At 69.8% G+C, this 55,965-nt stretch carries 54 protein-coding genes and 2 pseudogenes (2 of these 56 running past the window's edge); 24 read left to right on the top strand and 32 right to left on the bottom strand.

The window, feature by feature from the left end:
* Window positions 1-502: the 3' portion of a cupin domain-containing protein gene (locus DNK56_RS04205; RefSeq protein WP_241989756.1), read on the top strand. 68 nt of this gene lie to the left of the window's left edge; the window shows 502 of its 570 coding nt (coding positions 69-570); its start codon lies beyond the left edge, outside the window; its stop codon occupies window positions 500-502.
* A 126-nt stretch (window positions 503-628) separates the two neighbouring features.
* Window positions 629-1,876 carry an ATP-grasp domain-containing protein gene (locus DNK56_RS04200; RefSeq protein ID WP_111330546.1) on the top strand — a complete coding sequence of 416 codons (1,248 nt, stop codon included), beginning with the start codon at window positions 629-631 and terminating at the stop codon, window positions 1,874-1,876.
* A 52-nt stretch (window positions 1,877-1,928) separates the two neighbouring features.
* On the opposite strand, the gene DNK56_RS04195 is transcribed toward DNK56_RS04200, so the two are convergent.
* Both DNK56_RS04195 and DNK56_RS04190 read right to left on the bottom strand, forming a co-directional pair.
* Window positions 1,929-3,281 (bottom strand): aldehyde dehydrogenase family protein, encoded by a 1,353-nt coding sequence (locus DNK56_RS04195; RefSeq protein WP_241989755.1) that lies wholly within the window; start codon window positions 3,279-3,281, stop codon window positions 1,929-1,931.
* A gap of 246 nt (window positions 3,282-3,527) precedes the next feature.
* Complete coding sequence (locus DNK56_RS04190; RefSeq protein WP_111330542.1) at window positions 3,528-4,394, bottom strand: TIGR03620 family F420-dependent LLM class oxidoreductase; 867 nt, start codon at window positions 4,392-4,394, stop codon at window positions 3,528-3,530.
* A gap of 293 nt (window positions 4,395-4,687) precedes the next feature.
* Between DNK56_RS04190 and DNK56_RS04185 the strand changes: the two genes are divergently transcribed.
* Window positions 4,688-4,993, top strand: coding sequence for a YfhL family 4Fe-4S dicluster ferredoxin (locus tag DNK56_RS04185; RefSeq protein WP_111330540.1), 306 nt, complete (start codon window positions 4,688-4,690; stop codon window positions 4,991-4,993).
* An 18-nt stretch (window positions 4,994-5,011) separates the two neighbouring features.
* Here DNK56_RS04185 and DNK56_RS04180 read toward each other — a convergent pair whose 3' ends face one another.
* Both DNK56_RS04180 and DNK56_RS04175 read right to left on the bottom strand, forming a co-directional pair.
* Window positions 5,012-5,335 (bottom strand): hypothetical protein, encoded by a 324-nt coding sequence (locus tag DNK56_RS04180; RefSeq protein WP_111415649.1) that lies wholly within the window; start codon window positions 5,333-5,335, stop codon window positions 5,012-5,014.
* A 195-nt stretch (window positions 5,336-5,530) separates the two neighbouring features.
* Complete coding sequence (locus DNK56_RS04175) at window positions 5,531-5,854, bottom strand: hypothetical protein (protein WP_199563885.1); 324 nt, start codon at window positions 5,852-5,854, stop codon at window positions 5,531-5,533.
* 25 nt (window positions 5,855-5,879) lie between these two features.
* On the opposite strand from DNK56_RS04175, the pseudogene DNK56_RS04170 reads away from it, so the two are divergent.
* Window positions 5,880-6,152 (top strand): annotated as a pseudogene (locus DNK56_RS04170) (transposase); the annotation flags it as partial.
* A 51-nt stretch (window positions 6,153-6,203) separates the two neighbouring features.
* On the opposite strand, the gene DNK56_RS04165 reads toward DNK56_RS04170, so the two are convergent.
* From DNK56_RS04165 to DNK56_RS04150, 4 genes are all read right to left on the bottom strand, one after another.
* A complete protein-coding gene (locus tag DNK56_RS04165; protein WP_111330536.1) occupies window positions 6,204-7,364 on the bottom strand; it encodes a serine hydrolase domain-containing protein in 1,161 nt (386 codons plus the stop codon).
* 67 nt (window positions 7,365-7,431) lie between these two features.
* Complete coding sequence (locus DNK56_RS04160) at window positions 7,432-8,205, bottom strand: energy-coupling factor ABC transporter ATP-binding protein (protein WP_111335452.1); 774 nt, start codon at window positions 8,203-8,205, stop codon at window positions 7,432-7,434.
* A gap of 14 nt (window positions 8,206-8,219) precedes the next feature.
* Complete coding sequence (gene cbiQ / locus DNK56_RS04155; RefSeq protein ID WP_111330534.1) at window positions 8,220-8,981, bottom strand: cobalt ECF transporter T component CbiQ; 762 nt, start codon at window positions 8,979-8,981, stop codon at window positions 8,220-8,222.
* Between the two features lies 1 nt (window position 8,982).
* Window positions 8,983-10,086, bottom strand: coding sequence for an energy-coupling factor ABC transporter permease (locus DNK56_RS04150; RefSeq protein WP_111330532.1), 1,104 nt, complete (start codon window positions 10,084-10,086; stop codon window positions 8,983-8,985).
* Between the two features lie 201 nt (window positions 10,087-10,287).
* On the opposite strand from DNK56_RS04150, the gene DNK56_RS04145 reads away from it, so the two are divergent.
* A complete protein-coding gene (locus tag DNK56_RS04145; protein WP_111330530.1) occupies window positions 10,288-10,635 on the top strand; it encodes an SsgA family sporulation/cell division regulator in 348 nt (115 codons plus the stop codon).
* Between the two features lie 145 nt (window positions 10,636-10,780).
* On the opposite strand, the gene DNK56_RS04140 is transcribed toward DNK56_RS04145, so the two are convergent.
* Both DNK56_RS04140 and DNK56_RS04135 read right to left on the bottom strand, forming a co-directional pair.
* Window positions 10,781-13,006, bottom strand: coding sequence for an MMPL family transporter (locus DNK56_RS04140; RefSeq protein ID WP_111330528.1), 2,226 nt, complete (start codon window positions 13,004-13,006; stop codon window positions 10,781-10,783).
* A gap of 293 nt (window positions 13,007-13,299) precedes the next feature.
* A complete protein-coding gene (locus DNK56_RS04135; RefSeq protein WP_111330526.1) occupies window positions 13,300-13,875 on the bottom strand; it encodes a TetR/AcrR family transcriptional regulator in 576 nt (191 codons plus the stop codon).
* Between the two features lie 162 nt (window positions 13,876-14,037).
* On the opposite strand from DNK56_RS04135, the gene DNK56_RS04130 reads away from it, so the two are divergent.
* A complete protein-coding gene (locus DNK56_RS04130; RefSeq protein WP_111330524.1) occupies window positions 14,038-17,382 on the top strand; it encodes a S41 family peptidase in 3,345 nt (1,114 codons plus the stop codon).
* Between the two features lie 100 nt (window positions 17,383-17,482).
* Here the strand turns inward: DNK56_RS04130 and DNK56_RS04125 are convergent, their stop codons facing one another.
* On the bottom strand, window positions 17,483-18,292 hold the full coding sequence (locus tag DNK56_RS04125) for a tetratricopeptide repeat protein (RefSeq protein WP_158558551.1): 810 nt from the start codon (window positions 18,290-18,292) through the stop codon (window positions 17,483-17,485).
* A 186-nt stretch (window positions 18,293-18,478) separates the two neighbouring features.
* Here DNK56_RS04125 and DNK56_RS04120 point away from each other — a divergent pair, with 186 nt between their 5' ends.
* From DNK56_RS04120 to DNK56_RS04105, 4 genes are all read left to right on the top strand, one after another.
* Window positions 18,479-18,955, top strand: a complete 477-nt coding sequence (locus DNK56_RS04120) for a carboxymuconolactone decarboxylase family protein (RefSeq protein ID WP_111330520.1) — start codon at window positions 18,479-18,481, stop codon at window positions 18,953-18,955.
* A 51-nt stretch (window positions 18,956-19,006) separates the two neighbouring features.
* Entirely contained in the window at window positions 19,007-19,930 is a 924-nt protein-coding gene (locus tag DNK56_RS04115; RefSeq protein WP_111330518.1) for an RNA polymerase sigma-70 factor, read from the top strand.
* Between the two features lie 106 nt (window positions 19,931-20,036).
* Window positions 20,037-20,630 (top strand): hypothetical protein, encoded by a 594-nt coding sequence (locus tag DNK56_RS04110; protein ID WP_199563886.1) that lies wholly within the window; start codon window positions 20,037-20,039, stop codon window positions 20,628-20,630.
* A gap of 88 nt (window positions 20,631-20,718) precedes the next feature.
* Window positions 20,719-21,291: a dihydrofolate reductase family protein gene (locus DNK56_RS04105; RefSeq protein WP_111330516.1), complete on the top strand. Its 573-nt coding sequence runs from the start codon at window positions 20,719-20,721 to the stop codon at window positions 21,289-21,291.
* Between the two features lie 12 nt (window positions 21,292-21,303).
* On the opposite strand, the gene DNK56_RS04100 is transcribed toward DNK56_RS04105, so the two are convergent.
* Window positions 21,304-21,672: a VOC family protein gene (locus DNK56_RS04100; protein WP_199563887.1), complete on the bottom strand. Its 369-nt coding sequence runs from the start codon at window positions 21,670-21,672 to the stop codon at window positions 21,304-21,306.
* 117 nt (window positions 21,673-21,789) lie between these two features.
* Here DNK56_RS04100 and DNK56_RS04095 point away from each other — a divergent pair, with 117 nt between their 5' ends.
* On the top strand, window positions 21,790-22,389 hold the full coding sequence (locus tag DNK56_RS04095) for an Lsr2 family DNA-binding protein (RefSeq protein ID WP_111330514.1): 600 nt from the start codon (window positions 21,790-21,792) through the stop codon (window positions 22,387-22,389).
* 24 nt (window positions 22,390-22,413) lie between these two features.
* Here DNK56_RS04095 and DNK56_RS04090 read toward each other — a convergent pair whose 3' ends face one another.
* From DNK56_RS04090 to DNK56_RS04075, 4 genes are read right to left on the bottom strand one after another with little or no spacing between them, the layout of a single operon-like run.
* Window positions 22,414-23,163, bottom strand: coding sequence for a hypothetical protein (locus DNK56_RS04090; protein ID WP_111330512.1), 750 nt, complete (start codon window positions 23,161-23,163; stop codon window positions 22,414-22,416).
* A 15-nt stretch (window positions 23,164-23,178) separates the two neighbouring features.
* Complete coding sequence (locus DNK56_RS04085; protein WP_111330510.1) at window positions 23,179-24,063, bottom strand: DNA-processing protein DprA; 885 nt, start codon at window positions 24,061-24,063, stop codon at window positions 23,179-23,181.
* 59 nt (window positions 24,064-24,122) lie between these two features.
* Window positions 24,123-24,560 carry an ATP-binding protein gene (locus DNK56_RS04080; protein WP_111330508.1) on the bottom strand — a complete coding sequence of 146 codons (438 nt, stop codon included), beginning with the start codon at window positions 24,558-24,560 and terminating at the stop codon, window positions 24,123-24,125.
* A complete protein-coding gene (locus DNK56_RS04075; RefSeq protein WP_111330506.1) occupies window positions 24,557-24,769 on the bottom strand; it encodes a hypothetical protein in 213 nt (70 codons plus the stop codon). Before DNK56_RS04075 ends, DNK56_RS04080 begins: the two co-directional genes overlap by 4 nt.
* A 111-nt stretch (window positions 24,770-24,880) precedes the next feature.
* On the opposite strand from DNK56_RS04075, the gene DNK56_RS04070 reads away from it, so the two are divergent.
* Together DNK56_RS04070 and DNK56_RS04065 are read left to right on the top strand one after the other, a co-directional pair.
* The gene (locus tag DNK56_RS04070; protein ID WP_111330504.1) at window positions 24,881-25,762 is read left to right on the top strand and encodes a helix-turn-helix domain-containing protein; all 882 of its coding nucleotides are present in this window, start codon (window positions 24,881-24,883) and stop codon (window positions 25,760-25,762) included.
* Window positions 25,713-25,916: a DUF397 domain-containing protein gene (locus DNK56_RS04065; protein WP_111330502.1), complete on the top strand. Its 204-nt coding sequence runs from the start codon at window positions 25,713-25,715 to the stop codon at window positions 25,914-25,916. Before DNK56_RS04070 ends, DNK56_RS04065 begins: the two co-directional genes overlap by 50 nt.
* Window positions 25,917-26,013: 97 nt before the next feature.
* Here DNK56_RS04065 and DNK56_RS35760 read toward each other — a convergent pair whose 3' ends face one another.
* Window positions 26,014-27,621: an eCIS core domain-containing protein gene (locus DNK56_RS35760; protein ID WP_446750445.1), complete on the bottom strand. Its 1,608-nt coding sequence runs from the start codon at window positions 27,619-27,621 to the stop codon at window positions 26,014-26,016.
* 370 nt (window positions 27,622-27,991) lie between these two features.
* On the opposite strand from DNK56_RS35760, the gene DNK56_RS04055 reads away from it, so the two are divergent.
* From DNK56_RS04055 to DNK56_RS04045, 3 genes are all read left to right on the top strand, one after another.
* On the top strand, window positions 27,992-28,390 hold the full coding sequence (locus DNK56_RS04055; RefSeq protein WP_241989754.1) for a hypothetical protein: 399 nt from the start codon (window positions 27,992-27,994) through the stop codon (window positions 28,388-28,390).
* A 108-nt stretch (window positions 28,391-28,498) separates the two neighbouring features.
* Window positions 28,499-29,662, top strand: coding sequence for an IS4 family transposase (locus tag DNK56_RS04050; protein WP_111329449.1), 1,164 nt, complete (start codon window positions 28,499-28,501; stop codon window positions 29,660-29,662).
* Between the two features lie 342 nt (window positions 29,663-30,004).
* Window positions 30,005-30,880 carry a hypothetical protein gene (locus tag DNK56_RS04045; RefSeq protein WP_146610530.1) on the top strand — a complete coding sequence of 292 codons (876 nt, stop codon included), beginning with the start codon at window positions 30,005-30,007 and terminating at the stop codon, window positions 30,878-30,880.
* Between the two features lie 102 nt (window positions 30,881-30,982).
* On the opposite strand, the gene DNK56_RS04040 is transcribed toward DNK56_RS04045, so the two are convergent.
* From DNK56_RS04040 to DNK56_RS04025, 4 genes are all read right to left on the bottom strand, one after another.
* A complete protein-coding gene (locus DNK56_RS04040; protein WP_111330498.1) occupies window positions 30,983-31,177 on the bottom strand; it encodes a hypothetical protein in 195 nt (64 codons plus the stop codon).
* 84 nt (window positions 31,178-31,261) lie between these two features.
* Window positions 31,262-32,155, bottom strand: coding sequence for an SDR family oxidoreductase (locus tag DNK56_RS04035; protein ID WP_111330496.1), 894 nt, complete (start codon window positions 32,153-32,155; stop codon window positions 31,262-31,264).
* Complete coding sequence (locus DNK56_RS04030; protein WP_111330494.1) at window positions 32,152-33,126, bottom strand: alpha/beta fold hydrolase; 975 nt, start codon at window positions 33,124-33,126, stop codon at window positions 32,152-32,154. Before DNK56_RS04030 ends, DNK56_RS04035 begins: the two co-directional genes overlap by 4 nt.
* On the bottom strand, window positions 33,123-34,649 hold the full coding sequence (locus DNK56_RS04025) for a flavin-containing monooxygenase (protein WP_111330492.1): 1,527 nt from the start codon (window positions 34,647-34,649) through the stop codon (window positions 33,123-33,125). The genes DNK56_RS04030 and DNK56_RS04025 overlap by 4 nt, the downstream gene beginning before the upstream one ends.
* Before the next feature lie 203 nt (window positions 34,650-34,852).
* Between DNK56_RS04025 and DNK56_RS04020 the strand changes: the two genes are divergently transcribed.
* Window positions 34,853-35,533 (top strand): MerR family transcriptional regulator, encoded by a 681-nt coding sequence (locus DNK56_RS04020; RefSeq protein WP_111335442.1) that lies wholly within the window; start codon window positions 34,853-34,855, stop codon window positions 35,531-35,533.
* Between the two features lie 71 nt (window positions 35,534-35,604).
* On the opposite strand, the gene DNK56_RS04015 is transcribed toward DNK56_RS04020, so the two are convergent.
* Window positions 35,605-36,420, bottom strand: a complete 816-nt coding sequence (locus tag DNK56_RS04015; protein ID WP_111330490.1) for an exodeoxyribonuclease III — start codon at window positions 36,418-36,420, stop codon at window positions 35,605-35,607.
* A 58-nt stretch (window positions 36,421-36,478) separates the two neighbouring features.
* Here DNK56_RS04015 and DNK56_RS04010 point away from each other — a divergent pair, with 58 nt between their 5' ends.
* Both DNK56_RS04010 and DNK56_RS04005 read left to right on the top strand, forming a co-directional pair.
* On the top strand, window positions 36,479-36,973 hold the full coding sequence (locus tag DNK56_RS04010; protein ID WP_111330488.1) for a GNAT family N-acetyltransferase: 495 nt from the start codon (window positions 36,479-36,481) through the stop codon (window positions 36,971-36,973).
* A 123-nt stretch (window positions 36,974-37,096) separates the two neighbouring features.
* Window positions 37,097-38,251: a PP2C family protein-serine/threonine phosphatase gene (locus DNK56_RS04005; RefSeq protein ID WP_111330486.1), complete on the top strand. Its 1,155-nt coding sequence runs from the start codon at window positions 37,097-37,099 to the stop codon at window positions 38,249-38,251.
* 25 nt (window positions 38,252-38,276) lie between these two features.
* Here DNK56_RS04005 and DNK56_RS04000 read toward each other — a convergent pair whose 3' ends face one another.
* The 7 genes from DNK56_RS04000 to DNK56_RS03965 all read right to left on the bottom strand — a co-directional run bounded on the left by DNK56_RS04000 (window position 38,277) and on the right by DNK56_RS03965 (window position 44,020).
* Window positions 38,277-38,966 (bottom strand): contact-dependent growth inhibition system immunity protein, encoded by a 690-nt coding sequence (locus DNK56_RS04000; RefSeq protein ID WP_111330484.1) that lies wholly within the window; start codon window positions 38,964-38,966, stop codon window positions 38,277-38,279.
* A gap of 11 nt (window positions 38,967-38,977) precedes the next feature.
* A complete protein-coding gene (locus DNK56_RS03995; RefSeq protein ID WP_111330482.1) occupies window positions 38,978-39,283 on the bottom strand; it encodes an RNase A-like domain-containing protein in 306 nt (101 codons plus the stop codon).
* 30 nt (window positions 39,284-39,313) lie between these two features.
* On the bottom strand, window positions 39,314-39,985 hold the full coding sequence (locus DNK56_RS03990; protein ID WP_111330480.1) for a hypothetical protein: 672 nt from the start codon (window positions 39,983-39,985) through the stop codon (window positions 39,314-39,316).
* Between the two features lie 333 nt (window positions 39,986-40,318).
* The gene (locus tag DNK56_RS03985) at window positions 40,319-41,482 is read right to left on the bottom strand and encodes an IS4 family transposase (protein ID WP_111329449.1); all 1,164 of its coding nucleotides are present in this window, start codon (window positions 41,480-41,482) and stop codon (window positions 40,319-40,321) included.
* Between the two features lie 22 nt (window positions 41,483-41,504).
* Window positions 41,505-43,298, bottom strand: coding sequence for an RNase A-like domain-containing protein (locus tag DNK56_RS35755; RefSeq protein ID WP_241989753.1), 1,794 nt, complete (start codon window positions 43,296-43,298; stop codon window positions 41,505-41,507).
* Window positions 43,298-43,600, bottom strand: coding sequence for a WXG100 family type VII secretion target (locus DNK56_RS03970; RefSeq protein ID WP_111330478.1), 303 nt, complete (start codon window positions 43,598-43,600; stop codon window positions 43,298-43,300). The genes DNK56_RS35755 and DNK56_RS03970 overlap by 1 nt, the downstream gene beginning before the upstream one ends.
* Before the next feature lie 3 nt (window positions 43,601-43,603).
* Window positions 43,604-44,020, bottom strand: a complete 417-nt coding sequence (locus DNK56_RS03965; RefSeq protein ID WP_111330476.1) for a WXG100 family type VII secretion target — start codon at window positions 44,018-44,020, stop codon at window positions 43,604-43,606.
* 367 nt (window positions 44,021-44,387) lie between these two features.
* Between DNK56_RS03965 and DNK56_RS36645 the strand changes: the two are divergent.
* The 5 genes and pseudogenes from DNK56_RS36645 to DNK56_RS03940 all read left to right on the top strand — a co-directional run.
* A pseudogene (locus tag DNK56_RS36645) lies at window positions 44,388-45,431 on the top strand (tyrosine-type recombinase/integrase); the annotation flags it as partial.
* 187 nt (window positions 45,432-45,618) lie between these two features.
* Window positions 45,619-46,185, top strand: a complete 567-nt coding sequence (locus DNK56_RS35745; RefSeq protein WP_111330474.1) for a hypothetical protein — start codon at window positions 45,619-45,621, stop codon at window positions 46,183-46,185.
* Entirely contained in the window at window positions 46,182-48,122 is a 1,941-nt protein-coding gene (locus DNK56_RS35740) for a tyrosine-type recombinase/integrase (RefSeq protein WP_111330472.1), read from the top strand. Before DNK56_RS35745 ends, DNK56_RS35740 begins: the two co-directional genes overlap by 4 nt.
* 751 nt (window positions 48,123-48,873) lie before the next feature.
* Entirely contained in the window at window positions 48,874-49,431 is a 558-nt protein-coding gene (locus tag DNK56_RS03945; protein ID WP_111415650.1) for a hypothetical protein, read from the top strand.
* A 106-nt stretch (window positions 49,432-49,537) separates the two neighbouring features.
* Window positions 49,538-50,305: a transposase gene (locus DNK56_RS03940; protein WP_111330468.1), complete on the top strand. Its 768-nt coding sequence runs from the start codon at window positions 49,538-49,540 to the stop codon at window positions 50,303-50,305.
* A gap of 163 nt (window positions 50,306-50,468) precedes the next feature.
* Here the strand turns inward: DNK56_RS03940 and DNK56_RS03935 are convergent, their stop codons facing one another.
* The 3 genes in view from DNK56_RS03935 to pglZ are tightly spaced (each overlapping or abutting the next) and all read right to left on the bottom strand, a layout consistent with a single transcriptional unit that may run on beyond the window.
* The gene (locus DNK56_RS03935) at window positions 50,469-52,616 is read right to left on the bottom strand and encodes a DEAD/DEAH box helicase (RefSeq protein ID WP_111330466.1); all 2,148 of its coding nucleotides are present in this window, start codon (window positions 52,614-52,616) and stop codon (window positions 50,469-50,471) included.
* The gene (brxD, locus tag DNK56_RS03930) at window positions 52,613-53,944 is read right to left on the bottom strand and encodes a BREX system ATP-binding protein BrxD (RefSeq protein WP_111330464.1); all 1,332 of its coding nucleotides are present in this window, start codon (window positions 53,942-53,944) and stop codon (window positions 52,613-52,615) included. Before brxD ends, DNK56_RS03935 begins: the two co-directional genes overlap by 4 nt.
* Window positions 53,941-55,965 carry the 3' portion of a BREX-2 system phosphatase PglZ gene (pglZ, locus tag DNK56_RS03925; RefSeq protein ID WP_111330462.1) on the bottom strand. It continues 717 nt past the right edge of the window, so 2,025 of the gene's 2,742 nt are visible here — the last part of the coding sequence; its start codon lies off the right edge, out of view; it ends in the stop codon at window positions 53,941-53,943. The genes brxD and pglZ overlap by 4 nt, the downstream gene beginning before the upstream one ends.

Genomic DNA, 55,965 nt, shown 5'->3' with positions numbered 1-55,965 from the left:
TGCGGACTCCACCCGTCTGCACATACCGCACGGTGAGCGGCCGGTATCCATGCACGGCGCCGATTCCACCGGACTCGGCCTGGTCAGCAACGGGACCGTCGGCGCGGATGTGATCCGGCTGCCCGCCGGCGCGAGCTTCCCGCCCCACACCCATCCCGGGCACCACCTGCTCGTCGTGCTCGGCGGGCAGGGCACCATCACGTACAACGGTCGTGTCTACCCCACCGGAGCCGGTGAGATCTACCTCGTCGAAGGCTCGGTCACCCATGCCGTCGGCGCGATCACCGACCACGTCATCCTGGCCATGGGCGCACCCCATATGCCGGTCGATTCGGACACACGCATGGCCGTCGTCGCCTACGAGGAAGTACTCAGCGAAGTGGGCAACCTTCACTGCCTGCTGTGCGACACCAAATCCCGTCTCCCCGAGTATCTGCACGACGTGGGATGCCCGCACTGTCCCTGTCACACGTGCGCCGTGAGTAAACCGCCGTCCGGCTGATTCCAGCGTGCCGCCGGTGCGGCCCGGCCCGTCCGGACCGCACCGGCCGGCCAGCCGGCGCTACCGTACGCACGGGGAACGCGCTGCGGCGCGTTCGAACCGTGACAGGGAGGGAAGGACAACGGCATGCCGCAAGCGCTGCTCGTTCTGGGCTGCACAGCGAACACCCCCTGGGGCCGGGACCAGATCCACCGGCTGACCGACCAGGCCCGGCAGCGCGGACTCCAGGTGTGGGGGGCCGACACCCAGGCCAACCTGACAGCCGGCGGGGACGACCAGCCCCGTATGGACCACACGGTTCCCCTCGACGTACACGACGTAGGCGCCTGCCGCGTCTGGGCGGCGAAGCACCGGGATCACATCGCCGCAGTGGCCACCATCAGGGAACTGTCCGTACTGCCTGCCGCGTGGACGGCCCACGACCTGGGCCTCGCGGGCAACGACCCCCAGGCGGTGCTCCGCATCCGCCGCAAGGACGTCTGCCGCGATCACCTGCGGCGGGCAGGCTTCCCGCAACCGCTGACGGCCGAGTGCCACAACCTGACCCAAGCCGAACGGTTCCTGCGCGAGACCGGCGACGGACCATGGGTCGTCAAGCCCCGCGACGGGCTGGCCGGCATCGGTGTGACCGTCGTCGACAAAGCCGCGGACCTCGCCGGCGCCGTGGCCAAGTTCGACCACCTGCCCGCCGCCATGGGCCCCCTGGGCAAGCCCCGTTCCTTCCTGGTGGAGACATACGTCGACGGCGACGAGTACTCCGCCGAGGGCGTGATGATCGGCGGCCGGCCACAAGTCCTCGCACTGACCCGAAAGGGCAAGGGCGACGGATTCGTGGAGACCAGCCACCGAATGCCATCAGGACTCGACAACGTCACCGACGCGGAAGCACGCGTCGCCGTCGCACAGGCCCTGACCACCGTCGGCATCACACACGGCATCTTCCACGTCGAGTTCTGGGTCACCGGTTTCGGCATCGTCCTCGGCGAACTGCACGACCGCGGCGGCGGCGACTACATCCACGCCCTCGTCGAACGCACCAGGCCCGGCTTCAGCCTCTACGGCACACTGCTGGACGACCTGCTCGGCCGCCCCGCACGGCCGTTGCCCCCATTCGCCGGAGCCGCCTGCGCTCGGTTCCTCCTCGCGGCCGCACCCGGACGGCTGCGCGCAGTACACGGCTGGGACGAAGCCACCACACATCCCTCCGTCATCGCCTCCCACCTCCAGTACGCCGTCGGCGACATCGTGCCGGAAGCCACGGACTCCTACACCCGTCCGGCGGTCCTCGTAGCCGGCACCGACAAGCCCGAAGACCTCGACGCCCTGATCGCATCGCTGTCCGCCCGCGTCACCTTCGACACAGCGGAGGACTGAAACCGCCGGGGCCTGAGCCGCTGTCCGGGGACGAACGGTTCCCGCTCACGACTCACGGCTCCACATTCACCGTGATGGACTTCGGCCTCTGGTACTCCGTCAGGGACAGAACGCTCATGTCCGTACCGTGGCCCGACTCCTTGCGCCCGCCGTGCGGCAGTTCGGCCGTCTGCTCCAGATGGCAGTTCACCCAGACCTCGCCCGCGTCCAGGGCACGAGCCAGCCGCAGTACCGACGAGGAAGCCTCGCCCCACACACTCGCGGCCAGGGCATGAGGAACGCCGTTGGCCACCCGGACCATTTCCTCCATGGAATCAACCGCCTGCACCGTGAGCACAGGCCCGAACACCTCCTCCGTCACCGCCGGATCGTCCTCCGGCACATCCGCCAGGACCATCCCCGACCGCCAGTAGCCGTTCCTCTCCCCGGAGGCGACAGCCATATCCCCGCCGATCCTCACACCGGCGGCGCTGGAACCGATAATCCCGTCGAAACGGGCCGCCTGGTCCGCGTTGTTCAACGGCCCGAAGTCCGCTCCGGCCCGCCTCGCACTCATCGCCTCGGCGAGACCTTCAACGGTCCGCGCGTAGGAGTCACGAAGAGTAATGACCCGTGCCGGAGAAGCACAGCTCTGCCCGGCGTTGTAGGTGGCCGCCGCGACAAGGCGCTCGTAGGTGTGACCAGGCGCGTCAGGAAGGACCAGTGCCGGACAGTTCCCGCCGAGCTCCAGACTGACCCGGCGCAGTCCCGCACGCCGCAGCACGTCAAGGCCACCGGCCCGGCTGCCCGTGAACGCGACACCGTCCACTCCAGGATGGGCGACCACCAGACGCCCTGTCACCCGATCACCCGGAAGAACCTGCACCACTCCGGCGCCGAGCGTCTCCTCGGCATGCCTCGCGAGCAGCCAAGCACTGTCCGGCGTAGTCTCCGCCGGTTTGAGAAGCACCGTGTTCCCGGCCGCGACAGCGGGCGCGAAACGCCACGTGGCCATCAGCAGCGGATAATTCCACGGAACGACGACAGCGACGACACCAAGCGGCTCCCAGCGCACCCAGCTCTCCCGCCCAGGCAGACGCGCACCACTACCAGGAGTGAGATCTGCTCGAACGGCCCCCGCGTAGAAGCGGATGAGGTCGACACACTGCTCCACCTCCCCCCGTGCCTCAACAGCCGGCTTCCCCGTGCCGGCCTGCTCGGCCCTCACATACTCCTCCGCCGCATCCTCCACAGCACCGGCGAGACGCAGGAGTCTGCGGGACCGTTCCCCTGTCGTCAGCGAGAACCAGCTTCCAGCGGCAGCCCGCGCGACAGCGACAGCGGCATCGGCCTGAGCCTCGTCCGCAGCCGCCGCGATCAGGCGCTCGCGCCCGCTCCTGGGATCCACCAAGCTGATGGACTTCACACGAAGGGATCCAAGCTCACTGCCGGCAGGACCCGAGGGCTGCGTTTGTGTCATGCCTCCGCGCTACCCAGCACACGAACACACACATTCACGTTCGTACCGGTTCTGTCCGAAACCTCTGTGCGAACCGGCCGGGATATGGTCGAAGGGGACGGCAGTGGCCCGTTCTTGAGCGGGTGCCCGTAGTTCTCGCCGATGGCCAGTGCCCACTGTGCCGACCGTCGTCATCCGCGCGCCGGACCCCGCCTACGTGGTGACCAGTTCCGGGGCGAGGTCCCGCCATGCCTGGCGGGTGAAGACATCCGGGGTGTCCGTGACCACCTGAACAGCGACATGGTCGGCACCGGCCTGGCGGTGCTCGGTGAGCCGGGCCACGATCCTGTCCGGAGTTCCCCAGGCGAACAGGGCATCGATCATCCGGTCGCTCCCGCCGAGGGACAGATCCTCGGCGGTGAATCCCCCGCGTAGCCATGCCGAGCGGTAGTTGCGCAGCTTGAGGTAGGGGGCGAGCATCGCCCTGGCCCTGGCGCGGGCCGTTTCGGCGCCGGCGTGCGGAATGACGGTCTGCTCCACTGCCAGCGTGGGGCCATCACCCAGTATCGACCTGGCCCACGCGGTGTGGGCCGGGTCGACGAGGTAGGGGTGCACACCCGTCGATCTGGTAGCGGCCAGCCTGGTCATCTGTGGGCCGTGCGCACCGATGATCCGTGCCGTCGACGGCAGAGGAGGAGCAGTCGTGTCCAATTCATCCAGGTAGGAACGCAGGGCGTGATAGGGATCGTGGTAGTGGCCGACGAAGTCGGCGTGGCTGACGCCGAGGCCGATCAGCAACCGGTTCCGCCGGTGCCTCGGGAGCGCGTGGTAGGTGGCGGCCAGCCTGTTCGGGGATCTCTCCCAGATGGATACACACGCCGTTGTGACAGCGATGCGGTTGGTCGCGGCCAGGACCCCGGCCGCAGTGGTCAGGTCCCCGCGGGGATTTCCTCCGGGACTGCCGCCGAGCCAGATGGCACCGTATCCGAGCTCCTCCAACTCGGCCGCGGCATCCCGCGCCTCGGCACGGTCCCCGTGGGTGAACGCCAGACTCCAGACACCTATCGTTCCGAGCTCCATGACGAAACCTTCCTGCTGGGTGCGGAATCTCCGTTGTAAGGGTGCGGGGCAGGATCTGTCCGTCCGAAGACGATGGCCTGTCCGGAAGCCGATGCCCGGCGTCCGGATCGCTCCGTGCCGTGGGGCCGGCACGTCCCGTTCCCATTCCGGCGCCGACGACTCGGTGGTCGGCAAAGGTGACGGTCCGCCGGTTCCACGGACCGGCGGACCACTGATTCACGCGCTGCCCGGCACTGCCCGGCCGGACGCTCGTTGATCATCGGACCGACACTCGGAGACGGGAGTGAGCCGCGATGGCCATCAAGATCACCGAAGACTGCATCAACTGTGGGGCCTGTGAACCCGAATGCCCGAACGAGGCAATCAGCGAGGGCGACGAGATCTACGTGATCGACCCCGCCGCCTGCTCGGAGTGTGTGGGCTTCTACGACCAACTCGCGTGCCAGGCCGTGTGCCCGGTGGAGAGCTGTCTGCCGGATCCGGACAGGGTGGAGACCGAGGATGTCCTGATCAAACGGTCCTTGAGCCTGCACCCCGATGACAACGAGCTGCGGCGCAAGGCGGATGCCAACGACTACCCCAGCCACTTCCGGAGGTGAGCACTCGGCGCTTGGCGGTCACGGGCCGAGCAGGACCCGGCGGGCATGGCACTGGCGTACGAGAGCGGTCTGCATTCGCGTCACGGCGTTGCGGTCGGGCACATGGTAGACGCGGGCGTCGCGGTCGTAGTCGTCGAGCAGCCGCTGTCCGACAATCACCTTCTTGTCCGGGTCCTTGCCGCAGGCCCTGAACAGTTCACGGTAGCGGGCCTGGTACTCCGTACGGCCCAGCTTGCGACCGGGCGCGGCGGTTGCGGATGGTCCGTGGCCCGCGAGGCAGGACAAGGCGAGGCCACCGAGTACGACCCGGAGCGCCTGACGGCGTGTCGATTCGAAAGTCATGCACGGAAAGTAGCAGACCGGGCACACATGGCTACCGAGTGAGTGATAGGCGTCCTCGCAGCCCGCCCGGGGCGGCTCAGCTTGTTCTTTGTCCACCGTCCACGTCATAGGGCGGGGATGGGCGGTCCCGGACGGCGTCTGAACGGCTGACAACCCTCCGCAGCTCACGGGCGCTTCGGGGCGATAGGGCCTGCATCACGGTGTCGAGGAGGTCTCGGGATTCGAGGGGTTGCCGCAGCGGCACCAGTGCACGTTGCCCCACTCGTAGTCGTGCCACAGATCCCGCTCGGGCTGGTGGACATAGTTCTTCCACAGGCCCACAGCTGTGCTGACATCGCCTGGCTGCAGATAGTTGCGGATGTGATCAAGGCGGCTGATCTCGGACAGCGCACGCGAAGACAGGCCGTCGATGACCGGCCTTGCACCCGTTGCCAGGTGGCTGCCTGATGCAATCCGAAGGAAGGCGTTCGCGGAAGCGTCACGCTTCCGGGGAGAGTGCCGACGGTGCGGTTGAGTCACCGGTGGACTTGACACTGTTGCCCGAGCATCGTCGTGGGCACGGCTCGGCCCGGCGGACGACGCGACCGCGGGCACCGCCGCCCAGCTGCGGGGCGTCGTCGAGCGGCTCATCGCCGCAGGCCAGTGGCAGGCCGGGAACCCGCACATCGTGATCGTCAGCGATACCGGCTACGACGTCACCCGCCTGGCCTGGGTCCCGCGCGACCTGCCTGTCGAGTTGGTTGGCCGGGCCCGCTCCGACCGTGTGATACGACTGCCGAGGTCGCACGGCGTCAACGGTCGGCCGCCGAAGCACGGGCCCGGCCCGCGCCGGTGATGAGGACGCCGTATCCGTCGAAGCGCGCAGGAGTCATAGCGCCGACCGTACCGCCCGGACGAGTGCCTGTGCCCGGGGATCGGCGGTGACGCCCTTCTGGAGGCCGTTGGTGACGTATCCGAAGGCGATCCCGGACTCCGGGTCGGCGAAGCCGAGGGAGCCGCCCCGGCCCGGATGCCCGAAGGAGCCGGGCGCGAGCAGCGGGCTCGCCGGGCCGTGGAGCATGTAGCCGAGCCCGAACCGGGTGGAGACGACGAGGACCCGGTCCGGCCCGGCCGACTCCTCGGTGCGGGCGAGCGTCAGGGTGGCCGGGGCGAACAGCCGGTGGCCGTCCACCGGGCCGATCATCGCGGCGTAGCAGCGGGCCAGGCCGCGCGCGGTGGCGGTGCCGTTGGACGCGGGGAGTTCGGCGGCCCGGTAGCCGGCGTCGTTCTCGTCGGGCAGCGGGTCGATCGCGCCGAACGCCCGCCGGGTCAGCGAGTCCGGGTCGCGGTACGCCTCGGCCACCGACCGTTTGGGGCGCAGCCGCAGCGCCCCGGTGTTCTCGGCGACGGGCGCCTCGACGGGGCCGATGCGGCCGATGCGGTGGGCCTCGTCGGCGGGGATGCCGAACCAGAAGTCGAGGCCGAGCGGGCGGGCGATCTCCTCGGCGACCCAGCGGCCGACGGTGCGCCCGGTGACGCGCCGTACGAGTTCGCCGATGAGCCAGCTGTAGGTCTGGGCGTGGTAGCCGTGCGCGGTGCCGGGTTCCCAGGCCGGGGACTGGGCGGCGACGGCGTGCGCCCCGCTCGTCCCGTCGGCGGCCTCCTCGGGGGTGAGCGGCCGGTCGAGGGCCGGGACGCCGGCCCGGTGGGTGAGGAGGTGGCGGACGAGGACGCGTTCCTTGCCGTTCGCCTTGAACTCGGGCCAGTACGTGGAGACCGGGGCGTGCAGGTCGATCTGGCCGCGCTGGTGCAGCAGCAGGGGGACGGCGGCGGCGATGCCCTTTCCGGCGGAGCGGACGATCTGGACGGTGTCCACGGCCCAGGGTTCGGTGCCGTCCACGTCTCTGGTGCCGGCCCACAGGTCGACGACCTTGCGCCCGTGCCGGTAGACGGTGACCGCCGCTCCCCGGTCCCCGCGCTGTTCGAAGTTGCGGACGAAGGCGTCCCGGACCGTTTCGAATCCGGGCGCCGCCGTGCCCCGTACGTCCACGCCTGTTGCTGCGCTCCCGCTCATCCCCCCATGGTGCACGGCGGTGCGGGTGGGGCGGGGCCCAGGGTCATCCCGAGTTGACCGTCACGGAGCGCGGGTCGAAGCCGAAGGGCAGTTCCAGGCGGTGGGCGCGCATCAGGGCCGCGTCGCACAGGAGGTCCTGGGTACGGTCGTCGGCGGCGATGACGCCGTCGCTGAGGATGACGGCGCGGCCGCACAGTTCGAGCGCGTACGGCAGGTCGTGCGTGACCATGAGGACGGTGACGTCCAGGGAGCGCAGGATGTCGGCGAGTTCGCGCCGGGACGCCGGGTCGAGGTTGGAGGACGGCTCGTCCAGGACGAGGATCTCGGGCCGCATGGCGAGGACGGTGGCGACGGCGACGCGGCGGCGCTGGCCGAAGGAGAGGTGGTGCGGCGGCCGGCCGGCGTACTCCTCCATGCCGACCTGGCGCAGCGCGGCCATGACCCGCTCCTCCAGTTCCTCGCCGCGCAGTCCCGCGGCGGCGGGCCCGAAGGCGACGTCCTCGCGGACGGTGGGCATGAAGAGCTGGTCGTCGGGGTCCTGGAAGACGATGCCGACGCGGCGGCGGATCTCCGCCATGTTCCGTTTGTCCACGGGCAGCCCGGCGACGCGCACGGAGCCGGCGCCCGCCTCCAGGATGCCGTTGAGGTGGAGGACCAGGGTCGTCTTGCCGGCGCCGTTCGGGCCGAGCAGCGCGACGCGCTCGCCGCGCGCCACGGTCAGGTCGACGCCGAAGAGGGCCTGGTGGCCGTCGGGGTACGCGTAGGCGAGGCCGCTGACCTCCAGGGAGGGCGGTACGGGGGCGGGGTCGGGGCTCATCCGGTCCTCGGGGCTCATACGGTCCATCCCACCAGACACACGGCGAGGGCGAGCACCGGGAGGGCGGCGGCGTACGCCCACTGGGTGCGGGACGCGGTCACCTCGTCGATGACGGGCATGGAGCCGGTGTAGCCCCGGCTGACCATGGCGAGGTGGACGCGTTCGCCGCGTTCGTAGGAGCGGATGAACAGGGCCCCGGCCGATTTGGCGAGGACGCCCCAGTGGCGTACGCCCCGGGCCTCGAAGCCGCGGGAGCGGCGGGCGATGGACATGCGGCGCATCTCGTCGGTGACGACGTCCCCGTAGCGGATCATGAAGGAGGCGATCTGGACGAGCAGCGGCGGGAGTCTGAGCCGCTGGAGGCCGAGCAGCAGTGCGCGCAGTTCGGTGGTGGAGGCCAGGAGCACGGAGGCGGCGACTCCGAGCGTGCCCTTGGCCAGGACGTTCCAGGCGCCCCAGAGGCCGGGGACGCTGACGGAGAGGCCGAGGACGTGCGTCTGCTCGCCGGGCACCACGAACGGCATGAGCACGGCGAACGCGACGAACGGCACCTCGATGAGCAGCCGCTTGAGCAGGAAGCCGGCCGGGATGCGGGCGAGCGCGGTGACGCCCGCGATGAGCAGGGCGTACAGCCCGAACGCCCACACGGCCTCGCGCGGGGTGGAGACGACGACCACGACGAAGCAGAAGACGGCGGCGAGCTTGCAGTGCGGTGGCAGCTCGTGAACGGGCGAGTGCCCGTGCCGGTAGAGCTTGTGCGCGTGGCCGGCGCCCATGTCAGACCTTCTCGTCGGTGCGGTCGCCGGCGGCGTCGTCCTTCGTACGTCGTCGGCGGGAGACCACGTAGAAGGCGCCGCTGCCCGCGACGAGGGTGGCGCCGACGCCGATGATCCCGGCGAGGCCGCCGGAGATCCGGGCGTTGGAGACGTCCTTGACGCCGTAGTCGGCGAGCGGGGAGTCCTTGGCCGCGTGGTCCTTGGCCTCCTTGTCGATGCCTTGGTCGGCGGCGACCTTCTCCAGGCCGTCCGGGTTGGCGGAGGCGTAGAAGGAGACGAAGCCGGCCAGCACGAGGGCGGTGACCAGGCCGGTGATCCACAGGCCGCGCGTCGGGCGGTGGGCGGCGGGGGCGGGCTCGGGGGCGGCGGCCGGGGCGGGGGCGTCGATCAGTTCGCCGTCCACGCGGAGCTTGAGCGGGGCGGCGAGGTTGCGCGCGCCGTGCACCAGGTCGGGGCGGACGGCGACGACGGCGCCGACGGTGAGCGCGGTGATCAGGGCCTCGCCGATGCCGATGAGGACGTGTACGCCGCCCATGGCCGTGAAGACCTTGCCGATGGGGATGTCCGTGGTGCCGCCGATCCAGTACAGCAGGGTGAACGCGCAGGCGGCGGCCGGTACGGAGACCAGCGCGGCGACGAAGGAGGCGGCGGTCACCGAGCGGCGGGTGCGCGGCAGCACGCCGAGCAGGCCGCGGAAGAGGGCGTACGCGACGACGACGGTGACGACGCCCATGTCGAGGATGTTGACGCCGAGCGCGGTGAGCCCGCCGTCCGCGAAGAGGATGCCCTGCATCAGCAGGACCACGGATATGCAGAGCACCCCGGTGTAGGGCCCGACGAGGATCGCGGCCAGCGCCCCGCCGAGCAGATGGCCGCTGGTGCCGGCCGCGACGGGGAAGTTCAGCATCTGCACGGCGAAGATGAACGCGGCGACGAGCCCGGCCAGCGGCGCGGTGCGCTCTCCCCCATTCTCGGCTCCGCTCGAACGGGAGGTGCCCCCCAGTTCCCGCCGGGCCCCCTTGAGACTGACGGCCACGGCACCGGCGGCGACGACGCCTGTGACGGCCGAGACAGGTGCGTTGATGAATCCGTCGGGTACATGCATGAAGAGGCTCCGCTTCCTGCGTTCTCGCGTCGCTGCGCCGGGTGCGCCGGATCGGTCATGAACCTCTCAATGATAGGGGCTTGTTGCGAACTACTCGCAAGAGCGTGTGTGGGCCATCTGCGAAAGAGCCCCACAATGCCCTTTACGTAAAATGTGGGACATTAGATAACAAAGTTTTATAAGTAGGAGGAGAGTCGGTCCATGTCCCCCGTGATCCATGACCATGCCCGAGCCCGGCTCGTCACCGACGCCCGCGACCTGCCCGTCATCCCCGTCGAGCTGCGGTTCGACAGCGCGGACGAACCGGCGACCGTGCGCCTCGCCTACCCCGGCGGCACCGAGTGGGCCGTCGACCGGGAACTCCTGGAACGAGGGCTGCGCTACCCCGTCGAGCAGGACGGCTGGCGGATATGGCCCTGCGGCCGGGTCCAGGTGGTCGTGGAGCGGCACGACACCGCCGGTGTCGACGTCGTCCAGTTCGACTGCGCCCCGCTGGTCCGCTTTCTGCGGCGTACGCACCGCGAGGTCGAGGCCCCGGCCCACGCCTGAGCCCGGACGCCGCCGCCGGAACGGACGCCGGACATACGGGAGCCCCCGCGCATCGCTGCACGGGGGCTCCGTCGTACGTACGGATCAGAAGCGGTTCGGACGCGGACCGACGCGGGGACGCAGGTCGGACCCGGACCGACGCGGATCAGACGCGGACCAGCTCGCGCTCGCCGCCCTCCGGGCCGCCCTCACCGCCGGCGGGCTCGCCCAGCTCCTTGCGCAGGCCCTCGCCCTCGACGTCCACGTTGGGCAGCGCGCGGTCCAGCCAGCGCGGCAGCCACCAGGCGCGACGGCCGAGCAGCGCCAGGACGGCGGGCACGATCGCCATGCGGACCACGAACGCGTCGAAGAAGACCGCGATCGCGAGCGAGAAGCCGATCATCTTGATCATCTGCTCGCTGGAGCCGATGAATCCGGCGAACACCGCGATCATGATCACGGCGGCGGCCGAGACGACCCGCGCCCCGTGCTTGAAGCCGGTGACGACGGCCTGGCCGGGCGTCTCGCCGTGGACGTACGCCTCCCGCATCCGGGTGACGAGGAAGACCTCGTAGTCCATCGCGAGGCCGAAGACCACGCCCACCATGAAGATCGGCATCATCGACATGATCGGGCCCGTCTGCTCCACCCCGAAGAGCGAGCCGAGCCAGCCCCACTGGAAGACCGCGACGACCGCGCCCAGGGCCGCGACGACCGAGAGCAGGAAGCCGAGCGCCGCCTTGAGGGGCACCAGCACCGAGCGGAAGACCACCATCAGCAGCAGGAAGGCGAGGCCGACCACGAGCGCCAGGTAGGGCAGCAGCGCGTCGTTCATCTTCTGCGAGAAGTCGATGTTCATCGCGGTGGCGCCGGTGACCAGCACCTCGGCGCCGGTGTCGGACTTGAAGCCGTCGCCCGCGTCGCGGATGGCGTGGACGACGTTCTCCGTCTCGACGGAGCTGGGGCGGTCCTTCGGGATGACGGTGATCATCGCCGCGTCGCCGGCCTTGTTGAACGTGGCCGGGGTGACGGCGGCGACGCCCTTGATGTCGGCGATCTCGTCGCCGACCTGCTTGGCCGCGGCCTTGCCGTCCGCACTGTCCTCGGTGTCCACGACGATCAGCAGCGGCCCGTTGAAGCCGGGGCCGAAGCCGTCGGAGAGCAGGTCGTAGGCGCGGCGCTGGGTGGTGCTGGTGGGCTGGGAGCCGTCGTCCGGCAGGCCCATCTCCAGCGAGGCGGCCGGTACGGCGATGGCGCCGAGGCCCAGCACACCGACGAGCAGCACCCAGACGGGCTTGCGCAGCACGAACCGGGCCCAGCGGGTGCCCATGTTCGCCTTCGCCTCGTGCGTGGTCCCCGCCTCGGCGGCCTCGCGCGCCTTGCGGCCCATCACCCGCTTGCCGGCGAAGCCCAGCATGGCCGGGACCATGGTGAGCGCGATGAGGACCGCGATGGCGACCGTGCCGGCCGCGGCGAAGCCCATCTTGGACAGCATCGGGATGTTGACGACGGCCAGGCCGACGAGGGCGATGACCACGGTGAGCCCGGCGAAGACGACCGCGGACCCGGCCGTGCCGACCGCCCGGCCCGCCGCCTCCTCGCGTTCCCGGCCCTCGGCCAGCTCGGCGCGGTAGCGGGAGACGATGAACAGCGCGTAGTCGATGCCGACCGCGAGGCCGATCATCATGGCGAGCGTGGACGTGGTGTTGCCCAGGTCCAGCACATTGGCCAGGGCGGTGATCGAGGAGACGCCGATGCCGACGCCGATCAGGGCGGTGAGCAGGGGCAGCCCGGCCGCGACGAGCGAGCCGAACGTGATGACGAGGACCACGGCCGCGATGGCGACGCCGATGATCTCGGTGGCACCGGTCTCCGGCATCACCTGGAGCGCGTCACCGCCGATCTCGACGGTCATCCCGCTCTTCTCGGCGTGGGTGCCGGCCTCCTCCAGCGACTCGCGGGTGGCGTCGGTCAGCTCCATCGAGTTGACCTTGTACGAGACCGAGATGTACGCGGTCGAGCCGTTCTGCGAGACCGCGTCGGCGGCGTACGGGTCGGCGACGGAGGCGATCTGGTCGGAGCCGTCCTTCAGCTCCCGGACGATCTTCTTGACCTCGGCCTTGTTGGCCGCGTCGGTCACCTTCTCGTGCTCGGGCGCCTTGAACACGACGCGCGCGGTGGCACCGTCGGCACTGGAGGACGGGAAGCGCTGTTCCAGCAGGTCGAAGGCCTTCTGGGCCTCCGTACCGGGAATGGAGAACGAGCTGGAGGTCGCCGTGGAGGCGGCGGACGCGCCGAACCCGGCGAGCGCCAGCAGCGCCACCCAGATCAGGGCGACGTAACGGCGGCGCCGGAAGGCGAGCCGTCCGAGTTTGTAGAGGAATGTGGCCACGAGGGCGTACTCCCGGTCAGGTCGTTGTGTGGAAATGGGCGTGTGGAACCAGCCCGACGACGAGAGCGGCGTGTCAGGTGGGACTTGGGGAGAGGGCCGTACGGGGTGGAGCGCGGGGACCTGGGGTGGGGGGGTCGGGCTCCGGAGCGGGCTGGGGATCCCGGCCGGATCAGGGAGCGGTGTCTGGTGCGTACAGCTGCAAGGCGCCGAAGCGTCCTTGTAGCGGAGCTACCAGGACGTTTCGGCAACGCCGCAGATGTGCGTGCCAGGCGCCGCGACCCCGGCCGTGATCCTCAGCCCGCTCCGAGAGCGGGGAGGATCACGGAGTCGACGTAGTCGAGAAGGAATGCCTGGTCGACGGGGCGGTCCTCGACCATCTGCCGGGTGGCGACGGCGCCCACCAGCATGTGCGGTACGTATCTGAGCGCCGGATTGTCCGCGCTCACCTCTCCCCGGTCCACGGCCCGGCGCAACAGGGTGTCGAGGCCGGTCATCTCCGGCTCGATCAGCAGTTCGCGCAGGGCCTGGAGGAGATCGGGATTGGTGTGAACGGCATGGCTCAGACCCCGCATCAGCGCGGCGTCCTTCTCCATCTGGCAGTCGTCACCGCGGCTGAGGACGGTGTGCAGGTCACCGCGGAGCGAGCCGGTGTCCACATCCCCGAGGGTGCCGGGTTTGTTGTGCCGCAGGGCCGTGACGACGAGCGCCGGCTTGTTCCCCCACTGGCGGTAGAGGGTGGCCTTGCTGGAATGCGCACGCGCGGCCACGGCGTCCATCGTGAGGGCGTCGTAGCCGACCTCGCGGAGCAGGTCGAGCACGACGGCGTACAGCTCGCTCTCACGCTCGGGCGTGAGCCGTGTGCGTGCCATGGTCGACCTCCTGTCCGATGCACAACCGAACGAAACCGTTTCGTACCGTAGAACGGTAACCCGGCCACCTAGCGAAACGGAACAGTTTCGCTTGTGGCCCGCACCACAAAAAGGGTGTCTCCCTGAGTTGCCGGGCCCTCCGGGCGCGGAAAGCATTGGGGGGTGAGTGACGACGTCTCGTATCTCCGCTTCCCGCACCTCCACGAGGACCTGCTCTGCTTCGCGGCGGAGGACGATCTCTGGGTCGCCCCGCTCGCCGCGGAGGGCGAGCGCCCCGGCCGGGCCTGGCGGGTGACCGTGGACCGCACCAGAGTCGGCCATCCGCGCTTCTCCCCCGACGGCACCCGGATCGCGTACACGTCCTGGCGCAGCCTCGACCCGGAGATCCACCTCGCCCCGGTCGACGGCGGCCCGTCCCGCCGGCTCACGTACTGGGGGTCCACCGACACCCGGGTCTGCGGCTGGACGCCCGACCCCGGCGACGCGGCACAGATCCTCGCCGTCTCCTCGCACAACCAGCCGTTCTCGTACTTCTCCTGGGCCTACAGCGTCCCCACGGACGGCGGTCCGGGCGGCAAGCTGCCCTGGGGCCCGGTCTCCGACATCGCGGTCGCCGACATCGACGGCGAGCGCCGCACCCTGCTGCTCACCGGCACCCCGCCGCACGAACCGGCCGCCTGGAAGCGCTACCGGGGCGGGGCCACGGGCCGGCTGTGGCTGCACGGCGAGCGGCTGCTCCCGGACATCGGCGGGCACCTCGACACCCCGATGTTCGTCGGCGGCCGGATCGCGTTCCTCTCCGACCACGAGGGCGTCGGCAACCTCTACTCCTGCCGCCCGGACGGCACCGACCTGCGCCGGCACACCGACCACGACGCGTTCTACGCCCGGCACGCCTCCAGCGACGGGCGCCGGATCGTCTACCAGTGCGCGGGCGAGCTGTGGCTGGTGGACGACCTGGAGACGCCGGACGCCGTCCCCCGCAGGCTGGCGGTCCGCCTCGGCGGCCCGCGCGCGGGACGGCGTACGTACCAGGTGCCGGCGTCGAGCAATGTGGACGCGCTGTCCGTGGACGAGACGGGGCGGGCGAGTGCCGTGTCGGTACGCGGCAGCCTGTACTGGCTCACGCACCGCGACGGGCCCGCCCGCACCATCGCCGACACACCGGGGGTACGGGTGCGGCTGCCGGAGATGCTGGGCAGCGGGAACCAGGTGGCGTACGTGACCGACGCGGAGGGCGAGGACGCGATCGAGATCGCCCCGCTGCCGCGCGCCAGCGGCGAACGCCCGACGCGGCGCCTCGCGTCGGGCCGGATCGGCCGGGTGCTGGAGCTGGTCGCGGACCCGGAGGGCGAACGGCTGGCCATCGCCTCGCACGACGGCCGGCTGCTGCTGCTGGAGACGGGCGAAGGGGCTGTAGCCGAGGGGGCCGCAGGCGAGGGGGCGGCCGGCGAAGGGGTCACCGGCGAGGAGCCGCCCCCCGGCGAGCCCGTCGAACTCATCCGGTCCGTCAACGGCCCCGTCCGCGACCTGGCGTTCTCCCCGGACGGCGACTGGCTGACCTGGTCGCATCCGGGGATCGGCCGCTCCCTGCGCAAGATCAAGCTGGCCCGGATCTCGGGGCCGGGCGAGCCGACCGTCGTGGACGTCACCAACGGCCGCTTCGAGGACGAGAACCCGGTCTTCACCGGCGACGGCCGCTATCTGGCGTTCCTGTCCTGGCGCGGCTTCGACCCGGTCTACGACGTGCACACGGGCGACCTGTCGTTCCCGCTCGGCTGCCGCCCCTACCTGGTGCCGCTGTCCTCGGCGACCCCGTCCCCGTTCGCCCTGCTGCCGGACGGGCGGCCCGCGGCGGGCGGCCTGGACCCGGTGGACACGGCGGAGGCGGGGATGACGGAGGGGTCCACGGTCACCGTCGAGTTCGAGGGGCTGCAGAGCCGGGTCACGCCGTTCCCCGTCTCGGCGTCCAAGTACTCCGCGCTGGCCCCGGTCAGCGGCGGCGGCCTGGTGTGGCTGCGCTGGCCGATCTCCGGGGCGCTCGGCGAGACCTTCGCCAACCCGGCGGACATGTCGGGCCGGCCGACCCTGGAGCACTTCAACATCGCCAAGGCGCGGAGAACCGAACTCGTCGGCCACCTCGACTGGTTCGCGGTCAGCGGCGACGCCTCGCGGCTGGTCGTGATGGACGACGGCGAGCTGCGCGCCGTCCCCGCGGCGGAGCCGGGCGACAACGACTCCACGGTCTACCTGGATCTGCGGCGCATCCTGCACGAGGTGGACCCGGCGGCGGAGTGGCGCGGGGCGTACGACGAGGCGGGCCGCATCATCCGCTCGTACTTCTGGGAGCCGGACATGTGCGGGATCGACTGGCCGGCGGTGCTCGACCAGTACCGCCCGCTGGTCGAACGCGTCGCCACACCCGACGAGTTCGCGGACCTGCTGCGCGAGGTGCTGGGCGAGCTGGGGACCTCGCACGCGTACGTGTCGCCCGCGCGCCGCAACGAGGGGCCGCCGCACTACCAGCGGGCGATCGGACTGCTCGGCGCCAACTTCGCGTGCCGGGACGGGGACTGGACCCTGCTGCGCATCCTGCCGGGCGACTCGTCGGACTCCAAGGCGCGTTCCCCGCTGGCCGGTACGGGCATCCGCGAGGGGGCGGTGCTGACGCATGTGGACGGCCGCCCGGTCGATCCGGTCGCCGGGCCGTACGCGCTGCTGGCGGCGGCGGGCGGTACGACGGTCGAGCTGACGTTCCGCCCGGCGGAGGGCGGCGGCCGGCCCCGGCGCATCGCGGTCGTGCCGCTCATCGACGAACGCCCCCTGCGCTATCAGGACTGGGTCGCCAAGCGGCGCGAGGTGGTCCGGGAGCTGAGCGGGGGGCGGTGCGGCTACCTCCACATCCCGGACATGGGCGGCTCCGGCTGGGCGCAGTTCAACCGCGACCTGCGCATGGAGGTCTCGCGCCCCGCGCTGATCGTGGACGTGCGCGGCAACGCCGGCGGCCACATCAGCGAGCTGGTCGTGGAGAAGCTCACCCGGACGATCCTGGGCTGGGACCTCACCCGCAACGCGCAGCCCGTCTCCTACGCCTCCAACGCCCCGAGGGGCCCGGTGGTCGCCCTGGCCGACGAGGCGACCTCCTCCGACGGCGACATGATCACCGCCGCGTTCCGCCTCCTGAAACTGGGCCCGGTCGTCGGCCAGCGCACCTGGGGCGGCGTCGTCGGCATGACCGGCCGCCACCGGCTGGGCGACGGCACGGTGATCACGGTGCCGATGAACGCGGCCTGGTTCGACACGTACGGCTGGTCCGTCGAGAACAACGGCGTCTCCCCCGACCTGGAAGCGCTGCGCACCCCGCTGGACTGGGCGGAGGGCCGCTACGCGGTCCTGGACGACGCGGTCCGCATCGCCCTCGACCTCCTGGCCGCCCACCCCCCGGCCACCCCACCCACCTACAACACGGCCCCCGACCGCCGAAGGCCACCCCTGCCACCGAGGTAGGCGAAGCGGACGAGCCCGGGCGTGCGGCTGGGACGACAAGGTGGAAGGTGTCGCGTCACGGTGTCCCCCTCCATCCGCACGGCGCACACCCATGGGCTGCTCAGGCATCGGGGCGACGAGCGTTTCGCCTTCGCCTTCCGGCGATCATCCCCTCGCCTTCCGCCACCCGTCCCGCCCGCAGCGCGGCTGCTCTGATCTGGCGGTCGGACATCAGCGCCACGACGTCATGGGACTCATGGATGCCGTCGCCGTTGTTCACGTCCAGTAGCTTCAGGAAGCAGGACAGCGCCCGCTCCCGGTCCGTTCCGCCCCCCAGCCCGTCGCGGCACATGATCCCCAGGTTCAGCAGCGCGTCGTAGGAACCCTGGGCGACGGCCCGGCCCAGAAGGCGCCGCGACGCGACGAAGTCGCCCTCGGAGAACATGGTCTCCCCGAGTCGCAGGGAGGCGACGCCCAGGCCGGCGGCGGAGGCTTCCTCCAGCAGGCGCACGGCCCTCGCCCTGGACTCCGGCGCACCCGCTTCCCGCAAAAGGAACCCGGCCAGGTTGAACTTGGCCGCGCGGTCCCCGCGTGCGGCCGCCGCCTCGAAGAGACGTATCGCCCGCGCCTCGTCCTTCGGCACCCCCAAGCCCTCGACGAGCATGTAGCCGAGCCCTCGCTGCGCACCGGGATGACCGGCCTCAGCCGCGCTGCTCAGGTAGTGGTACGCGGCCGGATAGTCCTTGATGTACTCCAGGGCGAGGCCGCCCAACAGCTCCTGGAACTCCACGTCTCCGGCGTCCGCCCGACGCTGCACATCGGGGACCAGCGCACGCATCCGGTCCGCCGCATCGGCGTCCCCTCGTCCCATGCCCGCCAGGTCCGACCGTGCGCGTTCGAGAAGCGACGCCGAATCGTCCCGCTTGTCCACCCGTACCCACCCCACACACTCGCGCCGCCCCCGGCTTCCTCGCGCGGAAGAGTGTACGGGCCCTTCTCCGGGACAGGTTCTGCCCCCGTGGGGGAGGCATCGAGCCGCCGTGGCGGCCATGTCACAGCTCCGGCCGCTGTCTCGTCTCGGGGGTGTACGAGTCCTACGCACCCCGAGGAGCACCCCGTGAACGCTCGGCTCGACTACTTCGCCAGTCCCGTCGCCGGCAAGGCGCTCAAGTACTTCATGGCGTTCGGGCGGGAGCTGAAGGCGTCGCCGCTCCCCGCCGCGACGCAGGAGCTCGTCGCCCTCCGCGTCAGCCAGATCAACGGCTGCGCCGCCTGCATCGACATGCACACCAAGGAGGCGGCCGCCGCCGGGGAGAGCGCGGTGCGGCTGAACCTCGTCACGGCGTGGCGGGAGGCGACCGTGTTCACCGAGGAGGAACGGGCCGCCCTCGCGCTCGCCGAGCAGGGGACGCGGACCGCCGACGCGGCGACCGGAGTGGACGACGAGGTGTGGGCGCGGGCCGCCGAGTTGTACGACGAGGAGCAGCTGACCGCGCTCGTCATGCTGGTCTCGTTCATGAACGCGGTGAACCGGCTGAACATCATCACGCGGCAGCCGGCGGGCGGCTATCAGCCCGGCAGCCACGCGCACTGAGCGGACGGACCGGAAGCGGCCGACGGCACCGAATCACGGGGAGGGACCGGCATGGGCAAGGCCGAGGAGTTCGAGGAGTTGCGGGGGCTGTTGTTCTCGATCGCCTACCGCATCCTGGGCAGCGTCACGGAGGCGGAGGACGCGGTGCAGGAGGCATGGCTGCGGTACGACGCCACGGCCACCCGGCCCGTGTCGGTCAAGTCGTTCCTGTCCGCGACGGTGACCCGGATCGCGATCGACGTGCTGCGCTCCGCGCGGATGCGGCGGGAGGAGTACGTGGGGCCGTGGCTGCCCGAACCTCTGCTGGACGACCCGTACGCGGACCCGGCGCGCGCCGCCGAGCTGGCCGACTCGGTGTCGATGGCCTCGCTGCTGCTCCTGGAACGGCTGAGCCCGCTGGAGCGTTCGGTGTTCGTGCTGCGGGAGGTCTTCGCGTTCGGCTTCGCCGAGATCGCGGCGGCGGTGGGCCGTTCGGAGGCGGCGTGCCGGCAGTTGCTCGTACGGGCCCGCCGCCACATGCACGAGGGGCGGCCCCGGTTCGAGGCGGACCGCGCCGAGCAGCGCGAGCTGGCGGACCGGTTCTTCGAGGCGTTGTCGCACGGGGACGTGGACGGGCTGCGCGAGCTGCTGTCGGCCGACGTCCAGCTCGTCGGGGACGGCGGCGGCCGGGCCCCGCAACTGGCGCGGGCCGTCGCGGGCGCGGACAACGTGGCCCGCCTGCTCGCCACGGTGTACCCGCTGATGGCCCGGGCGGGCATCACGTGCGAGCCGCGCGAGGTGAACGGCCTGCCGGGCGCGCTGTTCCGCGTACGGGACGGAGCCGTGCTCCACGTGCTGTCGCTGGACGCGCCGGACGGCCGTATCCAGACCATCCGTACGGTCATCAACCCCGACAAGCTCGGCCACCTGGGCCCGGTGGCGGACGCCTGGGCGATCAACGACGAGGTGAAGCGGCTCCGCGCCCGGAACCGCTGATGGTCCGGGGCCGCCCGGCGCGGGGAGGCGGCGCCGGCGTCGGCGGCCTCGGCTGCGGCGTCCTGATCGGGTGCCTGCCACGTCCGCCTCGTGGCAGGCTCGTCCCATGCGTATCTCCCGTATAGCCAGGCCCGGTTATGTCGCCGCCGGTCTCGTCCTGGGCGCCGCCCTGACCCTGACCGCCTGCGGTGAGCAGCGCGTCGGCGACACGGTGGCCGACTCCGGCCCGAGCGCCTCCGCCGCCGACTCCCCCTCCTCCGAGCCCGCGCCCTCGCCCAGCGGCGCACAGGGCGACGTGGCGCCCGTGGTGCCCGACGGCGCCCCGCACTACGGGGAGAACAACGCGTTCAAGTTCCCCAAGAAGATGGCCCCCGCCTCCGAGAAGGCCGCCCGCGCGGAGGCCGCCCGCATCGAACCGGTCCTCGAACGGCTCTGGAAGGCCAAGACCTGGGACGCCGAGCAGGTACGCGCAAAGCTCCTGGAACTGGGCTACCGCGACGAGCAGCCGGGCGACGGGCAGGGGCCGGGGATGCTCGTGGTACAGCCCCACGCCCCCGGCAGCAACCCCGGCGCAAGTGTCGCCCTCTACGTCGGCCGCGACGCCTGTGTGACCGCGTTCGTCCAGTCGACCAACTACGAGGTCAAGGTCAACGGCCGATTCATGGAGACCGGCTGCTTCGAACCGCGCGGCGGCCACTGAGCACCGGCGCGCCGGGCCGATGACTTTTCCCGCGTGCCGCAGTCTCTACACACGTAAAGCTCACCGCACACCCCGCGAGGACCTCATCATGCGCACCCTCATCACCACCGCGTTCGTCTCCCTCGACGGTGTCGTCGAGGCGCCCGGCGGCGAGCCCGGTTACCGGAACTCCGGCTGGACGTTCAAGGACATCGACTTCCTGCCGGAGGCGTACGAGATCAAGGGCCGGGAACAGGAGGAGGCCGGGGCGCTGATGATGGGGCGGGTCAGCTACGAGGCGTTCAGCCCCGTGTGGCCGGGGATGGCGGAGTTCGCCGGCTACAAGGCGATGCCCAAGTACGTCGTCTCCACCACGCTCTCCGAGGACGGCCTCGTGGACACGTGGGGCGAGACCCACATCCTGTGGTCCCTGGACGACGTCGCCGCGCTCAAGGAGACCGAGGGCGCCCCGATCATCGTCCACGGCAGCGCCACCCTCAACCGCGCCCTCTCCGACGCGGGCCTCATCGACCGCTACCACCTCCTGGTCTTCCCCCTCCTCCTCGGCGCGGGCAAGCGGCTGTTCAGCACGGCCGACAAGGACACCCGGCACCTGAAGCTCGTGGAGCACGAGGCGTTCCCCAACGGCATCCAGAAAAACATCTTCGACGTCGTCCGCTGACCCCCAAGGAAGTCAGAACCCGTCGATTCCGATCACATTGCCGAACGGGTCGATGAGTTGGGCGATCGTGCGGCCGGTGCCGTCCCCGATGTCCAGGGGGCCGCGGTGGTGAGTGCAACCGGCGTCGAGGAGACGCTGACGAACGGCGTCGACGTCATCGACCGCCCAGTACGGGACCGGGCTGCCGCCGCGCTTGTTGCGCTGCTCGTCCAGGGGGTGGAACCCGAACTCGACGCCGGCGACATCGAGCCAGGCGTACACGGCACCGCTCGTGTCGTCGACGTCGACGTGGGCGTCCGTGTCGAGGACCCCCGCCCACCAGCGGGCGGACTCCTCGGGGTCCTCGGCGAAGATCATGACGGCGCGGATGCCGTGGAACACGTGGCCCCCTGGGTTCACCGGTCGGTGGGGTCATTGGTGGGACAACGGTATGCCCGGCGGCCCCGGCCGTCTCTCCTTGCCGAGGGCCGGGTCGGCGGTGGCCGGTACCGTCGCGCCATGGACGACATACAGCAGGCATGGGCCCGGATCACCGCGCGGCTCGCCCCGCGCGCCCTCTCCGGTCCGGACGCCCCCGATCCCGACGCCGTGGCCGGCGCGGCCGCGCGCATGGGCGTCGAGCCGGCCGGGGACCTGCGCCGCTGGCTCCTCGCCGTCGATCTCGACGCCGGCCGGCGCCCCGCCGCACACGCGCCCCTGGTCGCCCTGGGCTGCCCCGGCGTCCTGCCCGGCGGCGCGCTGCTGCTCGGCCTGACCGACATCGAGCGCGTCCACGGGCAGCGGATGAACCTGGCGGCGGACGGGCTGTGGCGGCGGGAGTGGGTGCCGGTCGCGGCGGAGACGGACGGTTTCCACGGCGTCTTCGTGAACACCCTCACCGGCACGGTCGGCTCCTGGTCCGAGGGCGAAGACCCCAAGGAGGACACGCACCCCTCCCTCGCCACCTTCTTCCACGACATCGCGGACCAGCTGGACGGCACACCCCGCCCCGTGGCCGAGGACCCCGTACACACCTGGGCCCGCGCCCACGGCATCCGGATCAACGACCGGGGCCGCATCCCGGCCGACGTACGCAGGGCTTACGAGGACGGGAACTGAGCCGACCCGCAGGATGCCGGGCCTTCAGGAGTGAGCCCCGTTCCGCAGCGGACAGACGTCCCACGAGAAGCGGCGCAGCCGAGCCCGGTCGATGTGCTCCGTGGTGTCGCCGTACGCCGGGTTGAGGTGCCGGCCGAGCACGACGACCGCCACCCGGTGCGCGCCGGCGGCCCTCAGCGCGACGGCCGCGGACTGGGCGTGATTGCCCGTGGTCCAGGTGTCGTCGATGAGCAGCACGTTCTTGCCCCACACGGCGGTGGAGACGTAGCGGTCGGCCGATGCCGTCCGCCCGAGGGCCCCTGCGGCCGGGGTCGCGGACAGCAGTTCTCTGTAACGGTCGCGGGTGGTACCGACCACCGTGGCGGCCATCGTGCGCAATGGGTGCTCGGCACGGCCGCTGGTGCTGGGCACGGTGGTGACCGTGTCGAAACCCGGAACGTCGCAGTGCGCGGCGATACAGGGCTCATGGGCGGCGAGGAAGCGCCACATGACCGCCGCGAGCCCCATGCGGAAGTGGTCGCGCTGCGGCCCGTGGGTGTTCTTGTAGCGCCACAGTTCGTTGGCGTACTGCCCGCTCTTGAGCGCCAGGCTGATGGGGACCACGACATCGGCGACACCGACGCCGAGTACGTCACCGGCCTCGCGGCAGCGCCAGCATGTGGGGTATCCCGGCCTCGCCGGGCCGCGACAGATCTGGCAGACGCCGATGCCCGGCGCGAGCGGGTGGACGAGAAAGTTGGCGTAGCGGGCGGCCAACTCGACGACGGATGCCACCCGCGCCGCCCTGCTCTACGCCCAGGTCAGCTCGCCCCTGGCGGGGACGAGGGAGTCGAGTTCGGCGAAGACGTCGTCGGGGCCGTCGATGACGGTGGTGTTGGGGCGGGTGGCGTATTCGCGCGCCCACTCGTGGACCATCAGCGAGCGCATCAGAAAGACCCTGCGGCCGTGTTCGAGGGCGAGCCGTGCCTGCATGCGTGCGCCGCTGCGGTAGGCGGCCTCGACCACCACGGTGGCCAGGCTGTAGCCGCTCATCACGGCGTTACGCATGGGAAACGACGTCTTGGAGGGGGCCGCGTCGGGCCAGAACTGCGAGATCAGCAGACCGCGCTCGGCGATCTCCTCCTGCAGACGTGCGTTCTGCGCGGGGTAGACCCGGCGCAGGCCGGTGCCGACCACCGCGACCGTGCGACCGCCGACAGCGAGGGCCGTCCCGTGTGCGGCGGTGTCGATGCCGGCGGCGAGGCCGCTCACGACCGTGACGCCGCGCTCGGCGAGTCCGCCGGCGATGGCACGGGCGTGTGCGACTCCCTCGGGAGTCGGCTGGCGGGTGCCCACGACGGCGACCCGCAGATCTTCATCGGCGGCGGCTCCCCGCAGGAAGAGGAAGGGCGGTCGCTGGTGGACCAGCCGCAGGTACAGCGGGTAGTCGTCGTCGAGGACGGTGACCAGCCGCATCCCCTCACGCTCCCACGCGGAGAGCTCGGCGACGATCGCCTCCAGATCCACCGGCGGGGCCGTGTCGAAGAGGGCCCCCTGGCCGGATGCGTCCAGGGCGTCCTCCAGGACGGTACGGGCACTGCCCACCGCCTCGACCTGGTCGGTCAACTCGGACCAGGGGCGCTCGCCACGCCGCAGCAAGGCGACGAGGGCGGCTCGCTCCAGTTCCTGGTCCATGCCGCAAGTATAGGGAGCGAGCGCCTGCCGGACCCTGAGTCGTTCCGGCGTGAATCGGGTCACGCCCCCGCCTCAGCAGTTCCCCCTCCCACGCCCACCGGACGCGCCGCCCGTCGCGGGGTCGGTGGGCGCAGTTCGCACCACACCGTCTTGCGGCACGGGCTCTGCTCCACGCCCCACCTCAGTGCCACCGCGTCGATCAGCAGGAGCCCCCGACCCGACGTGCCCTCCGGGCCGGCCTCCCGGAGTATCGGCCACACCGCCGGGGCTGGGTCGCTCACGGCCACCCGTACGCGTCCCGAGTGCGTCGCCGTCACCCGTAACGCCACCGGCGTACGCTCCCCCACGTGGGTGATCACATTCGTCAGCAACTCGCTGACGCACAGCAGGAGATCACCCGCGTCCTCCCCCGCGAACCGGGCCCGCAGCATCCGCCGCAGGTCCGGTACCGCCTCCGGCACGGCCAGTAGTTCCAGCGTCAGGGGCAGCCCGTTCATCCCCCCGCCGCCGCCCTGTTCAGCGCCTCGGCCAGCCGCCGCGCCGTCTCCGCATTGCAGTTACCCAGCGCGATCAGCGGTACCCGCATCGTCCACCCCGCCAGCGTCAGCGGGTCAACCCCCAATGACGGCAGCGTGATGCCGTTGGCCTTGAGCGCCGCGCGCAACGCGTCGATCTCCGGGCCGATGTCGTACGGGGCGTCCTCCATGAGAGCCGTCCACCTTTCGGTTGCTTGCTGTGACGAACCCCTCACACGCTGCCCCACGACGCCCTACGGTGGAAGCCGATTCCGCTCCACGGAGCGAAGTGTGAAAGGCGGTTGGCGGTGGCCAAGGAGATCGACGCCTCGGCGGGCGTCCCCGAGTTCTACGGGAAAGAGCTGCGCTACAAGCGGGAGAAGGCGGGGCTCACGCTGGAGAATCTGGCCGTCAGCGGCTTCTGCAGCATCTCTCTGCTGAGCGAGATCGAGCACGGCAACCGCCGTATGCCGCCGGACCTCGCTGTACATATGGACCGCGTGCTGGACACGGACGGCTTTTTCGCCAGGCGCTGTGAAGACGTGAGCAAGGCCCGGCGCAGGGGCCATGCCGGGTACTTCGAGCGTGTGCTGGAGGCGGAGAAGCAGGCGCTGGTCATCGGGCAGTGGTCGCCCACCGTCATCCCCGGCCTGGTGCAAACGGAGCCGTACATCCGCGAGTTGTACCGCGCCGAACGTGTGGTGAAGCCTCCCGAGCAGATCGACATGATGGTCCATGCCAGGCTGAAACGGGCCCAGCTTCTTCTGGATCAGGGCAACCCGGAGTACTGGATCGTGCTGCCAGAGACTCTGCTCTGGCAGCCGGTCCTGCCGCCGCAGCAGATGGCTGAACAGCTGGAGCATGTGGCTGGGCTCGCCAGAGGCGGAAGGATCATTTTGCAGGTCGTTCCGTGGAACACGGGAGCGCATGCCCTCATGCACAACAACGCCATGCTGCTCGACTTCGCGGACGCGCCCCCTCTCTTCTACACCGAGGGGCAGTACCACGGGAACACGATCGACGATCCCGGGATCGTCAAGCAGTATCGGAGGTCCTACGATCTGCTCAGGGCCGCCGCCATGTCGCCGGACTCATCCCTGGCCACGGTCGAAGCAGCAATAGAGGACTACCGAAATGGCGTGCAGCACCATCAACTCGTTCGGCGCAGACTGGCGGAAGAGTAGTTACAGCAACGCTGACGGCGGCGACTGCCTCGAAGTGGCCGACGGTCACCCCGGCCTCGTCCCCGTCCGGGACTCCAAGCGGCCCGATGGGCCCGCTCTCGTCGTCAACGCCGCCGCGTGGACGCCGTTCATCGAGGCGGTCAAGACCGCCTGACGCGACAGCCACGCAGACAGAGCGCGCCCGGTCCGACCGGGCGCGCTCTTCCTGGTTCACCCAGCGTCGGCACGGCGCCTGTGCACTGCCGAGGCCGCTACCCGGTCATCTCGACGTCGGACTCTTCGGAGTCCGATCCGTACTGCTGGCTCCCGTCCTGGCCAGTACGGCGAACGGTCGCCGGCTTGTACTTCTGGATCAGCTCGTCGAGCTCCTTCTCGTCCTTGACCCCCGCCGCGTTGGCGATCTTCGTGAGTCCGGCGTTCGCGGTTGCCCAGTAGCCGCCGGGCTTCGTCTGGAAGGTCAACTGGGGAAGCTTCTTGTCCTTCGCGATCGACAAGGAGAGGAAGCACGAGGTGCACGGTCTCTTCTTGCCGACGATCGTCGCCGCGCCGGTCGAGCCGGACTGAAGCAGGGCCAGCACCAGCTTCTGCTCCGCGTGGAGTTCCTCGAAGCCGGAACGGATGAAGACGATCTTCCCATCCATGTGCCCGGCCCCGATGGTCGCCGCGGCCTCCGTCGCCGTCTGCGCCGCCAGTACGTCGTTCTGCACGGCCATGGCCGTGGCCATGAAGGCGTTGACCGTGCCGTCCCGGCCCTTCCCCTCACCGAGGTCGGTCATGTAGTCCGCCGACCTCCGGGCTCTCGCGTCGCCTCCCGCCCCGTGCGAGTCCCGCATGACATCGGCGAGAGTTCTCGTCTCAAGGGTGTTCAGGATCTTGGCAGCTGTGCTGTTGTCGTTGCAGGCGACAAGAATCCCGCCGCCGACCCACAGGACCTGGGTCTCCTGGTTCCCGTCGTCCTCGATGTAGGCCCTTCCGCTGTTGAAGAACTGCCGCGCGATGTGCCGCAGAGCCTGCTCATCGGTGTCCATACGGCGCTTGTCGCTGTTCTCGACGTTGCCGGGCCATTTCCCGCCGGCATAGGGCATCTGCGTCCAGTCCGACGTCATCTTGCCCATGGCCCGCTTTGTCGCCGCGGCCGGCACTTCCTTTGTCCCGGCTCGTTGCAGGTGGAGCCGGCCGTGAACCGGGGACGTGTCCTGCGCGGACGTCGACGGCATGCTTTCGGGGGCATGGACCGGAGGCATCCCGGCAAGGGCGCGCTTCGCGTTGGCTTCCGCCTCGCGCTCGAAGCGGTCCGCCGGGTCGGAGACCTTGAGCCCGAAGCCGTTGTCAGTGCCTGCGACGGGCCCCTGACGTTGCTGGATGACGTGGGTCAACTCGTGGGCGAGGGTGTGCCGGTCGGTACCGCCGGCGCCGATGACGACATGGTTGCCGGAGGTGTAGGCGCGGGCACCGACCTCGGCCGCCGAGGCCGCGGCCGCGGCACCGTCGTGGATGCGCACCTCCGAGAAGTCCGCGCCCAGCCGGGCCTCCATGTCGGTGCGGGTCGCGTCGTCCATCGCCCTGCCGGGGGCTCGAAGCACCTCGTGAACGGTTGACCGTTGCAAGGGTGCCGTATCCGTGGTGCCGGCCTGCCAAGCGGCCTGGTGGCCGCAGCCGGAACCGTGCTGGTGCCGCTCGGACGGCGGCTGGGCCCAAGGATGGCCGGCCTCTCGGAGCATCTGGACGACGGCGGCGTTCCCGTGCTTGGCCTGGAGAGCCCACAGCCCCTCATGCCGCGCCTGTGGCGCGCCCGTCTGCCGCGCGGCCGGTGCCCGGCGGGGGCCGGTGGATTCCTTCAGGTTCTCGTGATCGCTCAAGGCCCGCTCCACAGCAGCTGAGAATGTCGACTCTTCATGGATACACGCCCGGCGGAGCCGGATTCCAGGCCTGCGGGGGCAAAGCGAGGTGACCCGGGAACGGTTCACGGGGTAACGGCCGTCTCCGGCTGAGGCGAGGGCGGCGGTCGGGCCCGCCGGGCGGCCCCTCGAACAGCAGAAGGGGCGCGCCCGGACGAATCCGGGTGCGCCCCGGGTGCGCCCCCGTCCGTGACGTCGGGGCACCCCCACAGAGGATGTCAAGCCGGCTCCCCGTGAACCTGAATCGAAACTCTCGGCCACCAAACAGAACCAGCCAAATTACACACGTGGGCACCTTTTGCTTGACGGTGATCAATCATTGGGTAACTGTGTGACGGTCGCCCAAAATACCCGAGCATGCTGTGAAGAAATCCAGATGAAGAGATATAAGGCCGCGGCTGCCATCCTACTCGGATTGGCAATTGCCGTACCCACGGGTACCGCTACTGCCGCCGTCACGATACATGCTGCCGGCGCTACCGCGTGGTCACCCGCCCAAAATAATTCCGGTCGCGTAGCGGTCTTGGACGCCCAAAAGGATGGCGACCCGGTGAAGGTGCAATACTACCGGCGCGACAATCCGAATGATTACAAGACGCTATGGAATCACAGCGGTTACGGCAACACTGTCTATTCTGCGCCCGGTTCGACCATCTATCAGATCAGGGCCTGTGAGTCTCGCGACTGGGACCCGGATGTCTGCTCCGGATGGAATTTGACCGGCTACTGACCGACAGGTCGGCATGCAACGTCGCTCGCTTAGTTCATGATCGCGTAGAGTCTCGGTCTTGTGCCGAGAGATCACATAGTTGGTGAGACGTACCCGGAGCGGGTCCGGATGGGGGTGCTGTCGCGTACGTTCACGCCCGAGCTGGTCGACTTCGTGGTCGATGAGGCGGGGGCGCGCGAGGAGCGGACCCGGTCGTTGCCGGCCCGGCTGATGGTGTATTTCGTCCTGACGATGTGGCTGTTCAGCGGTGACGGATACGGCCTGGTGCTGCGGGAGTTGGTGGAGCACTGGCCGCGCCGGGCGCGGGAGGTGTGGCGTCCGGCGCGCACGGGGTCTCTGACAACGGCGCGGGCCCGGCTGGGTGCGGGGCCGCTGCGACTGCTCTTCGACCGGGTCGCCGGTTGCACCGGCACTGCGGCCACGCCGGGGGCTTTCTGGCGCGGGCTGCGGCTGACCTCCATGGACGGCACGCTGCTGGACGTTCCTGACAGCGAGGCGAACGCTGCCGCCTACACCCGTGCCTCCAACGGAAATCGGCCTGGACCGTACCCGCAGGTGAGGCTCCTCGCGCTGGTGGAGTGCGGCACGAAGGCGTTGATCGGTGCGGTCTTCGACTCCTTCGCCGTCGGCGAGCGCACCTTGGCCGCCCGCCTCCTGGTGCACCTGCGGGAAGGCATCCTGTTGATGGCCGACCGGGGCTTTCCAGCCTATGAGCTGTGGCGGGCAGCCGCGGTCACCGGGGCCGAACTCCTGTGGCGGGTCTCGGATTCCTTCACCCTGCGGCCGCATGAGGTTCTGGCCGACGGCACCTTCCTCACCCGCCTGAACGGGCCGCGCGGCGCCCGGATCACCGTGCGCGCCGTGGAGTACACCGTGGTCACCACCACGATCGGCGCGGACGGCGACAGTGAGGAGACCTCGGAGCTGTTCTGCCTGATCACCACGCTCCTGGACCCCGAGGCGGCACCCGCCGCAGAGCTGGCAGAGCTGTACACCGCCCGCTGGACCAGCGAGACGATCTTCAAGCACATCAAGATCGAACAGCGGGGAGGACGCACCGCGACCCTCCGGTCCAACAGTCCCGCCATGGTCGAGCAGGAACTGTGGGCCATGCTCTGCGTCTACCAGGCCGTACACGACCTGGCCGTGGACGCCGCCCACCACGCGAACCTCCCCGTCTCGCACATCAGCTTCAAGAACACCCTCGCCGCCGCCCGACGTTCCGTCGGCGCGGACTTTCCCCCCTCGGCAACTGGCCGCCAGGATCCGTGACATCCAGGCCGACCTGACCCGCGAGGCCGTCCGTCCCCGCCCCGGACGTGCCGCACCCCGCGCCACCAAACGCAGCACCACCGGATACCGCACCCTCAAACCGGACGAGCCCGCCACCACCAAGGTCACCCACACGATCAGCCTCTCGCTCTTCCCCGAAGAACGACGACCACGCAAGCCGCGGGCGAAGCCGAGACCCCTGCAACTCGCCCCGCAGGAAACGACGTCACCGACACTCAAAGACATGGCGACGGCCATCTAATAGAGCGACGTTGCGCTCATCCTGGCGTCATTGTCCGCTTGGCACTGGCTATGGTGATCGGGATTGGCATTCTCACTCAGATGCAGATCTGGACCAGTCGCCTCGGAGAACAGACGCAAGCCGTCCGCGTAACTCAGGAGCGCGTCAAGGACACGGTGGTCGAAATGGCTGTGCCGGCCATGAGCGCAGCGGAAATACAGCGCTTTCGCACCTCGCTTCCGCCAGGTTCAGCCCTTCTGACACATGGGCTCGATGACCCGGGCAATCAGAAAGCTCCGATTGTCGATATCGCAGGCACTTGCCTTGACCTACGAGCATTGGACATCGACTGCCGGGAGAAGAGCAAGCGCGGAAACATTCAAGCACAGGAAATGCGCAAATGGTTCGGCGCCAACCTCACCTTCACCCCCGTCCCTCAGGTCACGGTGAGAGGTGACGGCACGCAGACACTTGTCGTTGTCACGCCGAGAACAGGGCAACTCTCTGCGGTGAAGCAGGCCGCTTACACATTGCCTACCCCGGCAATTCAGGTAGACGTGCTCGGTGGGGTATGGGAGACATCCCAGCGTGCACGGTTGGTGAACTGGATCCGCCTCTTCGGGGGTACAGGGCTCCTCTTCGTCCTCATGGCGGGAGCGGTTAGCGCGGCAGCCGAGTTCGTCCGAGTCCGGCACGCCCTCGCGCCCTTGGCCGTTCTCACCGGCCGCCCGCAGATCTTCCGCTCCGTGGCCACCTGGCACCTGACGGCTCCCTTGCTGATCGCCACGGTCATCACTGTGGTCGTGTCCGCCTGGCACGCGATCTTCTTCATCGCACTGGTCGGGGAGGGCAGCGTTTCCTGGCCCCTTCTGGGTGCCGGAGCCGCAGCATGCACCGTGGTTTCACTCGCTGTCGGGCTCCTGGCCGCCCGCGCGGGCGCCGACGCTGCGGATCGATGGGTACCGACCGCGGATTGACCGGATCGCACCACCGCGCACGTGCACGGTAGCCATATACATCTGAGACCACACAAAGGGACGCCCCCGGAACGTGCCGGGGCGCCCCTTCGCGTATGGGCTTCAGCGCTCCGAGGAGCGCCCCCGCATGTCGTCCGCCGCGCCGCGCGCCTTGTCGCGGCCCTTGTCGGCCGCGTCCTTGGCGCGGTCGGCGGTGGACTCGCGGTCCTGGTTCCGGTCGCCCATGGCGTCCTTGGCGCCCTTCGCGCGGTCGGCGAGCTCGTTCGCCTTGTCCTTGAACTGGTCGGCGATGCCCATGCTGGTCACTCCTCGGGATGCGTGGGGGGCGGCCCGGTGGGGCCTCGACCAGGTTCACACGGGCCGCCACGCATCGCATGTCGATCAGTCACGCTGCGTACGGGCCGCGCGTTCGTCCTGGTCGGCGGCGCCGCCGGCGCCGACGAGGCCCTTGCTCACGCCCTCCAGGCGCGGCCCGAACCTGCGCATCTCGCGCTGGCCGACGACGCCGATGAGGGTCGGCAGGTAGCCGCGTACGGGCTGCATGCCGCGCAGCCACCACTGGGCGTAGACGTGGGCGGAGCGGCGCTCGATGCCGGCGACGATGCGGTCGACGGCGGGGCCGAGGGGGTAGGTGCGGTTGGTGGGCCAGGGCAGCCGCTTGCGGAGGTCGCGCATGACGTCGTCCTCGTCGGCGCCCCGGACCATGTCGGTGTCGGTCCAGGAGAGGTAGCCGACACCCACCTTGACGCCCCGGTAGCCGACTTCGGCGCGCAGGGAGTGGGCGAACGCCTCGACGCCGGACTTGGAGGCGCAGTAGGCGCTCATCATGGGGGCCGGGGTGATCGCCGCGAGGGAGGCGATCTGGAGGAAGTAGCCGCGGCTCTCCATGAGGACGGGGAGGAACGCGCGGGCGGTCACCGCGCCGCCGATGAGGTTGACCTCGATGACGCGGCGCCAGGCGACGGGGTCGGAGTCGATGAGGGGGCCGCCGGTGGCGACACCGGCGTTGGCGACGACGACGTCGACCTTGCCGAACCGATTCTTTACTTCCTGGGCGACGCGGGCCATCGCCTCGTGGTCGGTGACGTCGGCGTGCCAGTGGTCGCTCTCACCGTGCAGGCGTTCGGACACCTTCTTCAGCTCGTCGGGTTCGAGGCCGACGAGGGCGAGGATCGCGCCCCGGGCGGAGAGCTTGCGGGCGAGGAGTTCCCCGACGCCGCGGGCGGCTCCGGTGACGACGACGACCTGCCCTTCGAGACTTCCCCTGCCGCTCATGCGACCTCCTCCTTGCCCTCGGTCTTGCTCTCGGTGTCCGTGGTGTCGTTGCGGTGTTCCCGGTCCGGGCGGACCGTGAGGTGGGCGGTGACGAGTTCCCGTATCTTCGCCGTGACCACCTCCGGCGCCTCCACGGGCGTCATGTGTCCCATGCCCGTCAGCTCGGTGAGGCCCCGGCAGTCGGGCAGGGCCGCCGCTATGGCGCGGGCGTGGACGGGCGGGGTGAGCCGGTCCTGCGTACCCGCGATGACGGCGGTGGGCACCCGCAGCTCCCGTACGCCCTCGTCGAGGTCGAGTTCCGCGAGGACGTGGCCCCAGGCGACGCGGGGGACACGGGGGCAGGCGTGCACGATGCGGGCGCACGTGTCGACCCGATCGGGGGCCGAACCCGGACCCATTGTCCCGTACTTGAGGATGCGTCGGGACAGCGGGGTGACGGGCCCGAGGGGGGCGCGGGCGCCGAGTACGGCGCGGGTGACGCGAGTGCGTACGGCGCCGGGGCGCAGCGGTACGACGAGCGATTCGGCCAGGAGCCGGGAGCTGCCGGTGCTGCACAGCAGGACGGCGGCGGCGTGCTCGCGCAGTTCGGGGCGGCGGGAGGCGGACATGATGGTCATGCCGCCCATGGAGTGGCCGGCGAGGACGGCCTTCTCGCCGGGGGCGAGGGTCGCGCCGAGTACGGCGACGAGGTCGTCGGCGAGGGCGTCGGTGCTGTAGCCGCCGCGGCGGGCGGCGGGCGAGGTGCCGTGGCCGCGCTGGTCGTAGGCGATGACGCGGTGGTCGGCGGCCAGGTCCCGTATCTGGGCGTCCCAGAAGCTGGTGTTGCAGGTCCAGCCGTGGGCGAGGACTATCGCGGGCGCGTCCTCGGGGCCGTGTATCTCGACGTGTATGCGGGAGCCGTCGGCGGAGACGGCGAGGAGTTCGCGGGCCGGGACGGGCCGGCGGCCGGCGACGGGCAGGGAGCGGCTCATCGGACGGCCTCCTCGGCAGTGGCCCCGCTCGTACGGCGCTGGGCGGGGACGGACGGGCGGATCACCTGGTATTCGGAGACGTTCACGGTGCGGGTGGCGCGGCGGAACTCGGAGGTGGTGCCGGGCCAGACGGTGGTGTTGCGGCCGTTGGCGTCGAGGTACCAGCTGTTGCAGCCGCCGGTGTTCCAGACGGTGCGCTTCATGCGGTCCTGGACGCGGCGGTTCCAGCCGTTCACGGCGGAGGGGCGGGCGTCGAGGGCGACCTTGCCGCCGAGGACGTCCAGCTGGCGCATGAAATCGGCCATGTAGTTCAGCTGGGACTCGATCATGAGGATCATCGAGGAGTTCCCGAGGCCGGTGTTGGGGCCGATGATGGTCATCCAGTTGGGGAAGCCGGCCGCGCTGGCGCCGCGCAGGGCCTGCATGCCGCCCTTCCAGGACTCGGTGAGCGTGATGCCCTCGGCGCCGACGACGCGTTCGGCGATCGGCATGTCGGTGACGTGGAAGCCGGTGCCGAAGATGATGGCGTCCACCTCGGCCTCCGTACCGTCCGATGCGACGACGGTGGAGCCGCGGACCTCGGCGAGGCCGGAGGCGACGACGTCGACGTTGGGCTGGGCGAGGGCGGGGTAGTACGTGCTCGACAGCAGGATGCGCTTGCAGCCGATGCGGTACGAGGGGGTCAGCTTGGCGCGCAGTGCGGGGTCCTTGATGGCGCGGGCCATGTTGGACTTGGCTATCCGCTCGACGAGGCCGAGCTGGTCGGGGTGCTTGGTGAAGGCGCTGACCTGGAGTTCCCGGATGCCCCAGAGGAGGCCGCGGCGGGCGGTGCCGGTGAGGGGCAGGGCGCGGTGCAGCCGGCGTTCGAGGCCGCTGATCTCGCGGTCCATGCGGGGCATGACCCAGGGCGGGGTGCGCTGGAAGAGCGTCAGCTTGCCCACCCTCGGCTGGATGGACGGGACGATCTGGATGGCGGAGGCTCCGGTGCCGATCATCGCGACGCGCTTGCCGGTGAGGTCGGCGTCGTGGTCCCAGCGGGCGGAGTGGAAGACCTTGCCGGGGAAGTCGGCGAGACCGGGGATGTCCGGCATCTTCGGGTCGGAGAGCGGTCCGGTCGCGGAGACGACGACGTCGGCGACGACGGTGGTGCCGTTGGCGCTGTCGATGACCCAGTGCAGCTCGTCGTTGTCCCAGCGCATCTGCGTCACCTCATGGTTGAGACGCAGATGGGCGCGCAGCCCGAAGGTGTCGGCGACGTGCTCCAGATAGGCGCGGATGTGCTCCTGCCCGGAGAAGGTGCGCGGCCACTCGGGGTTGGGGGCGAACGAGAAGGAGTAGAGGTGGGACGGTACGTCGCAGGCGCAGCCGGGATAGCTGTTGTCGCGCCAGGTACCGCCGACGGAACCGGCCCGTTCCAGGATCACGAAGTCGGTGATGCCTTCGCGGCGCAGCCGGACCGCCGCTCCGAGGCCCCCGAATCCCGATCCGATCACCGCCACGCGTACATGCTCGTGCTGGGCCATGCTGCCGCCTCCCGCGGTACGTCACACGACTCTGCCAGCAATCACTGGCATTGTTGGGAGGGTAGAGCAGCGGAGTACCGATGGGTAGAGGGCCCGCAGAGGAAAGTTACCGGCGGTACAACCTGGGTTCGAGCCACCGGTGAGGCGGATAGGGTGCGGGGGTGGCAGAAGGACGCGAGCACCGCGAACACCGCGAGTACCGCATGGAGGAGCTGGCCGGGGAGGCCGGCATCCCCGTCCGGACCGTGCGCTTCTACCGAGAGCGTGGCCTGATCTCGCCGCCCCGCCGCGAGGGCCGCATCGCCTGGTACGACGACAGCCACCTGGCCCGCCTGCGTACGATCACCGGCCTCCTGGAACGCGGCCACACCCTGACCGGCATCGCCGACCTCGCCCGTACGTTCGAGAGCGGGCGCGATGTCGCGGAGGTCCTGGGCCTGGGCGAACCCTCCGAGGAGACCCCGGTCCGCCTCACTCCGGAGCAGCTGGCCGACTACTTCGAGGGCGAGTCCACCCCGGAGAACCTGGCCCTGGCGATGGAGCTCGGGTACCTCGGGACGGACGGCGAGGAGATCGTCCACATCAGCCGCCGCCTGCTGGAGGTTTCGGCGGAACTGGTACGGGAAGGCGTCCCGCTCGCCACGGTGCTCGCGACGGGCCGCCGGGTCCGCGAGCACGCGGAGGCGCTGGCGGACCTGTTCGTGGCGGTGCTCCAGGAGTACGGACCGGAGCCGGCCGACACGTCGGACGAGGTGGCCGAACCGCCCCAACTGCGGCCGCTGGCACGGGCGGTGATGGACGCGGAGCTGTCGATGGCGCTGGACAGGCGACTGCGACGGGAGAAGCCGGAAGCGGAGCCGAAGTCGGAGTCGGACGGGGCGTAGGGCGGCGAGGCACAGGAGGGCGGCCCCGGCGGAACGGGGCCGGGGCGCCGGGCCCGCGGCCCTACCCGCTCCTACTGCTCGTACACCACCGTCACCGGCGCATGGTCGCTCCACCGCTCGCCGTGCGTGGCGGCCCGTTCCACCCACGCCTTGACCGCGCGGGCGGCGAGGCCGGGCGTGGCCACCTGGTAGTCGATGCGCCAGCCCGTGTCGTTGTCGAAGGCGCGGCCCCGGTACGACCACCAGGAGTAGGGGCCCTCGACGCCGGGGTGCAGGGCGCGCACCACGTCCACGTACGCCGCCTCGTCGAAGACGCGCGTCAGCCAGGCGCGCTCCTCGGGCAGGAAGCCGCTGCTCTTGCGGTTGGCGCGCCAGTTCTTGAGGTCGGCCTCCTGGTGGGCGATGTTCCAGTCACCGCAGACGACGACTTCGCGACCCTCGGCGGCGGCGCGGGCCTTGAGGCCGACGAGGTAGGGCAGGAACGCGGCCATGAACCGCTCCTTCTCCTCCTGGCGCTCGGTGCCGACCTCGCCGGAGGGGAGGTAGAGGCTCGCGACCGTGACGCCCGGGAGGTCGATCTCGACGTACCGCCCGCTCGCGTCGAACTCCTCGCACCCGGCGTCGCCGTACCCGCCGAAGCCGATCTGTACACGCTCGGGGGCGCGCCGCGAGTAGAGGGAGACCCCGGCCCGCCCCTTGGCGGCGGCCGGCGCGTGGACGGTGTGCCACCCCTCGGGCTCACGGACCTCCGCGGGCAGCTGCTCGGGCTCGGCGCGCACCTCCTGGAGGCAGATCACATCGGCGTCGGTCTGCGCCAGCCACTCGACGAAGCCCTTCTTGGCCGCGGCGCGGAGACCGTTTACATTCACACTGGTCACGGTGAGCATTCCGGCACGATACCGGCCATTGGGAGCCACTCGAACGCATAGATGTACGATGCACTGCATGAACATCCAGGTCCGCGCCTACGATCACCCCGATGCCGTCAAACTCAACGACCGCGTACAGCTCGAATACGCCGAGTTGTACGGTGATGAGGGCGACGTCACACCGCTGGACGCCACGATGTTCAACCCGCCGCACGGCCTGTACCTGATCGCGTACGACGCACACGACCGGCCGGTGGCCACGGGCGGCTGGCGCTCCCAGGAACGCAACGCCGAGGGCTACTCGGACGGCGACGCCGAACTGAAGCGGATGTACGTCATACCCGAGGGCCGCGGCCAGGGCCTCGCCCGCCGCATCCTCGCCGCCCTGGAGGCCGACGCCCGCGCGGCCGGCCGCACCCGCATGGTCCTGGAGACCGGCGACCGCCAGCCGGAGGCCATCGCCCTGTACCTCTCCAGCGGCTACGCCCCGTGCGAGAAGTTCGGCCACTACCGCACGTACGACAGCAGCCGCTGCTACGCCAAGCCCCTCCGGGAGAACCCGCCGGCCTGACGACCGGCCCCGCACCGAGCGGTCCGCGCGCGAGATGGGCGGGCCTGGTCGACAATGGCGGAGGACGCGCCGCCTCCCGTGCGAAAGGCGGCCCGGTGCGGCCGGAAGGCGAGGGGAGCACGCATGGCGGCCGGTGACGGGCAGGACGGCACCCGGTCCGCGACCGGCAGGGCCTCCCGGCTGGCGGTGCTGGCCACCGCGTTCGTGCTCTGCCTCGTGGTGACCGTCCTCCAGGTGAGCACCCCGCCCTCCTCCCACATAGCCTCCGTCCTCGTCGGAGTCCCGGCCGTCGTCGCGTTCGCCTACGGCCCGCCCATGATCCTCGGCTCCGCGGTGGTGGCGGCCGGCGTCCGCTGGGCGCTGCTGCCGGCCGAACCGGAGCGCATCGGCTCCGCCGTCGGCACCACCGTGGTGATCTGCGTCATCGCGGTGCTCAGCTGCTTCGTGGTCCGGCGCCGGGAGCGGGAGTCCGTCCGGCTCCAGGAGGTCTCCTCCGTCGCCGAGGCGGCACAGCGGGCCGTGCTGCGGCCGCCTCCGGAGACCGTGGGCCGCTTCCGTACCGCCGCGAGCTACCGAGCGGCCGCCCAGTACGCCCGCATCGGCGGCGACCTCTACGCCGTCGCGGACACCGACTACGGCGTACGCGCGCTCATCGCCGACGTACGCGGCAAGGGGCTCGGGGCCGTCTCCACCGCCGCCACGGCCCTCGGCTCGTTCCACGAGGCGGCGTACCTGGAACCCTCGCTCGACCTCCTGGCCGGCCGGCTCGACACCGGCCTCAACCGCTTCCTGCCCGACGACGAGGCATTCGTCACCGCGCTGCTGATCCAGATCGCCCCGGACGGCCTCACCCACGCGTACTCCTGCGGCCACCCGCCCTCACTCGTGCTGCGCGACGGTACGGTCCAGGAGCTTCCGGCCACCCCCGGCCTCCCCCTCGGCCTGCGCGCCCTGCCCTCCACCTCCGCGACGGACGGCCCGGCCCCGCCCGCCACCCGGCTGCGCCCCGGCGACACCCTCCTGCTCTACACCGACGGAATCACCGAAACCCGCAACACCTCCGGCGCCTTCTACCCCCTCACCACCCGCCTGACGACCTACCAGCAAGCCCACCCCGCCCCGGTGGACCCCCACCACCTGCTCACCTGGCTCCTGAAGGACGCCCAGACCTACAGCGCCGACGACACGTACGACGACGCGGCCCTGCTGGCCCTGTCCTGGCTGCCGGAGGGGGACGAACCTGGAGAGCGCGGGGAGCCGATCACGGAGACTTCCTGATGAAGGCGGCGCAGCGGTCATGCGGTCAGCCTGCGGCCGGCCCGGGGCCGTAGTCCGCCTTGAATCCTCCCAGACCGTCTGCGAGACGGGCCAGCCAGCCGCTCGGGGAGTACGGCTCGGGCGGGTCCACCTCCATGCCCAGCTCAGCCATCGCGAGGGCGTACTCGGACTCTTCGAGGCCGAGGCCAAGCAGCTCGTGGACCTCGCCCGCGAGACGGGCAACCAGTTGCGGATCGGTGGTGGCGGTGTAGTCGCCTACGGCCGCTTCGTGATCCGGGAACTCGTCCGGCATGTCCTGCGAGAACCAGCCACCGAGGAACTGGCCGAGCTCGGGGAAGCGCGCGTGCCACTCCCAGTGGGTACGAGGGCCGGACGGGGGCGGGACCTCGCCCTCCTCGATCGACCGCTTCAGGTGATCCGCGATTGTGAACAGCCAGCTCCGGATTGCTGACCCGGGCAGCCCAACGTCAGGCATGAAGTAGAACTCTCCGAGGCTAAGGCGCAGGCGGCCCGGCGGGTTGCGGGCGTACTCGCGGATCTGCTGTTCGGCCGTGCCCAGGGCCCAGGGACGGGTGTGCCAGGTGTGGCGGAGATATGCCTGGAAGGCTTCGCTCGGCTTGCCCGGCTCATCGTCGGCCGACACTCCGGTGTACGCGCTGATCACCTGGTCCAACTCACCGTAGCGGCGATCGAACTCGAACGGCTTCATGGACAAGGAATGAGCCTCTACAGGTAGATCGGGACGGTGGTGAGCACAACGAAGCCGTGCGGGCTGCTCGGCTCACGCTTGAGAACGACACGCGCCGCGCGCACCTCGACGGGCTCGCGCCCGGCAAGCATCATCGCCTGCAGCAGTACGCGGCCGACGGGAGCCTCGCGAGAGGGCCAGGCGGCCTCGATGGCAAGGCGGCTGCGAGTTCCCTGGGCGAGCCAGCGGTGGATCTTCTGCTCGTTGTTGGTCACCACCTGCTGGGTGGCCCAGTGGGCCGTTTCCCGGTCGGGGTAGGTGGCCGAGCGGGTCCTTACGGTCATGCGCAGAACTTCCTGTCGGCGGTGTGTACGTCAGGGGCCGGAGTGCTCCGCCCGCATGTGGCCCTCAATGCTCCGGGTGATCTGGCGCAGTGCGTCGTGCGAGGCCCAGGGAATCCATCGCAGCACGTTGCTGGACAACGCTGAGGGCTCCGGGAAGAGCACGAGAACCGCCTGGGCATCAGCGGCCAGCCGGAAGAATGCCTCGCCGCAGAAGGGGTGCTCCGCTTCGATGAAGGCCGCAATCGAGTCAGTCGGCAAGGGGAATTCACCGCCATAGATCCAGTTGGCGCCGAACCCGAAGAGCTCCGGGAAACGGGCTGCCGCCTCCCATTGCGCCAGGGGCAGCTCGTCGAATTCCGCATCCGGCTCCTGGTCGGCCGTTCTGACCCGGCCGGCCAGCATGCGCAGGAAGTCCTCCCCCGGAACGCTGTCGCGCGCCTTGTCCAGCCGTTCGTTGAACTCGCGCGGAAAAAATGCCGCGCCTTCCGACCGAAGCAGGTCGGCCGTGTGATCGAGCAGGGCGGCAACGGCCACAACCGGAAGCAGCCAGCGCGAGACATCGGTGGCACCAGAGGTACGGACGAAACGCCTGATTTCGTCGTCCAGGTCGAGGGCGCCCTGCGACTCCCGGGCGCGCACAGCCGTCTCGAGCACGCGTCTGACCGGGCCGTCATTGAAGAGGGTGCCGGTATACGAGATCACGTTGAGATCACCTCCACGAGAAGCGTCCGAGGGATTTATGGAGACACAGGGTAAGACGCAACGTCACTCTATTAGATGGCCGTCGCCATGTCTTTGAGTGTCGGTGACGTCGTTTCCTGCGGGGCGAGTTGCAGGGGTCTCGGCTTCGCCCGCGGCTTGCGTGGTCGTCGTTCTTCGGGGAAGAGCGAGAGGCTGATCGTGTGGGTGACCTTGGTGGTGGCGGGCTCGTCCGGTTTGAGGGTGCGGTATCCGGTGGTGCTGCGTTTGGTGGCGCGGGGTGCGGCACGTCCGGGGCGGGGACGGACGGCCTCGCGGGTCAGGTCGGCCTGGATGTCACGGATCCTGGCGGCCAGTTGCCGAGGGGGGAAAGTCCGCGCCGACGGAACGTCGGGCGGCGGCGAGGGTGTTCTTGAAGCTGATGTGCGAGACGGGGAGGTTCGCGTGGTGGGCGGCGTCCACGGCCAGGTCGTGTACGGCCTGGTAGACGCAGAGCATGGCCCACAGTTCCTGCTCGACCATGGCGGGACTGTTGGACCGGAGGGTCGCGGTGCGTCCTCCCCGCTGTTCGATCTTGATGTGCTTGAAGATCGTCTCGCTGGTCCAGCGGGCGGTGTACAGCTCTGCCAGCTCTGCGGCGGGTGCCGCCTCGGGGTCCAGGAGCGTGGTGATCAGGCAGAACAGCTCCGAGGTCTCCTCACTGTCGCCGTCCGCGCCGATCGTGGTGGTGACCACGGTGTACTCCACGGCGCGCACGGTGATCCGGGCGCCGCGCGGCCCGTTCAGGCGGGTGAGGAAGGTGCCGTCGGCCAGAACCTCATGCGGCCGCAGGGTGAAGGAATCCGAGACCCGCCACAGGAGTTCGGCCCCGGTGACCGCGGCTGCCCGCCACAGCTCATAGGCTGGAAAGCCCCGGTCGGCCATCAACAGGATGCCTTCCCGCAGGTGCACCAGGAGGCGGGCGGCCAAGGTGCGCTCGCCGACGGCGAAGGAGTCGAAGACCGCACCGATCAACGCCTTCGTGCCGCACTCCACCAGCGCGAGGAGCCTCACCTGCGGGTACGGTCCAGGCCGATTTCCGTTGGAGGCACGGGTGTAGGCGGCAGCGTTCGCCTCGCTGTCAGGAACGTCCAGCAGTGTGCCGTCCATGGAGGTCAGCCGCAGCCCGCGCCAGAAAGCCCCCGGCGTGGCCGCAGTGCCGGTGCAACCGGCGACCCGGTCGAAGAGCAGTCGCAGCGGCCCCGCACCCAGCCGGGCCCGCGCCGTTGTCAGAGACCCCGTGCGCGCCGGACGCCACACCTCCCGCGCCCGGCGCGGCCAGTGCTCCACCAACTCCCGCAGCACCAGGCCGTATCCGTCACCGCTGAACAGCCACATCGTCAGGACGAAATACACCATCAGCCGGGCCGGCAACGACCGGGTCCGCTCCTCGCGCGCCCCCGCCTCATCGACCACGAAGTCGACCAGCTCGGGCGTGAACGTACGCGACAGCACCCCCATCCGGACCCGCTCCGGGTACGTCTCACCAACTATGTGATCTCTCGGCACAAGACCGAGACTCTACGCGATCATGAACTAAGCGAGCGACGTTGGGGTAAGACGTGATCACCACGAAGGGAGGGTCCATGCCCTTCCTGTACTTCAGGGCGACCTGCGCGGAGTGCACCTCAGTCGCGGTAGCCCCCATACCGTGCGCATCATAGTCGGCGCGCTCGACAGTGCGGCCGGTGACGTCCGGGAAGGTGAGGGTCAGCGGCGGCGAAATCTTGGAGTTGTTCGGATCCCAGCCAGGGTTGTTCTTCTCCTTCTGCTCCACTCGCTTGATCCACTCCTCGATCCTGGCCGCATTGTCGATGTCATCGAGCGCGGTCTGGGTGAACCGTTGGGCGGAACCGAGATCCTTGTATGCCGAAGCGGACGGCGCGTTGCCCTGGTCACGCAGTCGCTGGGTCAACTGGTCGTCGGTGAGCCCTATGTGCTTGTCCACACCGTGGCTGCCTCCGATACCTTCCTGACCTGCGAGGTCGAGCGGGTAGAAATGATCCTTCGGATCCTCACCCGGAACCGTGTATGTGTGCTCGGTCCTGAATTCGCTCAGTGCCCTTGCCCCGAACGCCTCGGCACGTGCCTCCTCCGCGTTGAACGTAGGCGCGCTCCGGTACGCCTCGTCCAGCGGCCCCAATAGTGCGTCCAATTGCGGCACCAGTGCGTGAACGCGGGAGTTGTACGTGCTGACGATCGCATTCAGTCGCGCGGTGTCGATGTTGAGGACAATGCCCGCACCGAGCTCGGCGGCACCCTTGGCAACCCCCTTGACCACGCCCTTGATGAGCCCCTTGACGTCGTCCATTCCGACGCCGTCCTTGAGGTCCACGTCAATCTTGGGCACGGCCTCCTCAACGGCTTCCCAGTACACGTCCCAGACCGCACCGTTGACGTACACCGCTGCCTCGGCGAACTGATAGAGCAGATCGCCGACCTTCTGGGCAGTATCGAACAGCACCGTCATCACCGGATGCGTGGCGGTAGCCGACGAGGCCGAGTCATGCTTCCACTCGTAGCCTGCGGTACTCGCTCCCCACGCCGTCGTTCCCCACAGCGAGCTGCAGAACTGACGCATGGCGTCGTACCACTCGCTGTTGCTCTGCTGCGTGATACTGCTGACGTTGCCTGTCAGGCCGCTCTCGGCCATGGAGAGGGTCATAGTCGTCGCCATCCATGCCTCGGACAGCGAGTTGAGGTAGTGCTGCTGCGGGTACGGGTAGACCTCTGCGACCTTGCCCATTCGGAAGGCGTGCTTCACGACCGGGCGCAGCACGTCGCGGATCGGACCCGGCACCCATTCGAGCAGGGAGCGGATCCACCCATCGCCGCCGTCGTCGTCACCCCACTTCAGATTCGGCACGGCCCCGTAGTCCGGCGCCCTCTCGATGACCGTCGGAAGTACCTGAGTGACCGCGGTCGTCTGGCCCGTGACGTCGTTGGCCGCCTCCGCCCGGGCGTAGTTGTTGGCCGTGGAGGTGAAGCCCACCGCGGCGCCGCCGATGCTGACGACACTTCTCGCCCATACTTCGAGGAAGCGGTTGCCGGCCTTTACGTAAGAGGCGGCGAAAGCCTCGGGAGCGGTGCCGTAGCCGCCGGCGTCCGGGTACCTCCTCAGCTCGTCCAGGAGTGCCTTGGCAGCTCTGTCCATCAGCGGCTGCTGCATCGCCACGCCGCCCGCGACTCGGAACAGGTCCGACGGCTTGACATCAATGGTGCCGTTCTGGGCTGGGCCCTGTGTGCCCTGCCCAGTTCCGGAGCCCGCACCCGTCATCAGCCGGCGCCCCAACCCCGCAGTACTGCACGGTGTGCCGCCGCGTAGTTGATGTGTCCCTTGGTGACGACCTCATGCAGCCACTTCTGCGACGCCCGCAGGTCTTGGGCCGAGTGGCCCCACTTGTCGAGCTCGTCGATGAAGACCTCGCGGGTCTCTCCTTCCCAGGTGAGAACTACCTTCTCTGCCCGGCTGTACAGCAAATCCAGCTGCTCGTTGAGCCTCTTGAGGATGTCCTCGAGCTCACCGGACAGCCTCTGCAACGTCGCGAAGCCAACCGTTATGTGCTCGTCGTCCGGCATCGATTACCCCCGTACTCCAAATGCGCTGATGATGCGACTCGGCGCGGCGTCGGCTACCGGATTCGGCGTCGAGAGCTCGGCCGCTTCGGCCTGTACATCGGTCTCTATCTGGATCTTCCGCAGCCGGTCCATGACATCGAGCTCCTGCTCTGAAAACCCGTCCCTGCTCAGTCGTACGGCCTGTTCAAGGCGCTGGATGACCATGCGGATACGTACGGCGTCCTCGGCGACACCCCGGTGCAAGGCCCGGTATGCCTCGGCCGCAGGCCCGCGCCAGGCCGCCTCGATCCCGTCAACGACAGCATCCATGCGCTTCACCTGAGCGTCCAGATGTGCCTGCATCGCTTCGAGGTCATCGGCGAGGGCAGTCAGCCTGTCGCTCTCGACCCGCAGTCCGGCCTGTCCGTTCTCACCGCTCACGACATCCCCCAGCTTATGGAGTCAACAGCCTTGGCTGAGACGCCACTTTCGCTCCATATCGCATCCTAGCGATACCGATCAAAGTGCCGCAGCATCGCTTCATCAGCGAACGCAGGCCCGTTTTAGCCCGAAACGGACCGGTCGATCGTCCGCCTGGTGAAGCGGGCTCGCCCGGATACTCATACCGCTGAAGCGACCCGCGTGGACGCCGCCTCTCTCGATCGCCGACGCGCGGCGCCGCGAGCGCTTCTGCTTCGGCGGCTGCAGTTACTGGCATGTTGACCGAACTAAATTCGGCAAAGATGCAGGTCACCGGCAGGAGTGAATCTGGCGAGGATGATGGTCAGCGGACTGCAAGTATCCCGGCATGCTTCTCGAACCGGGCCGCAATGTGGCCAACCTTGTCGTGCCTCCCGTCGGGCGGCTGGCGGAGGTCGACGACCCCGTACAGCCGTACCGGGTCACCGACCGCGACGACCACGAAGTGGAGGCAGTCTCGGACTTCCTCAAGGATCTCCGCGCCCGCGACCTGAGCATGGAGACGCTGAAGTCGTACGGGCGGGCTCTGCTGCGCTGGCAGCGCTTCCTCTGGGCGATCGAGCACCCGTGGGAACGAGCCGGCCGGACGGAGGTCCGGGACTTCGTCCTGTGGCTCCAGCAGGCCCGCAAGCCCGCGCGGCGACGGCGGCCGGACGCGCCAAGGCCCGGCTCGGTGAACATCATCACCGGCAAGCTCTACGCGGGCACCGGGTACGCGCCCAGGACCATCAACCACAACCTGACCGTGGTGAAGGAGTTCTACGACTTCCAGTCGGTCGCCGGTCGCGGGCCGATCGTCAACCCGGTGCCCCGGCCGAGGGAGGCCGACGCCGCCGGGCAGCTGCACGCCCACCACAACCCGATGGAGCTCTACCAGCGCCACCGCCGGGCGCCCTACCGACAGAAGGAGCCCAAGCGGATTCCCCGCGCGATCCCGGACCGGCTCTTCGACGAGCTGTTCGCGAGGATGCCCAGCGACCGGGACCGCGCGATCCTCGCCTTCTACGTCTCCACCGGCGCCCGCGCCTCCGAACTCCTCGGCGTCACTGGCCAGTTCGTCGACATCGGGCAGCAGCTGATCGGCGTTCACCGCAAGGGAAGCCGCGAACTCCAGTGGCTGCCGGCGTCGGCGGACGCGTTCGTCTGGCTGCGGCTCTACCAGCAGGCGGCCCGCAAGGACGGCGTCCGCTTCGGCCCCGGCAAGCCGTTGTGGGTGACGCTGCGGCGCCCGGTCCGGCCGCTGAACTACGCCGTCTTCCGCGCGGTCCTGGTGCGGGCGAACAAGGTCCTGGGCACCAACTGGACCCTCCACGACCTGCGGCACACCGCCGCCCACCCCATGATCGACGACCCCCAGCTGTCGCTCGCCGACGTCCAATGGGTCCTCGGGCACGCGCACATCACGTCCACGCAGATCTACCTCGAACCCCGCCAGGAGGACGTGGTGGCCAAGATGCTCGCCCATCACGCGGCGGCCCGCTCGCCCGAGCGCCCCGCCCCGCAGCCGGCCCGGGCTACCGCCCGGAGGTCTTCGAGGCCCTGTTCGGAGGGATGCCGGCATGAGCGAGACGGCAACGGAGTCGTTCGAGGAGGTCCTCGCCTCCGACGAGGTCGGCATTCCCGCAGGCAGTCGTACGCATTACCGCCACTCCGGATACCAGGCCCCGCGGCGGGACCTGACCGCCGCCGAGTTCGCCGAACTGCTGGCGGAAGCCTCCGAGGGCGACCGCGTCCCCACACCCAGGCCGACTCCGGACACCTGGGACCGCACAGAACTGGACGAAGAGGGGGTCATCGAGCTGATCGGACGGCTTCCGTTCCGGGGCAACGACGACCACCTCAGACGGCGCCGGCGCTCGGCCCGGACCCTGCTGAAGTGGCTGGCCCAGTCCGAGGGTGCGACCTGGCAGGAACGATGGACCAACGGCGGTCTGGAGGACGCCCAGCGCACGTGGGTCGACCAGGTCCAGGCCACCTATCCCAACCTGGAGACCCGGTCGCTCAAGTCGCTGAACTGCGAGATCCACACGGGCATGATGGGACTCTTGGTCGGCCAGATCATCCGGCCTACCGGTGGCTGCTGGCCCAGCACTTCAACTTCACCCTCATCCAGACCCGCCTCATGATCGACCCGGGCGGCTTCGCCCGGCTGGAAGCCCACTGCGAGAAGACCGACCGCACCGGACAGCACCGCGCCGGCGCCCTGAACTGCGTCGCGATGATCCTGTTGAACAAGGGCGGCCGGATCGCGGACATCACCGTCGACGACTGCGTGGAGTTCGCCGCCGCCATGCGGGTCAGCCACCGCGCCGCCCGTCACGTCACGCTCTTCTACACGCTGCTGTTCGAGATGGGCATCCTCGGCGACGACGCCCCGCCCACCCTCGCCGCCGCACGAGCCCCCGGCCAGCGGACCGTCCAGCAGATGGTGGACTCCTACAACATCGTCTCCCCGCGCGTCCGTGAACTGCTGATCGCCTACTTCACCATCCGCAAGCCCGAGCTGGACTACGCCTCACTGCGGGGACTGGCCACCGTGCTCTGCCTCAACTACTGGCGCGACCTGGAGAAACACCATCCGGGCATCGACAGCATCGACTTGGCCCCGGAGGTCGCCGCCGCCTGGAAGCACCGCCTCAAGACGATCAGGGAGAGCAAGCAGCGGCAAGGACAGAAGCGGGAGAAACCCGAGCGGATCTTGCTCGCGGTGAGGGCCTTCTACCTCGATCTGGCCCAGTGGGCGGTCACCGATCCGGCCCGCTGGGGCCCCTGGGGGGTCCCCTGCCCGATCCGCGCGAACGAGTGCGTGGGCACCAAGCGCGAACGCGCCTCGAAGGCCCGGATGCACCAGCGCACGCGACAGCGGGCACCCGTCCTTCCGACCCTCGTCGCGACGGCCGAGCGCCTGAGGAAGGAAGCCGTCGCCCGGCTCGAAGTGGCGCGGGCCGTCGCCCCGCGCGAACACTTCACCGTCGACGGCGAGACGTTCATCCGCAGCGGCGGGGACATCACCAAGACCACGTTCGTCTACGACGCCGAGACCGGCCGCCGCCGGAACTTCGGCCTGGAAGAGGACGAAGCCTTCTGGGGCTGGGCCATCATTGAAGTCCTGCGGCACACCGGCATCCGGGTCAAGGAACTGATGGAGCTGACGCGCCACAGCTTCGTCGCCGACACCCTGCCCAGCACCGGCGAAGTCGTCCCGATGCTCCAGATCGCCCCGTCCAAGACCGACCGCGAACGGCTGATCCTGGTCTCCCCGGAACTCGGCGACGTCCTGGCCACGATCATCCACCGGGTCCGCAACGGGAAGGCGGTCCTGCCGCTGGTCTCCCGCTACGACCACCACGAACACATCCACAGCCCGCTGCTGCCGTTCCTCTTCCAACGGCGGATCTACATGCAGAACTCCGCCACGAACCGCAACTTCGTCGCCCGGTGCATCGACAATGTTCTGCTGGCCTCCGGGCTGACGGACGCCAGCGGCGAGCCGCTGAGGTTCACCCCGCACGACTTCCGAAGGATCTTCGCGACCGACGCGATCCGAACCGGCCTGCCCCCGCACATCGCCGCCAAGATCCTCGGCCACACAGACGTGAACACGACCATGCGCTATGCCGCGATCTACTCCGACGACGTGATCGCCCACCACCGCGCGTTCATCGCCCGCCGGCGAGCCCAGCGGCCGGGCGCCGAATACCGCGACCTCACCCCGGAGGAGTGGCAGGAGTTCCTGGGACACTTCGAGCTGCGAAAGCTCGAACTCGGCATCTACACAAGGGACTTCGGGTCACCCTGCGTCCATGAACACGCTTGCATCCGGTGTCCCGCCCTGCGGCCGGACCCCGCGCAGGCGCCCCGCCTGCGCGAGATCATCGCCAACCTCCAGTCGCGCGTCGACGAGGCCAGGCAGCAGGGCCGGCTCGGCGAGATCGCGGGCCTGGAGGTCAGCCTCGCCGCGGCGAACGACAAGCTCACCGCCATGAACCGCCTCACCGAACGGCACGGCCTGGTCCACCTCGGCATGCCCGACTTCCGGTCGGCTGCCGGGCGCAGCTCCTGATACGAGACGTCCCCCTTGGGGGCCTGTCGGCGGTACTGATCGAGAGCCACGTGGCCTGGCCGGCGAACACAAAAAAGCGGCCCCCGCGAGGGGCCGCCGCGGTGTTCGGGCAGTCTCCAGACCCGCACCTTGGGTCTGCGAAACCTTACGGATAGCCCGGGGTGCCACCCCCTGGTAGTGGGTTCCGCCTCGGCTTCTACTCCTGCCCGCCGCTCATCTCCACGCATCTCCGTGAGTGCGGCAGACCTGGCCGCGCCGTTGTCGGGGATGCCCTTCGACTGATCTCAAAGTACACTAGAGCGAGGCTACAGCGCAAGCCTAGCGCTTTTACAGGGGCCCTGCACCGGTAGGAACCCCCCTCAATCTCGGTCTACAGCCACCTAGCTCCTACGCTTACAGCGGTGTATGCTAGTCGTCTACGCAGCCACTACTAAATTGGCATATTAGGTAGAGAGGTAGGGTCGTGTCTTCCGAATCTGAAGATTTCGAGGATCCGTTTGTTGTAATTGCGCACTCGCAGCGAATTGCTAATGCCCCTAGCGAACAATCTGCGGCGGCGATTGCTGCTCAGCGGGCCGCCGGCGGGGCGCGAAGTGCAGCCGTACGCTTCCGGTTCATCGCGCGGAAGAACCCCGCCGGGGTGTCCCCGCCGCTGGCGAGACTGCTGCGTGGTGGTGGAGGGCGGGGTGGCACCACCCGTCTCCGGCTCTACTTGTCCATGTTGTGGCTGGCCCGGAACGAGGATGCGCCGGTGTTCTCCTATCCCGCGCACCAGTGGGCCCGGCTGCTCGGCCTGGACGACCCCGACACCACGGGGGCCCGGCGCGTCCAGGAGTCACTGAGGTGGCTCAACAGCGAGAACTTCGTACGCCTGGAACGTCGGCGGGGAGCTCCGTCCAACATCCACCTTCTGGATGACGCTGGTTCCGGGAAGCCGTATAAGTCACCCGGGCTCATGGTCAAGGCGCTCGCCAAGCGACCCACGGAGCTTGAAGAGCACCTGTATGTGCAGCTCAGCGCAGCGTTCTGGACTCGTGGATGGGTGCGGGAACTCTCGGGGGCCGCAGTGGCCATGTATTTGGTTCTACTGCACGAGCAGCGGGGCGACCCGGACAAGTCGGTGTGGATCGCGCCGAGCGTCGGGCATGACGTCTACGACCTCAGCGACGAGACCCGCCGCAAGGGGCTGAACGAACTCGTCAAGCACGAGATGGCATCCGTGCGACGGCGGCCCGTGCGCCAAGGACTGTTCAACGATCAGTACCGAGGGCGGAACGTCTACGACCTCCACCCCGGGGCCATGGGCTGAGAACCAGCCGTTGGGCACAGCGTCGTCAACTTGTCGTGCCCAACTTCGACTCCGTGCGACTAAGGGTTGTCCCGTAACTGCTGGTCACGGGTGGGATGATCTTGGTGTGGCTGGTGTGATCACGGCGTCGGAGCCGTCCTGGATAGCCCCGTTCACCGGGCTGAGCCCGCGCGCCTTCGGGAAGCTGGTGACCGTGTTGCGGCGCGAGGGTGCGGACGCGGTCCGCAAGGGCCGGCCGTGGTCGCTGCCGCTGGAGGACCGGGCCCTGCTGGTCGCGGCGTACTGGCGCACGAACTTGACCATGCGCCAGCTCGCCCCGCTGTTCGGGGTGTCGAAGTCGGCGGCGGACCGGATCATCGACCATCTCGGGCCGATGCTCGCGCTCCAGCCCCGCAAGCGTTTCGCGAAGGACACCGTGCTCATCGTGGACGGCACCCTGGTTCCCACCCGCGACCACGCCATCGCCGAGCAGTCGAAGAACTACCGGTACTCCACCAACCACCAGGTCGTCATCGACGCTGACACGCGCCTGGTCGTCGTGGTCGGCCGGCCGCTCGCCGGGAACCGCAACGACTGCAAGGCGTGGGAGGAATCCGGGGCCAAAGCCGCTGTTGGTAACACGCTGACGATCGCCGACGGCGGCTACCCAGGCACCGGACTCGTCATGCCCCATCGTCGGCGGAAGGGCGAAGACCTGCCCGACTGGAAGCAGGCGCACAACAAGTCCCACAAGCAGGTCCGGGCCCGCGTCGAGCACGTCTTCGCCCGGATGAAGACCTGGAAGATCCTCCGCGACTGCCGCCTCAAAGGCGACGGCGTCCACCACGCCATGCTCGGCATCGCCCGGATGCACAACCTCGCCGTCGCCGGATAGGCCAGCAAGCCGTACGGCACCCCGCCATGCCCGGAACGACTCGAAGAGCATTTACGGGACAGCCCTTAGGTAACCCAAACGGGTGCTTCTGCCATCTCCTTAAGTCGTTCAAGTAAGGTGGCACAGACTGAACCGCCCCGTGTCAGGTGGAGAGCGCGGGTGACTAGTCGTCGGCGAGCATGACAAAGCGAATGGGCTCGGCAAGGACCCGGCCGGCGCCCTGCTCATCTGCTGTACGTGCGGCCAGGGTGGCTTCGGCCAGGCGGGGCGGAAGAGCTTCGCCGAACTTGAGGCCGCGAACCGCACTGCCGTCGACCTCGGGCAGACACAGCCTTGTACCCGCGTCGGTCAGGGCAGACCGCCAGCCCTCCCGACTGAGGTCGTCCCGGAGCCTGATCCACTGATCGTTGACCCGTCGCCGCGGAGCGACGACGGGGGCCATCGAGGCAGCCAGGGTGGCGTTGGCGCGGTGTCCGGCCCAGGTCCACCAGCGGACGTCGCCGTCAGTGTGCCGGGTGATGACCGTCCCTCCGGGGTGGACTCCGTGGAGATACGTATGCCTTGCCTCGCCGAGCTGGGTCTTCGCCCTCCTGGTCAGGCGCACGGGCGGCTCCCCGCCAAGGAGGATGTCACGAGCGGCGCGGGCGAGGGTGAACGAACGGACGCGCTCAGCGCCGAATCCACTCCACCTCGCTCGCCCGCCCTCGTCGGCCGGTTCCACGAAACAGCGCTTGCGGCTCCAGTCGATGTACGTCACCAGCCAGTTGCGGCCGGCCAGCAGCAGTTTGCGCGGGCCTTCGATCTCTTCGGTGAGCAGGTCGGGGTCGGTGCGGCCGATCTCTGTGCGGCCGTTGAGGACGGTGAACTCAGGCGGGGCGGTGAAGACCGCGGTCAAGTTCATGAAGTGGCGGTGCCCGTAGCGTCGTTCCGTCTCCGGGCCGACGAAGAGCAGCCCGCCGTCCTGGTCCAGATAGCCCTGCTCCACGAGGTGGCGCACGACGGGGGCGGCCCCCGGCCCGAACGGCCCGATGCCGCCCCACCACTCCTGCCACAGGTTCTCGCCCACCCGGTGCTCCTGGAGGCACAGGGCCAGGAGCTGCTGGGCGACCAGATGGCGCGGCTCGGGAGGAGCGACGACCGGTTCCACCCAGCCGCGGGACCACTGCAGAAGGAGCGCGGCTGCGGAGAGCAGCCCTTCCGCGTCGAGCGCGAGGAAGAGGCAGTTGCGTACGGTGCCCGGGCGGCGGCCGGTACGCCCGAGACGCTGGAGGAACGAGGCAACGGTCGCTGGGGCATCCAGCTGGATGACGCGGTCGAGGTCTCCGACGTCGATTCCCAGTTCCAGCGTGCTGGTGGAGACGATCACGCAGTCACGTGCTTCGGCGAACGCGGTTTCGGCCCGCCGCCGCTCGTCCACGGAGAGCGAGGCGTGGGACAGGAACGTCGTCACGCCCTTCAGCCGCAGCTTCTCGCCCAGCTCCTCCACCGTGCGGCGGCTCTCGCAGAAGACCAGCCGCTTCTCGCCCCGGTGCAGGGCCGCGATGACCGTGGCGGCGTTCGCCACGGACCCGACGTAGTCGAGTTCGATGTCGCCGGGAGGCGGCGCGGCGGTTGCCGAGCCGTCCAGCGGCTGCTTTCGAAGGTGGGGCGCGACGACACGGGCGGGACGGCGACCGTGTCCGGAGCCCTGGAGCCATGCCAGCAGTTCGTCGGGGTTCCCGATGGTCGCGGACAGGCCGATCCGCTGGAGGGGGTGGCCCACGACGCGGCTCAGGCGTTCCAGTACGGCCAGAAGGTGCCAGCCCCGGTCGTCCCCCGCGAAGGCGTGCACCTCGTCGACCACGACGGCGTTCAGCCCCGAGAAGAAGGACTGGTGGTCTACGTGCGCGCTGACCAGCATCGACTCCAATGACTCGGGAGTCGTGAGGAGGATGTCCGGACGCTGCGCGAGGATACGGCGCCGCTTGCCGGTGGTGATGTCGCCGTGCCAGAGCGATGCCGTGCGGCCCAGCCAGCCCGCGTACGTTTCCAGGCGGGGGTGGAGATTGTTGAGCAGGGCCTTGAGCGGGCACACGTAGAGCAGGCTGGTGCCCTTCCAGCCGCGCTGGTTCATACGGGTGAGCAGCGGGAACGCGGCGGCTTCGGTCTTTCCGCCCGCGGTGGGTGCCAGCAGTACCGCGTCCTCGCCGTTGAGGAGCGGCTCGACGGACTCCTCCTGCAGGGCACGCAGGGAGCGCCAGCCGAGGGAGTTGACGATGTGGTGTCCGAGAACGGGGTCGAGGTGGTCGAAGGGTTCGGCCGGTTCCGTCATGGCAGATCCAGTTCGATGTCTCCCGCGCCGGCGGCCGCACTGCGTTCCGTCTCGTTCAGCTCGGAGCCCTTCAGGGTGAGGGCGTAGTGGGTGCGTGGATCGAAGTCCTCGAACTCGTCCACCCTGTCCATGACATCGGCGACAAGTTTGCGCAGGTACAGGCGGGGGGCGATGCCGACCTTCCCGCCGAGCGACCCGGCGACCCCACGAGCCAGTTCCCCGAGGTAGGCGTCGTCGACGCACCCGGCCAGCCGTTCGGGGTGTCGAGCCGCTCCCGCGTAGACATCGCGCACTCTGGCGCCCAGTTCGACAAGCGAGTCCAGGTCGAAGCCCGCCAGGCGCAGTTGCACGGCGCGTGGGGAGTCGAAGCGGGGATCGGTGGTGAAGTCCGTGGCGAGGCGCTGGGCGAGGGGCGCGAGGCGTTGGACGCCTTGCCGGCCGTCGTAGAAGGCGGGGGTGCCGGTGATGACGAGGAACAGGCCGGGGAAGCGTCCGGCATCGATCTCGTCGAGGAGCTGACGGAGCGCGTTGAGGGACTTCTCCCGTACGTCGCCGCGCACTCGTTGCAGGGTCTCGACTTCGTCGAGTACGAGCAGGAGACCAGGGTGTCCGCAGTCCCGCAGGACGGTGAGAAGCCCCTGGAGGAACCCGAGGGCTCCGAAGTGGTCGAGGTCGCCCCGGATACCCGCGGCACGCTTCGCCGACGCCGCCACGGACTTCTGGCCGCCGAGCCAGGCGATGAGCGCCTCGGCCCGGGCGCCGTCACCTGCGGCGACGGCCTGACGGTAGCCGCGCAGCGCGGCGGAGAAAGCGGGGGTGGTGCGGGCGACATCGGCGAGACGGCGCTCCAGGAGTTCGTCGACGGCCGCGGCCAGCGCGTCCTCGTCGTCCTCGGAGATGTCCCCTGACGCCAGGACTTCCTCTTCGAGCGCGTAGAACCAGGAGTCGATCACCGACCGGAGAGCCGAGGGCTGGTGGGTGGTGGTGGTGAGGCGTTCGGTGAGCCTGCGGTAGACGGTCTCCAGCCGGTGCAGCGGGGTCTCGGTCTCGGAGATCTGCACCTCGCTGACGGCCAGGCCCTGCCGCTTGGCGCGTTCGGCGAGCCAGCGTGCGAAGAAGGTCTTGCCGGAGCCGTACTCGCCGCGCAGGGCGTGGAAGGCGGAACCGCCGCGGGCAACGGTGTCCAGGTCGTCGTCGAGAGCGGCTTCGAAGCGGTTCAGTCCTACGGCGAACAGTCCGAGCCCGGACTGCGGCACCGTTCCACGCCGCAGGGCGTCGATCACGTCGCGTCGGCGTGCCGTGCTGATGTCCGAGCCCCCGGCGGTCATGCGGCACCTCCGAGGAACTGCTGCTGGAGCAGGGACTTGTCGAGTTGGACGGTCCGTCCGGATTCGATGAGCTGAAGTACGGGGTATCCGTCGATGTTCAGCAGCCGCTCCAGAACGGTCGCGAAGCGCTCCGGGTTGCGCTGCGACTTGCCGGTGGCGGCCTGCGCGGCGGCGGCCACCGCGCCCGGGGAGAGCTTTCCGCCTGCGGCGAGCAGGGCGTCGAGGACCGCGGCGACGGCTTTCTCCGTCGGGGCGAGCCGGACGAACTCACGCTGGGCCTTGAAGAGGGGTGACTGCACGGCCTGTTCGCCGAGCGTGCCCCTTCCGGGCAGCATGAAGATGCCTTCGCCCTCCACGACCTGCGCGGACTTCGCCGCCTTCCTCCCGCGCGGCCGTTCATCGGTGGCCGCGGAGGCCGACTCGGGCGTCGTGTCGCCGCCGCCTCGCCACCAGTGCGGAGCGGTGCTTTCCGCGGGCAGCAGGGTCCAGCCGGCCGGGATCAGATCGGCGGACGGGACGACGGTGATCACGGGGACGGTGATCTCCGCAAGAGCGGCGCCGCCGTGGTATCCGGCCTGCCTGCCGGTGTAGCGCAGGTCGTCCCGCCAGGCGGCGATGATCTGCCCGCCGCCCGCGAGGACACGGGGGCCCGCCAGTGCGATCTCCCCCTGCCGCGGGGTGCCGGTGCGCCAGCGTGCGCCTCCCACCCCCGCCGCGTCGGTCTGCTGGTGGCCACGCGGGGTGCGGTCGAGAACATGGCCGTGGTCGGAGACGAGGACGACGGGGCGGCCGTAGTCGCGTGCCGCGTTGAGCAGGTCGGGGAGTTTGGCGATGTCGCCGATGTTCCACCGGCCGCGGGCACCTTCGCGGCCGTCCGCGAGCGCGTCGTCGATGGTGTTGACGACGACGGCGACGATGTCGTCGGACGCGAGGGTGGCGAGCAGTTCGGGGGCGAGGCGGTGTCCCGGCGGCCCTTCGTAACCACCCTTGTGGAAGAGGTGGGCGTCACGGTGGCGCTTGCGCCAGAACGTGGTGAACCCGGCGCGTTCCACGCTCTGCCCACCCTGTGTCGGTTCTCCGCTCAGGAGGGACGCCCTGCTGATCGTGGTGAGGGACGGCAGCATGGACACGGCCGCCTGGCGGGCCGCCTCCTTGCCCGGGCGCGGTTTGGGTACCACTTCGGTCCACACCCTGCGGTCCAGTTCGCCGGCGAGCTGGACGGCGACATCCGCACTCATGCCGTCGAGTACGAGGATGAGCGGACGGCCTCCGTCGCGGGCGAGCGGTGCCGCTGCCTCGGCGAGTACGTTCTCGATGAGCAGCGCGCCCCCGGTCGACTGCTGGGACGCGGTCTCCGTCCAGTCGGCGAGGGTGCGGGCGAATGCCTCGTCGAGCCGGGTGCGACGCTCGCGGATCGCTCCTATCAGCCGGTGGTAGGCCTCGCCCACAGCGGTGTCGAGCGAGGTGTCGCCCTCGGAGAGGATCCCGACGGCCAGATCGGCCCAGGCCGCTGACGCCATGTGCTCCCGCACGGCCTGGCCCGTGGACCCGGTCTTCGGCATCGGTGCGTCGAGCCAGCGCACCAGGCGTACGGCGGTGCGCGCCATCTCCGTGGACTCGGCGTTCAGCTCTGCGAGCTGGTGTTCGGCCAGGTCACGCAGCGCCTGCTCGGCGTGCGCGATGTCGCCGTCCAGGGTGGCGGCCAGGGTACGCAGCCGGGCGCGGTAGCCGGAGGGCAGCATGCGGTCGGTGCCGATGAGCGGGCTGAGCCGCGCGTCGGCGGCCAGCTGGTCGGCCCGGTCGAGCACGGCGAGTACCCGGCTGCGTGCCTCGGCTCCGTGGGTGCTGTTGCCTTCGGCCTGGGCGATCCAGCGGGTGACGACGCCGGTCGCGGCGTCGGCGAAGGGCCGCAGGGCGTCGAAGGAGGAGAGGGCGGAGCCGTAAAGGGTGCCCAGGGCGAATCCGGCGGCCTCCGCCGATGAGGCGGCCAACGCCGCCGAGGCGAGCGCCCCCAGCGGAAG

Origin of the sequence: Streptomyces sp. AC1-42W (assembly GCF_003248355.1) — a bacterium.
In the GTDB taxonomy this organism is placed as follows: Bacteria; Actinomycetota; Actinomycetes; order Streptomycetales; family Streptomycetaceae; genus Streptomyces.
Note: the sequence above shows the minus strand (reverse complement) of the source record. Positions and strands in the feature narration are given on the sequence as shown.

What these genes read in the sequence shown, in the direction of transcription:
- DNK56_RS04010 (WP_111330488.1), top strand. Translation starts at nt 36,479, where the DNA reads ATGAACATCCAGGTCCGCGCCTACGATCACCCCGATGCCGTCAAACTC.
- DNK56_RS04145 (WP_111330530.1), top strand. Translation starts at nt 10,288, where the DNA reads ATGTCCCCCGTGATCCATGACCATGCCCGAGCCCGGCTCGTCACCGAC.
- DNK56_RS04190 (WP_111330542.1), bottom strand. Translation starts at nt 4,394, where the DNA reads ATGGAGCTCGGAACGATAGGTGTCTGGAGTCTGGCGTTCACCCACGGG.
- DNK56_RS04180 (WP_111415649.1), bottom strand. Translation starts at nt 5,335, where the DNA reads ATGACTTTCGAATCGACACGCCGTCAGGCGCTCCGGGTCGTACTCGGT.
- DNK56_RS04035 (WP_111330496.1), bottom strand. Translation starts at nt 32,155, where the DNA reads ATGAGCGGCAGGGGAAGTCTCGAAGGGCAGGTCGTCGTCGTCACCGGA.
- DNK56_RS03935 (WP_111330466.1), bottom strand. Translation starts at nt 52,616, where the DNA reads ATGACGGAACCGGCCGAACCCTTCGACCACCTCGACCCCGTTCTCGGA.
- DNK56_RS04015 (WP_111330490.1), bottom strand. Translation starts at nt 36,420, where the DNA reads ATGCTCACCGTGACCAGTGTGAATGTAAACGGTCTCCGCGCCGCGGCC.
- DNK56_RS03970 (WP_111330478.1), bottom strand. Translation starts at nt 43,600, where the DNA reads ATGCCGGACGACGAGCACATAACGGTTGGCTTCGCGACGTTGCAGAGG.
- DNK56_RS04040 (WP_111330498.1), bottom strand. Translation starts at nt 31,177, where the DNA reads ATGGGCATCGCCGACCAGTTCAAGGACAAGGCGAACGAGCTCGCCGAC.
- DNK56_RS04105 (WP_111330516.1), top strand. Translation starts at nt 20,719, where the DNA reads ATGCGCACCCTCATCACCACCGCGTTCGTCTCCCTCGACGGTGTCGTC.
- DNK56_RS03995 (WP_111330482.1), bottom strand. Translation starts at nt 39,283, where the DNA reads ATGACCGTAAGGACCCGCTCGGCCACCTACCCCGACCGGGAAACGGCC.
- DNK56_RS04050 (WP_111329449.1), top strand. Translation starts at nt 28,499, where the DNA reads ATGGGGGTGCTGTCGCGTACGTTCACGCCCGAGCTGGTCGACTTCGTG.
- DNK56_RS04110 (WP_199563886.1), top strand. Translation starts at nt 20,037, where the DNA reads ATGCGTATCTCCCGTATAGCCAGGCCCGGTTATGTCGCCGCCGGTCTC.
- DNK56_RS04030 (WP_111330494.1), bottom strand. Translation starts at nt 33,126, where the DNA reads ATGAGCCGCTCCCTGCCCGTCGCCGGCCGCCGGCCCGTCCCGGCCCGC.
- DNK56_RS04115 (WP_111330518.1), top strand. Translation starts at nt 19,007, where the DNA reads ATGGGCAAGGCCGAGGAGTTCGAGGAGTTGCGGGGGCTGTTGTTCTCG.
- DNK56_RS04085 (WP_111330510.1), bottom strand. Translation starts at nt 24,063, where the DNA reads ATGGACCAGGAACTGGAGCGAGCCGCCCTCGTCGCCTTGCTGCGGCGT.
- DNK56_RS04005 (WP_111330486.1), top strand. Translation starts at nt 37,097, where the DNA reads ATGGCGGCCGGTGACGGGCAGGACGGCACCCGGTCCGCGACCGGCAGG.
- DNK56_RS04075 (WP_111330506.1), bottom strand. Translation starts at nt 24,769, where the DNA reads ATGGAGGACGCCCCGTACGACATCGGCCCGGAGATCGACGCGTTGCGC.
- DNK56_RS35755 (WP_241989753.1), bottom strand. Translation starts at nt 43,298, where the DNA reads ATGACGGGTGCGGGCTCCGGAACTGGGCAGGGCACACAGGGCCCAGCC.
- DNK56_RS04160 (WP_111335452.1), bottom strand. Translation starts at nt 8,205, where the DNA reads ATGAGCCCCGACCCCGCCCCCGTACCGCCCTCCCTGGAGGTCAGCGGC.
- DNK56_RS04185 (WP_111330540.1), top strand. Translation starts at nt 4,688, where the DNA reads ATGGCCATCAAGATCACCGAAGACTGCATCAACTGTGGGGCCTGTGAA.
- DNK56_RS35745 (WP_111330474.1), top strand. Translation starts at nt 45,619, where the DNA reads ATGAGCGAGACGGCAACGGAGTCGTTCGAGGAGGTCCTCGCCTCCGAC.
- DNK56_RS04135 (WP_111330526.1), bottom strand. Translation starts at nt 13,875, where the DNA reads ATGGCACGCACACGGCTCACGCCCGAGCGTGAGAGCGAGCTGTACGCC.
- DNK56_RS04045 (WP_146610530.1), top strand. Translation starts at nt 30,005, where the DNA reads ATGCAGATCTGGACCAGTCGCCTCGGAGAACAGACGCAAGCCGTCCGC.
- DNK56_RS35740 (WP_111330472.1), top strand. Translation starts at nt 46,182, where the DNA reads ATGATCGACCCGGGCGGCTTCGCCCGGCTGGAAGCCCACTGCGAGAAG.
- DNK56_RS04020 (WP_111335442.1), top strand. Translation starts at nt 34,853, where the DNA reads ATGGAGGAGCTGGCCGGGGAGGCCGGCATCCCCGTCCGGACCGTGCGC.
- DNK56_RS03985 (WP_111329449.1), bottom strand. Translation starts at nt 41,482, where the DNA reads ATGGGGGTGCTGTCGCGTACGTTCACGCCCGAGCTGGTCGACTTCGTG.
- DNK56_RS04150 (WP_111330532.1), bottom strand. Translation starts at nt 10,086, where the DNA reads ATGCATGTACCCGACGGATTCATCAACGCACCTGTCTCGGCCGTCACA.
- cbiQ (WP_111330534.1), bottom strand. Translation starts at nt 8,981, where the DNA reads ATGGGCGCCGGCCACGCGCACAAGCTCTACCGGCACGGGCACTCGCCC.
- DNK56_RS04200 (WP_111330546.1), top strand. Translation starts at nt 629, where the DNA reads ATGCCGCAAGCGCTGCTCGTTCTGGGCTGCACAGCGAACACCCCCTGG.
- DNK56_RS04065 (WP_111330502.1), top strand. Translation starts at nt 25,713, where the DNA reads ATGGCGTGCAGCACCATCAACTCGTTCGGCGCAGACTGGCGGAAGAGT.
- DNK56_RS04080 (WP_111330508.1), bottom strand. Translation starts at nt 24,560, where the DNA reads ATGAACGGGCTGCCCCTGACGCTGGAACTACTGGCCGTGCCGGAGGCG.
- DNK56_RS04095 (WP_111330514.1), top strand. Translation starts at nt 21,790, where the DNA reads ATGGACGACATACAGCAGGCATGGGCCCGGATCACCGCGCGGCTCGCC.
- brxD (WP_111330464.1), bottom strand. Translation starts at nt 53,944, where the DNA reads ATGACCGCCGGGGGCTCGGACATCAGCACGGCACGCCGACGCGACGTG.
- DNK56_RS04025 (WP_111330492.1), bottom strand. Translation starts at nt 34,649, where the DNA reads ATGGCCCAGCACGAGCATGTACGCGTGGCGGTGATCGGATCGGGATTC.